General features: G+C 65.7%; 55 protein-coding genes, 1 other RNA gene and 1 pseudogene (1 of these 57 only partly in view). 20 read left to right on the top strand and 37 right to left on the bottom strand.

All coding sequences use genetic code 11. The features are described from left to right. The 9 genes from V6M37_RS04725 to rsmI all read right to left on the bottom strand — a co-directional run. On the bottom strand, positions 1–584 hold the 5' portion of the coding sequence (locus tag V6M37_RS04725; RefSeq protein WP_332671368.1) for a UDP-N-acetylmuramoyl-L-alanyl-D-glutamate--2,6-diaminopimelate ligase. Its footprint begins 925 nt before the window's first position; the window shows 584 of its 1,509 coding nt (coding positions 1–584); it begins with the start codon at positions 582–584; the stop codon falls past the left edge of the window. Further along, the gene (locus V6M37_RS04720) at positions 581–2,329 is read right to left on the bottom strand and encodes a peptidoglycan D,D-transpeptidase FtsI family protein (protein WP_332671367.1); all 1,749 of its coding nucleotides are present in this window, start codon (positions 2,327–2,329) and stop codon (positions 581–583) included. The genes V6M37_RS04725 and V6M37_RS04720 overlap by 4 nt, the downstream gene beginning before the upstream one ends. A gap of 10 nt (positions 2,330–2,339) precedes the next feature. Continuing rightward, positions 2,340–2,633 (bottom strand): cell division protein FtsL, encoded by a 294-nt coding sequence (ftsL, locus tag V6M37_RS04715; RefSeq protein WP_332671366.1) that lies wholly within the window; start codon positions 2,631–2,633, stop codon positions 2,340–2,342. Further along, positions 2,630–3,568: a 16S rRNA (cytosine(1402)-N(4))-methyltransferase RsmH gene (gene rsmH, locus V6M37_RS04710; protein ID WP_332671365.1), complete on the bottom strand. Its 939-nt coding sequence runs from the start codon at positions 3,566–3,568 to the stop codon at positions 2,630–2,632. The genes ftsL and rsmH overlap by 4 nt, the downstream gene beginning before the upstream one ends. Beyond that, on the bottom strand, positions 3,565–4,008 hold the full coding sequence (gene mraZ, locus V6M37_RS04705) for a division/cell wall cluster transcriptional repressor MraZ (RefSeq protein ID WP_332671364.1): 444 nt from the start codon (positions 4,006–4,008) through the stop codon (positions 3,565–3,567). The genes rsmH and mraZ overlap by 4 nt, the downstream gene beginning before the upstream one ends. Positions 4,009–4,275: 267 nt before the next feature. Continuing rightward, positions 4,276–4,687: RNase P RNA component class A (rnpB, locus tag V6M37_RS04700), an RNA gene on the bottom strand. A gap of 23 nt (positions 4,688–4,710) precedes the next feature. After that, the gene (locus V6M37_RS04695) at positions 4,711–5,133 is read right to left on the bottom strand and encodes a hypothetical protein (RefSeq protein ID WP_332671363.1); all 423 of its coding nucleotides are present in this window, start codon (positions 5,131–5,133) and stop codon (positions 4,711–4,713) included. 10 nt (positions 5,134–5,143) lie between these two features. Then, complete coding sequence (gene pyrC / locus V6M37_RS04690; protein WP_332671362.1) at positions 5,144–6,178, bottom strand: dihydroorotase; 1,035 nt, start codon at positions 6,176–6,178, stop codon at positions 5,144–5,146. A 98-nt stretch (positions 6,179–6,276) separates the two neighbouring features. Next, complete coding sequence (rsmI, locus tag V6M37_RS04685; protein ID WP_332671361.1) at positions 6,277–7,053, bottom strand: 16S rRNA (cytidine(1402)-2'-O)-methyltransferase; 777 nt, start codon at positions 7,051–7,053, stop codon at positions 6,277–6,279. 72 nt (positions 7,054–7,125) lie between these two features. Here rsmI and V6M37_RS04680 point away from each other — a divergent pair, with 72 nt between their 5' ends. The 3 genes from V6M37_RS04680 (at position 7,126) to V6M37_RS04670 (ending at position 8,863) form a co-directional block, all read left to right on the top strand. Further along, positions 7,126–7,548 carry a YraN family protein gene (locus V6M37_RS04680; RefSeq protein WP_332671360.1) on the top strand — a complete coding sequence of 141 codons (423 nt, stop codon included), beginning with the start codon at positions 7,126–7,128 and terminating at the stop codon, positions 7,546–7,548. Between the two features lie 80 nt (positions 7,549–7,628). Continuing rightward, complete coding sequence (locus tag V6M37_RS04675; protein ID WP_332671359.1) at positions 7,629–8,225, top strand: phosphoheptose isomerase; 597 nt, start codon at positions 7,629–7,631, stop codon at positions 8,223–8,225. Further along, a complete protein-coding gene (locus tag V6M37_RS04670; protein WP_332671358.1) occupies positions 8,222–8,863 on the top strand; it encodes a BON domain-containing protein in 642 nt (213 codons plus the stop codon). The genes V6M37_RS04675 and V6M37_RS04670 overlap by 4 nt, the downstream gene beginning before the upstream one ends. A 108-nt stretch (positions 8,864–8,971) precedes the next feature. On the opposite strand, the gene mpl is transcribed toward V6M37_RS04670, so the two are convergent. Continuing rightward, positions 8,972–10,333 carry a UDP-N-acetylmuramate:L-alanyl-gamma-D-glutamyl-meso-diaminopimelate ligase gene (gene mpl / locus V6M37_RS04665; protein WP_332671357.1) on the bottom strand — a complete coding sequence of 454 codons (1,362 nt, stop codon included), beginning with the start codon at positions 10,331–10,333 and terminating at the stop codon, positions 8,972–8,974. A 94-nt stretch (positions 10,334–10,427) separates the two neighbouring features. On the opposite strand from mpl, the gene V6M37_RS04660 reads away from it, so the two are divergent. The 9 genes and pseudogenes from V6M37_RS04660 (at position 10,428) to V6M37_RS04620 (ending at position 16,990) form a co-directional block, all read left to right on the top strand. Continuing rightward, positions 10,428–11,033 carry a hypothetical protein gene (locus V6M37_RS04660; protein ID WP_332671356.1) on the top strand — a complete coding sequence of 202 codons (606 nt, stop codon included), beginning with the start codon at positions 10,428–10,430 and terminating at the stop codon, positions 11,031–11,033. Then, entirely contained in the window at positions 11,030–11,599 is a 570-nt protein-coding gene (locus tag V6M37_RS04655) for a TlpA family protein disulfide reductase (protein WP_332671355.1), read from the top strand. Before V6M37_RS04660 ends, V6M37_RS04655 begins: the two co-directional genes overlap by 4 nt. A gap of 37 nt (positions 11,600–11,636) precedes the next feature. Beyond that, on the top strand, positions 11,637–12,128 hold the full coding sequence (gene aroQ / locus V6M37_RS04650; RefSeq protein ID WP_332671354.1) for a type II 3-dehydroquinate dehydratase: 492 nt from the start codon (positions 11,637–11,639) through the stop codon (positions 12,126–12,128). Positions 12,129–12,178: 50 nt separating this feature from the next. Continuing rightward, positions 12,179–12,625 carry an acetyl-CoA carboxylase biotin carboxyl carrier protein gene (gene accB / locus V6M37_RS04645; RefSeq protein WP_332671353.1) on the top strand — a complete coding sequence of 149 codons (447 nt, stop codon included), beginning with the start codon at positions 12,179–12,181 and terminating at the stop codon, positions 12,623–12,625. An 8-nt stretch (positions 12,626–12,633) separates the two neighbouring features. Next, positions 12,634–13,995, top strand: a complete 1,362-nt coding sequence (accC, locus tag V6M37_RS04640; RefSeq protein WP_332671352.1) for an acetyl-CoA carboxylase biotin carboxylase subunit — start codon at positions 12,634–12,636, stop codon at positions 13,993–13,995. Between the two features lie 16 nt (positions 13,996–14,011). Further along, complete coding sequence (gene prmA / locus V6M37_RS04635; protein ID WP_332671351.1) at positions 14,012–14,914, top strand: 50S ribosomal protein L11 methyltransferase; 903 nt, start codon at positions 14,012–14,014, stop codon at positions 14,912–14,914. Further along, positions 14,869–14,976, top strand: a pseudogene (locus V6M37_RS04630) (MJ0042-type zinc finger domain-containing protein); the annotation flags it as partial. The gene prmA and the pseudogene V6M37_RS04630, both read left to right, overlap by 46 nt. Before the next feature lie 363 nt (positions 14,977–15,339). Beyond that, positions 15,340–16,476 carry a DUF3426 domain-containing protein gene (locus tag V6M37_RS04625; protein WP_332671370.1) on the top strand — a complete coding sequence of 379 codons (1,137 nt, stop codon included), beginning with the start codon at positions 15,340–15,342 and terminating at the stop codon, positions 16,474–16,476. A 121-nt stretch (positions 16,477–16,597) separates the two neighbouring features. Beyond that, entirely contained in the window at positions 16,598–16,990 is a 393-nt protein-coding gene (locus V6M37_RS04620) for a diacylglycerol kinase (RefSeq protein ID WP_332671350.1), read from the top strand. 6 nt (positions 16,991–16,996) lie between these two features. On the opposite strand, the gene V6M37_RS04615 is transcribed toward V6M37_RS04620, so the two are convergent. From V6M37_RS04615 to V6M37_RS04605, 3 genes are all read right to left on the bottom strand, one after another. Further along, positions 16,997–17,473, bottom strand: coding sequence for a glycine zipper 2TM domain-containing protein (locus tag V6M37_RS04615; RefSeq protein ID WP_332671349.1), 477 nt, complete (start codon positions 17,471–17,473; stop codon positions 16,997–16,999). Beyond that, positions 17,467–18,402, bottom strand: a complete 936-nt coding sequence (locus V6M37_RS04610; RefSeq protein ID WP_332671348.1) for a carbohydrate kinase family protein — start codon at positions 18,400–18,402, stop codon at positions 17,467–17,469. Before V6M37_RS04610 ends, V6M37_RS04615 begins: the two co-directional genes overlap by 7 nt. 94 nt (positions 18,403–18,496) lie before the next feature. Then, positions 18,497–18,907 carry an HIT family protein gene (locus V6M37_RS04605; protein WP_332671347.1) on the bottom strand — a complete coding sequence of 137 codons (411 nt, stop codon included), beginning with the start codon at positions 18,905–18,907 and terminating at the stop codon, positions 18,497–18,499. 440 nt (positions 18,908–19,347) lie between these two features. Here V6M37_RS04605 and V6M37_RS04600 point away from each other — a divergent pair, with 440 nt between their 5' ends. After that, positions 19,348–20,103 (top strand): lysophospholipid acyltransferase family protein, encoded by a 756-nt coding sequence (locus V6M37_RS04600; protein WP_332671346.1) that lies wholly within the window; start codon positions 19,348–19,350, stop codon positions 20,101–20,103. Between the two features lie 122 nt (positions 20,104–20,225). Here V6M37_RS04600 and V6M37_RS04595 read toward each other — a convergent pair whose 3' ends face one another. From V6M37_RS04595 to V6M37_RS04510, 18 genes are all read right to left on the bottom strand, one after another. Beyond that, positions 20,226–21,023 (bottom strand): symmetrical bis(5'-nucleosyl)-tetraphosphatase, encoded by a 798-nt coding sequence (locus tag V6M37_RS04595; RefSeq protein WP_332671345.1) that lies wholly within the window; start codon positions 21,021–21,023, stop codon positions 20,226–20,228. A gap of 166 nt (positions 21,024–21,189) precedes the next feature. Continuing rightward, a complete protein-coding gene (locus V6M37_RS04590) occupies positions 21,190–23,085 on the bottom strand; it encodes a polysaccharide biosynthesis protein (protein WP_332671344.1) in 1,896 nt (631 codons plus the stop codon). Positions 23,086–23,268: 183 nt separating this feature from the next. Beyond that, entirely contained in the window at positions 23,269–23,865 is a 597-nt protein-coding gene (locus V6M37_RS04585; RefSeq protein ID WP_332671343.1) for a sugar transferase, read from the bottom strand. Between the two features lie 9 nt (positions 23,866–23,874). Beyond that, complete coding sequence (locus V6M37_RS04580; RefSeq protein ID WP_332671342.1) at positions 23,875–25,038, bottom strand: DegT/DnrJ/EryC1/StrS family aminotransferase; 1,164 nt, start codon at positions 25,036–25,038, stop codon at positions 23,875–23,877. Between the two features lie 66 nt (positions 25,039–25,104). Continuing rightward, entirely contained in the window at positions 25,105–25,731 is a 627-nt protein-coding gene (locus tag V6M37_RS04575; RefSeq protein ID WP_332671341.1) for a GNAT family N-acetyltransferase, read from the bottom strand. A gap of 188 nt (positions 25,732–25,919) precedes the next feature. Next, a complete protein-coding gene (locus V6M37_RS04570) occupies positions 25,920–27,155 on the bottom strand; it encodes a glycosyltransferase family 4 protein (protein WP_332671340.1) in 1,236 nt (411 codons plus the stop codon). Positions 27,156–27,249: 94 nt separating this feature from the next. Continuing rightward, positions 27,250–28,740 carry a hypothetical protein gene (locus tag V6M37_RS04565; RefSeq protein WP_332671339.1) on the bottom strand — a complete coding sequence of 497 codons (1,491 nt, stop codon included), beginning with the start codon at positions 28,738–28,740 and terminating at the stop codon, positions 27,250–27,252. Positions 28,741–28,751: 11 nt separating this feature from the next. Next, positions 28,752–30,044 carry a glycosyltransferase family 2 protein gene (locus V6M37_RS04560; protein WP_332671338.1) on the bottom strand — a complete coding sequence of 431 codons (1,293 nt, stop codon included), beginning with the start codon at positions 30,042–30,044 and terminating at the stop codon, positions 28,752–28,754. Beyond that, the gene (locus tag V6M37_RS04555) at positions 30,041–31,531 is read right to left on the bottom strand and encodes a lipopolysaccharide biosynthesis protein (RefSeq protein WP_332671337.1); all 1,491 of its coding nucleotides are present in this window, start codon (positions 31,529–31,531) and stop codon (positions 30,041–30,043) included. Before V6M37_RS04555 ends, V6M37_RS04560 begins: the two co-directional genes overlap by 4 nt. Positions 31,532–31,619: 88 nt before the next feature. Then, entirely contained in the window at positions 31,620–32,741 is a 1,122-nt protein-coding gene (gene wecB / locus V6M37_RS04550) for a non-hydrolyzing UDP-N-acetylglucosamine 2-epimerase (protein ID WP_332671336.1), read from the bottom strand. 10 nt (positions 32,742–32,751) lie between these two features. Beyond that, on the bottom strand, positions 32,752–33,762 hold the full coding sequence (locus tag V6M37_RS04545; protein ID WP_332671335.1) for a polysaccharide biosynthesis protein: 1,011 nt from the start codon (positions 33,760–33,762) through the stop codon (positions 32,752–32,754). Between the two features lie 13 nt (positions 33,763–33,775). Then, positions 33,776–34,639: a dTDP-4-dehydrorhamnose reductase family protein gene (locus V6M37_RS04540; protein ID WP_332671334.1), complete on the bottom strand. Its 864-nt coding sequence runs from the start codon at positions 34,637–34,639 to the stop codon at positions 33,776–33,778. 48 nt (positions 34,640–34,687) lie between these two features. Beyond that, complete coding sequence (locus V6M37_RS04535) at positions 34,688–35,656, bottom strand: GDP-mannose 4,6-dehydratase (RefSeq protein WP_332671333.1); 969 nt, start codon at positions 35,654–35,656, stop codon at positions 34,688–34,690. Then, positions 35,653–36,759 (bottom strand): glycosyltransferase family 4 protein, encoded by a 1,107-nt coding sequence (locus V6M37_RS04530; protein WP_332671332.1) that lies wholly within the window; start codon positions 36,757–36,759, stop codon positions 35,653–35,655. The genes V6M37_RS04535 and V6M37_RS04530 overlap by 4 nt, the downstream gene beginning before the upstream one ends. A 115-nt stretch (positions 36,760–36,874) precedes the next feature. Next, positions 36,875–38,008: a GDP-mannose 4,6-dehydratase gene (gene gmd, locus V6M37_RS04525; RefSeq protein ID WP_332671331.1), complete on the bottom strand. Its 1,134-nt coding sequence runs from the start codon at positions 38,006–38,008 to the stop codon at positions 36,875–36,877. Continuing rightward, positions 38,005–39,093, bottom strand: coding sequence for a GDP-L-fucose synthase family protein (locus V6M37_RS04520; protein ID WP_332671330.1), 1,089 nt, complete (start codon positions 39,091–39,093; stop codon positions 38,005–38,007). Before V6M37_RS04520 ends, gmd begins: the two co-directional genes overlap by 4 nt. Positions 39,094–39,668: 575 nt before the next feature. Beyond that, positions 39,669–40,505 carry a Wzz/FepE/Etk N-terminal domain-containing protein gene (locus tag V6M37_RS04515; protein ID WP_332671329.1) on the bottom strand — a complete coding sequence of 279 codons (837 nt, stop codon included), beginning with the start codon at positions 40,503–40,505 and terminating at the stop codon, positions 39,669–39,671. Between the two features lie 152 nt (positions 40,506–40,657). Then, positions 40,658–41,665 (bottom strand): NAD-dependent epimerase, encoded by a 1,008-nt coding sequence (locus V6M37_RS04510; protein ID WP_332671328.1) that lies wholly within the window; start codon positions 41,663–41,665, stop codon positions 40,658–40,660. 136 nt (positions 41,666–41,801) lie between these two features. Between V6M37_RS04510 and waaA the strand changes: the two genes are divergently transcribed. After that, the gene (gene waaA / locus V6M37_RS04505; RefSeq protein ID WP_332671327.1) at positions 41,802–43,085 is read left to right on the top strand and encodes a lipid IV(A) 3-deoxy-D-manno-octulosonic acid transferase; all 1,284 of its coding nucleotides are present in this window, start codon (positions 41,802–41,804) and stop codon (positions 43,083–43,085) included. A gap of 111 nt (positions 43,086–43,196) precedes the next feature. On the opposite strand, the gene V6M37_RS04500 is transcribed toward waaA, so the two are convergent. The 5 genes from V6M37_RS04500 to V6M37_RS04480 form a co-directional block, all read right to left on the bottom strand. Continuing rightward, a complete protein-coding gene (locus tag V6M37_RS04500) occupies positions 43,197–44,549 on the bottom strand; it encodes a TolC family outer membrane protein (protein WP_332671326.1) in 1,353 nt (450 codons plus the stop codon). Positions 44,550–44,566: 17 nt separating this feature from the next. Then, the gene (locus V6M37_RS04495; RefSeq protein ID WP_332671325.1) at positions 44,567–44,887 is read right to left on the bottom strand and encodes a rhodanese-like domain-containing protein; all 321 of its coding nucleotides are present in this window, start codon (positions 44,885–44,887) and stop codon (positions 44,567–44,569) included. A gap of 73 nt (positions 44,888–44,960) precedes the next feature. Then, positions 44,961–45,614: a protein-L-isoaspartate O-methyltransferase family protein gene (locus V6M37_RS04490; RefSeq protein WP_332671324.1), complete on the bottom strand. Its 654-nt coding sequence runs from the start codon at positions 45,612–45,614 to the stop codon at positions 44,961–44,963. Positions 45,615–45,729: 115 nt separating this feature from the next. Continuing rightward, positions 45,730–48,924, bottom strand: a complete 3,195-nt coding sequence (locus V6M37_RS04485; protein ID WP_332671323.1) for an efflux RND transporter permease subunit — start codon at positions 48,922–48,924, stop codon at positions 45,730–45,732. Next, the gene (locus tag V6M37_RS04480) at positions 48,921–50,021 is read right to left on the bottom strand and encodes an efflux RND transporter periplasmic adaptor subunit (protein WP_332671322.1); all 1,101 of its coding nucleotides are present in this window, start codon (positions 50,019–50,021) and stop codon (positions 48,921–48,923) included. Before V6M37_RS04480 ends, V6M37_RS04485 begins: the two co-directional genes overlap by 4 nt. Before the next feature lie 366 nt (positions 50,022–50,387). Here V6M37_RS04480 and V6M37_RS04475 point away from each other — a divergent pair, with 366 nt between their 5' ends. The 6 genes from V6M37_RS04475 to V6M37_RS04450 all read left to right on the top strand — a co-directional run bounded on the left by V6M37_RS04475 (position 50,388) and on the right by V6M37_RS04450 (position 54,431). Beyond that, positions 50,388–52,022 (top strand): methyl-accepting chemotaxis protein, encoded by a 1,635-nt coding sequence (locus V6M37_RS04475; protein ID WP_332671321.1) that lies wholly within the window; start codon positions 50,388–50,390, stop codon positions 52,020–52,022. A gap of 275 nt (positions 52,023–52,297) precedes the next feature. Then, positions 52,298–52,591 carry a hypothetical protein gene (locus V6M37_RS04470; protein WP_332671320.1) on the top strand — a complete coding sequence of 98 codons (294 nt, stop codon included), beginning with the start codon at positions 52,298–52,300 and terminating at the stop codon, positions 52,589–52,591. Between the two features lie 62 nt (positions 52,592–52,653). Beyond that, on the top strand, positions 52,654–52,920 hold the full coding sequence (locus tag V6M37_RS04465; protein WP_332671319.1) for a hypothetical protein: 267 nt from the start codon (positions 52,654–52,656) through the stop codon (positions 52,918–52,920). A 125-nt stretch (positions 52,921–53,045) separates the two neighbouring features. Next, positions 53,046–53,228 carry a hypothetical protein gene (locus tag V6M37_RS04460; protein ID WP_332671318.1) on the top strand — a complete coding sequence of 61 codons (183 nt, stop codon included), beginning with the start codon at positions 53,046–53,048 and terminating at the stop codon, positions 53,226–53,228. 82 nt (positions 53,229–53,310) lie between these two features. Continuing rightward, entirely contained in the window at positions 53,311–53,613 is a 303-nt protein-coding gene (locus V6M37_RS04455) for a hypothetical protein (RefSeq protein ID WP_332671317.1), read from the top strand. A gap of 53 nt (positions 53,614–53,666) precedes the next feature. Continuing rightward, entirely contained in the window at positions 53,667–54,431 is a 765-nt protein-coding gene (locus tag V6M37_RS04450) for a PP2C family protein-serine/threonine phosphatase (protein WP_332671316.1), read from the top strand. Here the strand turns inward: V6M37_RS04450 and V6M37_RS04445 are convergent. Next, positions 54,432–55,530, bottom strand: a 1,099-nt coding sequence (locus V6M37_RS04445) for a sigma-54 interaction domain-containing protein (RefSeq protein ID WP_332671315.1), incomplete at its 5' end; no start/stop codon positions are given.

Below are 55,530 nucleotides of genomic sequence, written 5' to 3'. Positions count from 1 at the left end.
ACGTCGAACTCGACGCCGTTCACGCGCTCCTGGTCGAGACCGATCGACGACACTTCCATCGCCGCCGCCGCGGCGCCTTGGGCGCGAAAGCCGGCGAGGATGCGATGCAGTTCGAGGGCATCGGGGGTGGTGTTGGCGGAGTCGGCCAGCTCGCCCGGGAACCCGCAACCGAGCGTGCCGATGACGCCGCAACGCTGTTCGAGGTCGGCGAGCGCGCGGGCGAGCCACTGCGTGACCGTCGTCTTGCCGTTCGTCCCGGTGACGCCGACGACCCACAGATGCGAGGACGGGTACGCGTGCACCTCGTGCGCGAGATGGCCGCTGACGCCGCGCAAGCCCGACACCGGGAAGTTCGGAACCGGCAGCGATTCCGCGCGGAATCCGCCGGCATCGTCCCATAGGACGGCGGCCGCGCCCCGCTCGATCGCCGACGCGATGAAGCGGCGGCCGTCCGTGGCGAATCCGGGCCAGGCGACGAACAGATCACCCGGCGCGATGCGGCGCGAGTCGGCCGTGACGTCGTGCGGACGCACGCCCGCGATGCGCAGGCGCTCGAGAATTTCGCGTGCCCGGGCGGCGCTCACATCTTCTCCCGGACGCCCGCAGCGTCGGATTTGCGCGCCATCTGCAGCGGCACGAGCGGCGCGTCCGGTGCGACGCCCAGCGAGCGCAAGGCTCCCTCGGTGATCTGCGCAAACACCGGTGCCGCGACCGTTCCTCCGTAATACTGGCCGGCAGAGGGTTCGTCGATCATCACCGCAACGATAAGCCGCGGATTCGAAACGGGGGCGAACCCGACAAAAGACGAAACATATTTCGTCGTGTACCGGCCCCCTTCGAGCTTGCGCGCGGTTCCCGTCTTGCCCGCGACCCGGTATCCCTGGATCTGCGCACGCGGCGCAGTGCCGCCCGGCAGCGTCGCGAGTTCGAGCATCTGGCGCATCTCGCGCGCGGTCTCGATCGAGAAGATGCGCTTTCCGGCGGACGGCGGCAGTTCGAGTCGCGTCAGCGACAGCGGCAGCAGCTCGCCGTCGCGCGCGAAGGCGAGGTACGCGTACGCCATCTGGATCAGGCTCACGGAAATGCCGTGACCGAACGACATCGTCGCCTGCTCGATCGGCTTCCAGGTCCGCGCCGGCCGAAGGCGTCCGCCGGCCTCGCCCGGAAAGCCGAGATTCAGCGGCGAGCCGAATCCGACATCGTTGAACATCCGCCACATCTGCTCGGGCGCCAGGTTCAGCGCTAGTTTCACGGTGCCGACGTTCGACGACTTCTGGATCACTTCCGAAACGGTGAGCAGGCCGTGGCGGTGCGAATCCGAGATCGTCGCCCGCCCGATCGTGATGCGCCCCGGGGCCGTGTCGATGACGGTGCTCGGCTTCACGTTGCCCTGCTCGAGCGCGAGCGCGACGGCGAAAGGCTTCATCGTCGAGCCGGGTTCGTAGGTGTCGGTGAAGACGCGATTGCGCAATTGCGCGCCGCTCAGATTCGTCCGGTTGTTCGGGTTGTAAGTCGGCGCATTCGCGAGCGCGAGGATTTCACCGCTGCGGGCATCGAGGACGACGACCGCGCCGGCCTTGGCCTTGTGCGTCTGCATCGCCTGGCCCAACGCGGAATACGCGAGGTACTGGATCTTCGAATCCATCGCGAGGACGAGATCCTCTCCGTCGCGCGGTGGACGGATCGCCTCGACGTCCTCGACCACCTGGCCGCGGCGGTCGCGGATGACGCGGCGGGCGCCGGGCTTGCCGGTCAGCCGCTTGTCGAACGCGAGTTCGACACCCTCCTGGCCGCGGTCGTCGACGCCGGTGAAACCGAGCATGTGCGCCATCACCTCGCCGCCCGGGTAGTAGCGGCGGTATTCCTGCTGCTGATGGACTCCGGGAAGTTTCAGCGCCGCGATTTCACCGGCGAGCTCCGGGGACACCTGGCGCTTCAGATACGCGAAGTCGCGACCGCCACCGAGCCTGCGGTTCAGCTCCTCGACGTCGATTTCGAGCAACTGCGCGAGCTTGCGCGCTTCCGCCGGCGACAGGCGCGCGTCCGACGGAATCGCCCAGATCGAGCGCACCGGGGTGCTGACCGCGAGCATGTCGCCATGGCGATCGGTCACGCGTCCCCGAGTCGCCGGCACTTCGATCGCCCGTGCGTAGCGCGACTCGCCTTTCGCTTGCAGGAACTCGTTATTGACGCCCTGGAGATAGAGCGCGCGCCCGACCAGCGCGAACGAACACGCGAGCAACCCGAGCATTACCAGACGCGGGCGCCATTCGGGCAGCCCGTTCTTCAGCAACGGATTGTGATTGAACGTCACCGAACGCCTTTTCATGCCGGCGCCCTCACCGTCTCGCAACCGGAGGGGCAGCCACGCTGGGCCCTCCGACGGAAATCATCTGCCCGCGGGCGGGCGGGCGCATGCCGATGCGCTCGCGCGCGATCTTTTCCACGCGCGCATGGGCGGCCCAGGTGCTCTGTTCGAGTTGCAACTGCCCCCACTCGACGTCGAGACCCTGAGCGCGTGCCTGCTCGCGTTCGAGCTCGGAAAACAGCTTGCGCGCCTGGTGCTGCGCAGCGACCACGCCGAGCGCGCTGCAGACCGCGAGCGCCAGCAGGAAAGCATCCACGCGGATCACAGCCGCGCCTCCGCCCGTGCGGCCACGCGCATCACCGCGCTGCGGGCACGCGGATTGGCCGCGATTTCGTCGGCGCCCGGACGCTGCGCCTTTCCGACGAGCCGGAGCCGCGGAGCGGGCAACTCGGCCGCACGCAGCGGCAGCCGCGCCGGCAATTGCGCGGGCCGTGACTCGTCGCGCATGAAGCGCTTGACGATGCGGTCTTCGAGCGAGTGGAAACTGATGACGACGAGGCGCCCCCCGGCCTTCAGACGCGCGATCGCGTCAGGCAGAACGGACGACAGCTCTTCGAGCTCCTGATTGATGAAAATCCGTAGAGCTTGAAAACTCCGCGTCGCCGGGTGCTGCCCCGGCTCGCGTGTGCGGACCGCTTTTTCCACGATCGCGGCAAGCTGTCGAGTGGTTGCAACAGCCCCCCCTGCCCGAGCAGCAGCAATCGCCTTTGCAATCGCATGAGCAAACCGTTCTTCCCCATAATCCCTGAGCACCTCCGTGATTTGCGCGACCGACGCGTCGGCCAGCCATTGCGCCACGGTCTGGCCGCGGCTCGTATCCATCCGCATGTCCAGCGGGGCATCGAAACGGAAGCTCATCCCCCGCGCCGGCTCGTCAAGCTGCGGGGACGACACGCCGAGATCGAGCAGCACCCCGTCGACGGCATCGATCCCGAGGCGCGCGAGTTCTTCATCGAGCGCGCTGAACGGGGCATGCACCACTTCGAGCCGCGGATCGGCGATCGTGCGACCGACCTCGATCGCGCTCGGATCACGATCGAACGCGATCAGACGTCCCTCGGAGCCGAGCTTCGCGAGGATCGCCTTGCTGTGGCCGCCGCGGCCGAACGTCCCATCGACGTACACGCCGTTCGCCTTGATCGCCAGCGCGTCCACTGCTTCCGTTAGCAGAACACTGACATGCTGTTGCTCTGCGGTCACAGCGCCAGACTCTCGAATCCTGTCGGAAGCGCGCCGCTGGACAACGCCAGCATCGCCTCCTGCTGTTTCTGCCAGCCCGCATCCGACCACAACTCGAAATGGCTGCCTTGCCCGACCAGCCATACCTGCTTGTCGAGCCCGGCCCATTGACGCGATGACGGCGCAACGAGGACGCGACCGGCCGCGTCTAATTCTTCTTCCTGTGCAAAACCGATCAGCAACCGCTTCAGCGATGCCGTGGCCGGATCGAGACCGGGCAACGCGGAGACTTGCTGCCGGATACCTTCCCATGTCGAGCGGGGATAGACGAGAAGACACTGATGGGGGTGCGCGGTGATGACCAGGGGAGCCCCGTCGGGGACGAGGGAATCACGATGCCGGGCGGGGATCGCAAGGCGACCCTTGGCATCGAGACTGAGCGCGATGGCTCCCTGGAACATTTTTCCCCCTGGATTGCGAAAACGAAGCCTCGAATGACACTTCGACCCACTTTTTCCCACTGGTTCCCACTCTAGGGTAAAGGTTGTGCCCGGTCAAGCCGCCTGGCACGACTTTTCCTTTGTTACACAGTGACTTATGGAAAGCACGGGCAATGGCATAAACCCTGAAAAATCAAGGCATATACCGTATTCTTATGAGAAATGAGGAGAGGTCCGATACGTGACTTACGGAGGACCCGGGATAGCGAAAAAATCGCAAATGGAATTAAGGGAAGTTCGCCGATAAGCCGGGTTCTGTCGAGCGGTCGCGGAGTGACCGCGACCGCCGGGCAGTCATTCCTCTGGGCGCCGTGTTGCCACGGCGCTCGAGCAGCCTACCCGGGAGCAGCGCGAGCAGCGCCATCGCTCCCCTATTTGGCCTTGCCCCGGATGGGGTTTGCCGTGCCAGTCCTGTTGCCAGTCCTGCGGTGGGCTCTTACCCGGCGGACTCGCGTCCGCCCGGAGCTTGCGCTCCGCACCATTTCACCCTTGCCTGATCTCCTGGCGGAGCCATCGGCGGTATGCTTTCTGTTGCACTTTCCGTCGCCTTGCGACGCCCGGCCGTTAGCCGGCATCCTGCTCTATGGGGCCCGGACTTTCCTCCACGCACGAAATGCGCAGCGACTGCCTGGCGAACTTCCGCCGGCGATTATACGCGGACTTTCAGCCTCCCGCCGGAACAAACGCGGCGCCGCCGTCCGCGAGGCGGAACGTGCCGACCAGCGGACCCGGAGGCGTGTGGGCGGAGTTGTCCCAGTCCTGCACCTGGCACTCGGTCGTGCTGACGAGATACCAGCGGTCGCCCTGCCGCAGCGCCCAGAGACGATCTCCCGCTTCGAAGACTTCGATGTCCGTCAGTTCGGTCGCATCGGGGTGGATCGGGACGCGGCGCTGGCATTGCGGCAAGCGCGACGCGATCACCGCCTGATTGACCGTATCGGTCCAGAAATACGGCTTCTCGCGGACGAGGATCAAGGCGTGCTGACTGCCGTCGATCATGTACGCGGTCGCGCTGTTCTCGCACGCGGCGAGCAACGGGAGGACAGCGACCGCGACGATCGAGCGCAAAAGGGCGGGTCCGGTCATCGGGCTTCCTTCACACCAGCCGCCATGCGACGCGCTCGCCCGCCCTCAGCGGCACCAGCACGTCGTCGGTGGGATAGTCATACGCCGCGGGCACTTCCCAACTGTCCTTGACCAGCGTGATGCGGCCGGGGTTGGGCGGCAGGCCGTAGAACTCGGGGCCGTTCAGGCTCGCAAAACCTTCCAGTTTGTCGAGCGCGCCAGCCTGATCGAACGCTTCAGCGTACAACTCGATGCCCGCGTGAGCCGTGTAGCAGCCGGCGCAGCCGCAGGCCGCCTCCTTCGCGCTGCGCGAATGGGGCGCCGAGTCAGTGCCGAGGAAGAACTTCGGATTGCCCGAGGTCGCCGCCTCGACCAGCGCGCGGCGGTGCGTTTCGCGCTTGAGAACCGGGAGACAGTAATGATGCGGGCGAATCCCGCCGGCGAATATCGCGTTGCGGTTGAGCAGCAGATGATGGGCCGTGATCGTCGCACCGATGTTCGGACCGGCCTCCTGCACGAAGCGCGCCGCGTCCGCGGTGGTGATGTGCTCGAACACGATGCGCAGCGCCGGAAAGCACCCCACGAGCGGCGCGAGCACCCGCTCGATGAAGACCTGCTCGCGGTCGAACACATCGACGTCGGGATCGGTCGCTTCGCCGTGCACGCAGAGCACCATGCCGAGCCGCTCCATCCGCTCGAGCACGGGATACACCTTGTCGATCGCCGTGACCCCCGCATCCGAATTCGTCGTCGCGCCGGCCGGATAGAGCTTCACCGCGATGACCCGGCCGCTCGCCTTCGCGCGGTCGATCTCGTCGGGCGCGGTATTGTCGGTGAGGTACAAAGTCATCAGCGGGTCGAAATCGAGGCCCGCGGGCACCACCGCGAGGAGGCGGGCGCGGTACGCGAGCGCCTGCTCCGTCGTCGTCACCGGCGGCCGCAGGTTCGGCATAATCAACGCGCGGCCGAAACGGCGAGCCGTGTGCGGCACGACCGTCAACAGCGCGTCGCCGTCGCGCACGTGCAGGTGCCAGTCGTCGGGTCGGATCAGGGAAATCGTTTGCATGGTTTCGCGTGAAAAAAAAGATCGATCGGGCAGGCGGCCTTCGAGCACGGCGTTCGAAATGAAATCGCCGTTACGCGATGCCTCGATTATATGCAGCTTCAGCCGGCCTTGAGTTCGAGCGCGCGCGCGTACAACGCGTTCTTCGGCGCCCCGGTGATCTCCGCCGCGAGACGTGCCGCGGTCTTGACCGGGAGTTCCGCGACCAGCAGCGCGAGCACCTTTTCCGCCTGTGCGTCGAGCCCCTGCGCCTCGGGCGCCCCCGACACGATCAGCACGAATTCGCCGCGGCTACGGTTCGGATCGTCGGCCAGCCACGCCCCCGCCCCGGCGAGCGGCAGCCGGACGATCTGCTCATAGAGCTTGGTCAGTTCTCGGGCGATGACGATTTCGCGGACCGGCTCGAGCACCGCGGCGAGGTCTGCGACGCACTCGGCGATCCGGTGCGGCGACTCGTAGAACACGACCGGCACGGCGAGGTCGCGCAAAACCTCGATCTCGGCCCGGCGGGCGGCTTGCCGCGCCGGCAGGAAACCGACGAAATGAAAGCCGCTGTCGACGAAGCCCGACGCCGACAACGCCGCGATAGCCGCGCACGCGCCGGGCACCGGGACGACGGGGAATCCCGCCTCACGCACGCGTGCGACGGCCCGGGCGCCCGGATCCGAGATCGCGGGGGTGCCGGCGTCGCTGATCAGCGCGACGTGCTTGCCGTCCTCGAGCATTCGGATCACCTGCCCGACGGCCGCCTGCTCGTTGTGTTCGTGCAGCGGGAAGAGACGCGTGCTGACGCCGAGGGCATCGAGGAGGCGCTGACTGTGTCGCGTGTCCTCGGCCGCAATCGCGTCGACGGTGCCGAGGACTGCCCGCGCCCGCATGCTGATGTCCTGCAAATTCCCGAGCGGCGTCGCCACCACATACAATGACGGCGTACTGGACAGGGACGAGGGATGATGGGACATGGCGCCGCCGGGGGTAAAGTCGGGGAAGCGATTGTCGGCCGCGGGTCGGGAACGACGCAAGCGCGCGGGGGTGCCGCCGAAGCCGCAGCCGAGCGTTTTCTCGCCCGGCACGGCGTGGCCGTCCTCGGGCGCAACGTGCGCTGCAGAGGTGGCGAGGTGGATCTCGTCTGCCTCGACCGCGACACCGTCGCGTTCGTCGAAGTCCGTTTGCGCAGCAACCCGCGCTTCGGCGGCGCGGGCGCGAGCATCACTGTCGCGAAACAGCGCCGCGTCGTCCTCGCCGCGCGCTGGTGGCTCGCCGGCGCGGGTCGACGTTACGCGGATTACCCGTGCCGCTTCGACGCCGCGCTGCTTTCTTCCGTCGACGAGGCGACCGTCGAGTGGATCCGGGGTGCGTTCGACGCGGGATAGCGGTGCGCCGGGGCTCCGAGCCGCCAATCCGCGCGCATGCTAGACTTTGCGCCCGACGAAGTGACCCGAGAGACTCCGCCATGGACCTCATCCATCGCATTTCCCGCCAATTCGAGGACAGCGCCCGCGTCAAACTCGACGCGATCGAAGCCCTTGCGGCCCCGATCGCCGGCGCGATCGAGATCATGACGGGCAGTCTGCTGAACAACGGCAAGATCCTGTCCTGCGGCAACGGGGGATCGGCGGCGGACGCGCAGCATTTCGCCGCCGAACTCGTGAACCGTTTCGAGATGGAGCGCCCGCCGCTCGCGGCCGTCGCGCTGACGACCGACACCTCGACGCTGACCTCGATCGCGAACGACTACGACTACAACCAGATTTTCTCGAAGCAGGTCAGCGCGCTCGGACAAGCGGGCGACGTGTTGCTAGCGATTTCGACCAGCGGCAATTCGCCGAATGTCATCGAAGCGATCAGCGTCGCGCACGAACGCGACATGCGCGTCATCGCGCTGACCGGCAAGGGCGGCGGCCGCATCGGCCAAATGCTCACCGATCACGACATCCACCTGTGCGTGCCCGCGGACCGCACGGCCCGCATCCAGGAAGTTCACCTGCTCGTCCTGCACTGCCTGTGCGACGGCATCGATTGTCTGTTACTCGGAGTAGAAGACGAATGAGCAAGCAAGGCGCATCCGGCAGCCGCCGGACCCTTCTCCTCGGCCTGACCGCCGCGGCGACCCTGCCCGCCCTGCAGGGCTGCTTCCCGCTGGTGGCCGGCGGCGTCGGCGTCGGCGCGGCAATGGCGGCCGACCGGCGCACGTCGGGCGCCTACGTCGAAGACGAAGGGATCGAGTGGCGGGCGGCAAGCGCGATTCGCGACCGCATGGGCGACGCGGTACATGTCAACGTGACGGCGTTCAACCGCAACGTGCTGCTGACCGGGGAGGCGCCGTCGGAAGCGCATCGCGCGGAGATCGAACGCGTGATGAGCCGCGTGCCGAACGTGCGGGGAATCACGAACGAAGTACAGATCGCCGGTATCTCGTCGCTGACTTCGCGCAGCGACGACTCGGTCGTCACGTCGAAGGTCAAGGCGCGCTTCGTCGATGCGGCCACTTTCGGCGCCCACCTCGTCAAGGTCGTCACCGAAGCGGGGACGGTTTTCCTGCTCGGACTCGTGACACGGCGCGAAGCGGACGCGGCAACCGAGGTCGCGCGCAGGACGAGCGGCGTGCGGAAGGTCGTCCGGGTGTTCGAATACATCACCGACGACGAAGCCAGACGACTTGAAGGCCGCTCGACTTCCGCACAGTAAGCGTTCAACGGGCGACAGCGCAGCGCCGTCGCCCGCCCGGGGAAGAAGGCGGGCCTTCCGCCCTCCCGCACGCGCGACGACGAAAGCCGTGCCTTTCCTCGACGGCCGCTACGCGGCGAGCGGACGGCGTTCCAGCGCAGCGAGCAGCTTGTCGTGAATTCCGCCGAAGCCGCCGTTACTCATCACGAGGATGTGATCACCGGGACGTGCGTCACCGGCGACGCGGGCGACAAGGCCGTCGAAATCCTCGAACGTGACCGCGCGCTCGCCCAACGGTGCGAGCGCGCCCGCCGCATCCCAGCCGAGGCCCTTCGTATAGCAGTAGGTGAAATCGGCGAGCCCCAGGCTCTCCGGCAGCCGGTCTTTCATCACGCCGAGCTTCATCGTGTTCGAGCGCGGCTCCAGCACCGCCAGGATCCGGCCCTCCGGCTCGCTGCGGCGCAAGCCCTCGACCGTCAGCGCGACGGCGGTCGGATGATGCGCGAAATCGTCATAGACGGTGACGCCATTGACCGCGCCGCGCTTCTCCATCCGCCGCTTGATGCCTTCGAAGCGGGCGAGACTCGCGATCGATTGCGCCGGCGTGACGCCGACGTGCCGTGCCGCGGCGACCGCGGCGAGCGCGTTGCAGCGATTGTGGCTGCCGGCCATCGGCATCGCGACTCGTCCCACGACCGTGCCGTCGAAGCTGAATGCCGCCTCCGCCTCGTCGGTGCCGCGCGCGACCGACCACTGCGCGCCATCGCCGAACCATTCGAGTTCCGACCAGCACCCCCGCGCCAGCACGCGCCCGAGGCTCGCCTCCGCGCCGTTCGCGATGATCCGGCCCGACGCCGGAATCGTGCGGACGAGGTGATGGAACTGCGTCTCGATCGCGGCGAGGTCGGCGAAGATGTCCGCGTGATCGAACTCGAGGTTGTTGAGGATCGCCGTGCGCGGGCGGTAATGGACGAACTTCGACCGTTTGTCGCAGAACGCGGTGTCGTACTCGTCGGCTTCGATGACGAAAAACGGCGAATCGGTGAGCCGTGCGGAAACCCCGAAATTTCCCGGCACGCCGCCGATCAGGAAGCCAGGATTCAGGCCCGCGTCTTCGAGCAGCCACGCGAGCATCGACGTCGTCGTCGTCTTGCCGTGCGTGCCCGCGACCGCGAGCACCCATAGTCCCTGCAGCACGTTGTCCGCAAGCCATTGCGGACCGGACACATACGGCAGGCCGCGATCGAGAATCGCCTCGAGCAGCGGATTTCCGCGGGAAATCGCGTTGCCGACGACGAACACATCGGGCTCGAGGTCGAGCTGCGCCGCGTGGAATCCTTCGGTCAGGCGGATGCCCTGCTCCTCGAGCTGCGTGCTCATCGGCGGATAGACGTTCGCGTCGCAGCCGGTCACCGTGTGGCCGGCAGAGCGTGCGAGCAGCGCGATGCCGCCCATGAAGGTGCCGCAGATGCCGAGAATGTGGATGTGCATGAAGACTCCGTAAGCCGCGGCCTGCAACGTTACTGAAAAGCCCGCGTGTAGAATGGGCGGCATTCTACATCGACCGCCTCCCGGACTCGCGACCATGCCTTCCCGCGCGAACCCTTCCCGACCCGGCACCTTGCGGCGCGAAATCGCGGCTTTGGCTGCGCGCATGATGGCCGAGGACGGCATCAGCGACTTCGGCTTCGCGAAACGAAAGGCCGCGCGCCAGCTCGGCGCGAACGAATCGGAGGCGTCCCTGCCGAACAACGCGGAAATCGAAGCCGAGTTGCGGGCCTGGCAGGCGCTGTACCAGGACGAGGAACAAGCCGAGCGCGTGTCCGAAATGCGCCGCACCGCCGTCGAAGTGATGCGCCTCCTCGACGAATTCCGCCCCTACCTCACCGGCGGCGCACTCGACGGCACCGCGGGCCGTTACACCGAGGTCGAGATCGAGCTCTATCCGGAGAGCACGAAGGAGGTGGAGATCTTCTTCCTGAACCAGAACCTCGCTTACGAGCATCGCGAACCGCGCCGCGGTGCGCCGAACGCGCCCGAAGCGATCCTCGCTTTCGACTGGGATCACGTCCCGGTGCGCCTGTCGCTGTACGACGCGAACGCCGAACGGAGCGCGCGGCGCAGCGACGTGCGCGCTCGCCTCGCGGCCGTCGAAGCGCTGCTGCACGCCGACGAGCCGCCCGCCGAATGAGGCGACCGGCGCGCCTTCTCGCGATCGTCGCGGTTGCCGCGGTGGCCGGCGTTGCGGGGTACCTCGCTCGCGAGCACAGCAGGAGCGACACCGGCGGCATTGAAATCGCGGCCGGCGCCGGGCGGGAACTGCTCGCGACGAGCCTGCCCGACGCTGATGGAAACATCCAGCCGCTGGACCAGTGGCGCGGCAAGGTGCTGGTCCTGAACTACTGGGCGACCTGGTGCCCGCCCTGCATGAAGGAAATTCCCGACTTCGCGAGCGTAAGCCGCGACTTCGCCGACGAGCCGGTCCAGTTCGTCGGCATCAGTGTCGATCGCGTCGAGAATGTCCGGGCATTCGACGAGCGCATGGATGTGCCCTACCCGTTGCTGATCGCGCCGCCACAGGCACTCGAAGCCACCGCCCGCCTCGGCAACACCGCGCAGGCGCTTCCCTTTACGGTGATCCTCGACGGACGGGGCGACATCGCGCACCTCAAGCTCGGCGTCTTGAACAAGTCGGAACTAGAAGGCAAAATCCGCGCACTGCTCGCGCGCGACATCGCGCCAAACTCCGCGCAATAGTGGACAACAGGTAGCGAACTGCGGCAAACTTGCCGATATGACGCGCTCAAAACGCAGCAAAGATTCAGACTCGGCGCCGCCGGAGCCGACCCGGATTCTGGTCCTCCACGGCCCGAACCTCAATCTCCTCGGCACTCGCGAACCCGAAATCTACGGGCGAACGACGCTCGCCGACGTCCATGCTGCGATGGACGCGCGAGCCCGCGCTGACGGCGTCGTCCTCGAATCGTTCCAGAGCAATCACGAAGGGCAGCTCATCGACCGGATCCAGGCCTCGGCCACCGAGAACGTCGATTTCATCATCATCAATCCGGCCGGCTACACGCACACCAGCGTCGCGATGCGCGACGCGCTCGCCGCGGTCGAAGTGCCCTACGTCGAAGTGCACTTGTCGAACATCCACGCGCGGGAACCCTTCCGGCATCACTCCTATTTTTCCGATCGCGCCACCGGCGTGATTTGCGGGCTGGGCGCCTACGGCTACATGGCCGCGCTCGAATTCGCCCTCTCGCAACTGCGGAAAACCTGAACAACACCCTCGGGCGGCGCCGTCGCGGCGCCGTCGTCACGGAGAACATCATGGATCTGCGCAAGCTGAAGAAGTTGATCGACCTCGTCCAGGAGTCGGGCATTTCCGAACTCGAAGTCACCGAAGGCGAAGAAAAGGTACGCATTGCGAAGCACAACGGTGCGCCGGTGGCGAATTACGTGCCCGCAATGCCGGTCGCCGCGCCGCAGCTCGCGCCGGCGCCGTCCGGCGTCGTCGCGCCTCCGGTCGAGGAGATCCCCGAGGGGACGGTCGTGAAATCGCCGATGGTCGGTACGTTCTATCGCGCCACGGCGCCGGGCGCGAAGCCGCTCGTCGACGTCGGCCAGCCGGTCGCCGTGGGCGACCGGCTGTGCATCATCGAAGCGATGAAGCTCATGAACGAGATCGAGTCCGAGTGCGCCGGCACCGTGAAAGCGATCCTCGTGGAGAACGGCCAGCCGGTCGAATACGGCCAGCCGCTGTTCGTCATCGCCTGATCGCGCCCATGTTCGAAAAGATCCTGATCGCCAACCGCGGGGAAATCGCCCTCCGCGTGCTGCGCGCGTGCCGCGAACTCGGCATCCGCACCGTCGCCGTGCATTCGACCGCCGACACGGAAGCGAAGTACGTGAAGCTCGCGGACGAATCCGTGTGCATCGGCCCGCCGCAGTCGGCGATGAGCTACCTCAACGTTCCCGCGATCATCTCGGCCGCCGAAGTCACCGACGCCGCGGCGATCCATCCGGGCTACGGCTTCCTCTCCGAGAACGCCGACTTCGCCGAGCGCATCGAGCAGTCGGGCTTCGTGTTCATCGGGCCGCGGCCGGACACGATCCGCCTGATGGGCGACAAGGTCAGCGCGAAGGATGCGATGAAGGCAGCGGGCGTGCCCTGCGTCCCGGGCTCCGAAGGCGCGCTGCCGGAAGACCCGAAGGAGATCGTGCGGATCACCCGCGCCATCGGCTACCCGGTGATCATCAAGGCGGCGGGCGGCGGCGGCGGCCGCGGGATGCGCGTCGTGCATACCGAAGCGGCATTGCTGAACGCCGTCACGACGACGCGCGCGGAAGCCCAGGCGGCGTTCGGCAACCCCGTCGTGTACATGGAGAAGTTCCTCGAGAACCCGCGCCACGTCGAGATTCAGGTGCTCGCCGACGAACATGGCAACGCGGTGTACCTCGGCGAGCGCGACTGCTCGATGCAGCGCCGGCACCAGAAGGTCATCGAAGAAGCGCCGGCGCCGGGCATCGACCGCAAGGCGATCGCGAAGGTCGGCGAGCGCTGCGCCGAAGCGTGCCGCAAGATCGGCTACCGCGGCGCCGGGACCTTCGAATTCCTGTACGAGAACGGCGAGTTCTACTTCATCGAAATGAACACCCGCGTGCAGGTCGAACATCCGGTGACCGAGATGATCACCGGCATCGACATCGTCCAGGCGCAGATCCGGATCGCAGCCGGCGAAAAGCTGTGGTTCCGCCAGCGCCAGATCGAGTTCCGCGGCCATGCGATCGAATGCCGCGTCAACGCCGAGGACCCGTTCAAATTCACGCCCTCGCCGGGACGGATCACGAACTGGCACACGCCCGGCGGACCGGGTGTGCGCGTCGACTCGCACGTCTATAACGGCTACACGATCCCTCCGCATTACGATTCGATGATCGGCAAGCTGATCGCCTATGGCGACACGCGCGAACAGGCGATCCGCCGGATGCGCATCGCGCTGTCCGAGATGGTCGTCGAAGGCATCAAAACGAACGTCCCGCTGCACCAGGAGCTGATGCTCGACGCGCGCTTCATCGAAGGTGGTACCAGCATCCACTACCTGGAACACAAGCTGGCCGATCGCAACGAAGTCAAGACACCCTGACGCGGGAACCGGGACCATGTGGATATCGGTCATCCTCCAGGCTGAAGCGCAAAAGGCCGAAGCGCTGTCCGAGGCGTTGATGGACGCGGGGGCGCTGTCGATCAGCATCGAGGATGCCGATGCCGGCACGGACGCGGAGAAGCCGCAGTTCGGCGAACCCGGCCATCACCCGGTCGGGCTGTGGGATCACAGCCGGGTCATCGCGCTGTTCGACGCGCAGGCCGATCTCGCCGTCGCGCTCGCACGCGCCGCGGCCGATGCCGGTTTCGACGCCGTGCCGCCGTTCACGCTCGAAGAAGTCGCCGAGCAGAACTGGGTGCAGCTCACGCAGAGCCAGTTCGACCCGATCCGCATCACCGAGCGGATGTGGATCGTGCCGTCGTGGCACACCGCTCCGGATCCCGACGCGATCAACATCGAGCTCGACCCGGGCATGGCGTTCGGCACGGGCTCGCATCCGACGACACGCCTGTGCCTCGAATGGCTGTGCGACGCCGTGCGGCCGGGCGACCTCGTGCTCGACTACGGCTGCGGCTCGGGGATCCTCGGCATCGCCGCGGCACGGCTCGGCGCGGGCGACGTGCTCGGAGTCGACATCGACGACAAGGCGCTCGAAGCGGCGCGCGACAACGCCGAGCGCAACGGCACGACGGTAAGACTGCAGCACTCCCGCGAGCCCGTCGACGCCCGCTTCGACGTCGTCGTCGCCAACATCCTCACGAATCCCCTCTGCGTGCTCGCGCCGCTGCTCGCGGCGCGCATCGCGCCCGGCGGCCGGATCGCGCTGTCGGGGGTGCTCGAAACGCAGACGCAGCAGGTCATCGACGCCTACGCGCCGTTCCTCCGCCTGCATGTCGGCGCGGTGCACGAGGGATGGGCCCGGCTCGAAGGCCTGCGACCGGCGGATACTCCGCAATAATGATGTTCGCCCGCTGCCCGGCCTGCCAGACGGTATTCCGGGTGCGACCCGAACAACTGCGCGCGCACCGCGGAGAAGTGCGCTGCGGGCGCTGCCAAACGCCTTTCAACGCGCTCGAGCATCTGATCGAGGCCGATTCGAGATCGGCCGGCCCTGCGACGCCCGCAATGACGTCGCCCGCGGCGGAGGTGAACGGTCCGGCGGCTGCGGGCAAGGCCTTGCGGACCGCCCCGTCGACGGCCAATGATCTCCCCGGTGACAGCTTCTTCGTTCTCGAAGAACGCCCTTCGGATTCCGTTGGCGCTTCAACGCGACCCGCCCGTCACGTCCCGCCCTTCGGCGCGCCCCCGGGACAGGCGTATCGTGCGGGGGACGAAGCGGCGCCCGCGCCTGTCGACGAAACGCCGCCGCTCGTCGGCAGCGCAATGGATCGAGCTGGCGACGCGCTCGATTTCGAAATCCCGGACAAGCTCCTCGTGCCGCGCAGACCGCTGCGCACGTCCGACCTGCTGCGCCGCGAACCGGTCATCGGCGAACCCGCGATCGAACCGCCGCCGCAAGAACCCACGCCCGCAAAGGCGCCGGCGCCCGGCGCAGGCGAACCCTCGTTTCCCGAGTTCATCGATCTGTCCGACTTCGCGCCGGCCGAGCCGGCAACGCCGGCCGAGCCGGCAACGCCGGCCGGCGTCGACGTTCCCATCGACGAGCTGGCGGATTTCGGGCGTCGAGTGCCGTTCGACGAATGGGCGCAGCGGGTCCGGAGCAAAGGCGGCGACAGGAGCGAACCCGGCACCGGGTTCGCCGGCCCCGCCGACGGCGGCCCATCGGAGCCCGACACCGTCCCGCAGCCCAATTTCCCGCAGGAGCCCGAACCGGCAATTCACGGATCTTCGGAGGAATCCCTGGCCGCGTTTGCCGAACTCTCCGGGCGCGACACCGTCACCCCGGAAACGGACTCCGCGGCGCCCGCGACCGCCGCGGCGAGCGCGCCGCCGGCGAGTCCGATCGCGTCCGACGACGCGCTCGAGACCGCCCGGCTCGACGCGGCTTATGGTTCGCGCCCCGCTTCTGCGGGCAAGCGCTGGCTGCTCGGACTCGGTATCGGCCTCCTGCTCGGGATGCTCGCGGTCCAGGCCGCATACCTTTTTCGCGCCGAAATCACCCGCGAATGGCCGCAACTCCGCCCGGCCTATCTGGCGGCCTGCGAGGTGCTCGGATGTACCGTCCCGCTCCCGCGTGTCGCGGATCTGGTCGGCATCGGCACTTCCGACCTGCAATCGGAACCCGGCCGCCCCGGGCGCTTCATCCTCAACGCAACGGTGCGTAACCGCGCCCCGCACCCGCAGGCCTACCCGCATCTCGAATTGACGCTGACCGACGCGCAGGACCGTCCCGTGATCCGCCGCGTGCTCGAACCGAAGGAGTGGTTGCCGCCGCGCCAGCTCCAACGCTCCGGCATCGAGGACGGCTTCCGCAGCGGAAGCGAGATCGCGGTGAAAGTGCCGTTCGAAGCCGAGGACGTCGCTGCCGTCGGCTATCGGCTCTACGTTTTCTATCCTTGACGGTCGATCGCGCACGATGCCCCCCGACCGCGACATCGGCGACGACCGATCAGGGTACGATTCGCCCGGCCTTCAGAATCCGCCGCTCGGCGGCGCCCACCGACTCTTGCCGGAAAACCCGATGGAACACCGCAGTCCCGAGACTCGAGAAAGCCCGTTCAAAGGGAAAACGGGCCTAATGCGCGTATGGAACGCGTTCCGATATTCGCTCGCCGGCCTGAGCGCCGCGTTCCGGCACGAAGACGCCTTCCGGCAGGAATGCATCCTCGCCGCGATCCTGATCCCGGTCGCCATGCTGCTGCCCGTCGAGGCGGTCGGCAAGGCGATGCTGGTCGGCAGCGTGCTGCTGTTGCTGATCGTCGAACTCGTGAATTCCGCGATCGAGGCCACGGTCGACCGCGTGTCGCTCGAGCGCCACCGTCTCGCGAAACGCGCGAAAGACATCGGCAGCGCGGCGGTGCTGATCGCGCTGTTGAATCTCGTCGCGGTCTGGGGCCTCGTGATTCTGGGCTAGCCGCGCCTAACGCGTCACGCGCGTCGTGCCGCTGTCACGCACCAGCCGGACACGTTCGCCCGGCCGGAAAAGCTCGCCCTCGTCTTCCTGCACGACGGCGAGCACCTGCCCGTTTTCGAGTTGCACCGTGACCTCCACGCCCGGCTTGCGGGTCGTACCTTCCTCGACCGCGGCGCCCGCGAGACCGCCCGCCACAGCGCCGAGCACCGTCGCTATGGCCTGGCCACGGCCACCGCCGACCCCGCTGCCGGCGATCCCGCCGACCACCGCGCCCGCACCCGGGCCGATCGCGGTTTTCGTGCCTTCGAGCTGCACCGGCCGGACCGCCTCCACCGTCCCGTATTGCACGACCATCGTCCGCCGCGCCTCGTCGCGGGAATAGGTTCCGCCGCCGAGTCCCGACGCGCATCCCGTCACCCCGAGCACGGTCGCCAGCGCCATGACGGCGACGGCTGCCTGCACGCCCCCTTTCCTGATCACCATAACGATTCTCCGAATGCCGCCGCGTAGCTGTCGGCGATTTCCGCGCGGGACGGTGCATGGTTCTGGCCGCCGCGGCTCGCGATCTTGATTGACCCCATCAACGACGCGAGCCGCCCGGTGCGCGTCCAGTCGTAGCCGTTCGCGATGCCGTAGAGCAGGCCCGCCCGATGCGCGTCCCCGCAGCCGGTCGGATCGACCAGCGCTTGCGCGGGCACGCACGGAATGTCGATACGCCGTCCCTCGGCATAGAGGTGCGACCCTTCCGGCCCGAGGGTGACGAACAGCGCCTCGACCGCGTCCGCCAACTGGGACAGCGAGCGGCCGGTCCGTTCGCACAGCAGGCGCGCCTCGTAATCGTTGACCGTGCAGTACCGGGCCAGTTTCACGCACTCCAGCAGCTCGCCGCCGGAGAAGAGCGGCATCCCCTGCCCCGGGTCGAACACGAACGGAACTCCCGCGGCGGCGAATTGCGACGCGTGGTTCATCATGCCGTCACGGCCGTCCGGCGAAACGATGCCGAGCTTCACGTCGACCGCATCGTCGACGCGATTGAGATGCGAGTGATTCATCGCGCCCGGGTGGAACGCTGTGATCTGGTTGTCGTCGAGATCCGTCGTGATGAAGGCTTGCGCGGTGAAGGTGTCCGGAACATGACGCACGTGGTCCTGCCGCAGGCCGAGTGTCTGCAGCCGCTCGCGATAGGGCCCGGCGTCATCCCCGACGGTCGCCATGATCAGCGGATCGGCGCCGAGCAGCTTCAGGTTGTATGCGATATTGCCGGCGCAGCCGCCGAACTCGCGCCGCATGTCGGGCACGAGGAAGGAGACGTTCAGGATGTGGATCTGCTCGGGCAGGATGTGCTGCTTGAAACGATCGTGGAACACCATGATCGTGTCGTACGCGACGGAACCGCAGACGAGGATGGACATGAGGCGGCCAGATGACGGGAAAGGCCGACATTATAGGCGCCGCGGCCAGCGGGACGCGCTGCGCAAAGCCGTCGCAGCGCCCCGCAAGCGCCGTTCAGAGCGCGGCGCGCAGCTTCGCCGCCATCTCCTCGAGCGCCTCGCGCGTCGGGTTCTTCGCCGGCCACGCGAGCGCCATGCCGTCGCCTTCCCAGCGCGGCAGCACGTGGATATGGAAGTGGAACACCGTCTGCGCGCCGGCCGGTTCGTTCGCCTGGAACAGCGTGACCCCTTCGCAGCCGCAGGCCTTCTTCACCGCGCGGGCCATCTTCGCCGCAGTGCGCATCGCGGCCCCCGCGAGGTCGTCGTCGAGCTCGTAGATGTTCGCGCGGTGCGGCTTCACGACGACGAGCATGTGGCCCGGATTCACCGATTGCAGATCCATGAAGGCGACCGTCAAATCGTCCTCATACACCTTCGACGCCGGCAACTCGCCTTTCGCAATGCGACAAAACACGCAGTTTTCCATTTCTTCCCTCCTGTTTTCCGGGACCCGATGTCACCGCATCGTAACGACCGCTTCACCATGCCGCAATGCGCCAATCGAAGAATGGCGCCATCGAAAACGGACCGAGGCGAAACGCGATGCATGACCGACGCCAAGGCACCGCCGCGCGGCGAGCTTGTATAATCAGCTCAAGGGTTTGCATGCGTCCTCGCTCGAATACCGGCTATTCCCGTGCAGGCCGCTGCCGCTCGCGCGCCTGCGCGCCGACGCTACCGGCGGACCCGGACTTCAATACGGCCACTACTAATCCTGCTGTCGATGGACAAGGTCGGCGGCGGCTTCGCCCGGCACTTCATGGGACTCATAGACTGAACCTTCCGACCTCGCACGCGCGACGTCGCGCCAGCCTCCTCGTCCGCACGTGGCGCTACCTGCGGCTCGCGCTGCACGTCGCGCAGGGCGTGGCGACGGTCCTCGCCGTCCACCCGCTCACCTCGCCGGCCACGCAACGCCGGCTGCGCCAGTGCTGGTCGCGGCGGCTGCTCGCGTTGCTCGGCGTCGAACTCGACCCGCGCGGCGCGCCCGTCCGGCCCGGCTGCCTCGTCGTTGCGAACCACATCTCGTGGCTCGACATCTTCGTGCTGAACGCGCTCTCGCCGTCGGCTTTCATCTCGAAGGCCGAAGTGCGCGACTGGCCGGTCGTCGGCAGGCTCGCTTCGGCGAGCGAAACCGTATTCCTGCGGCGCGGGAGCCGGGGCCACGCGAAAATCATCAACGGCGAGATCGGCGCGCTGCTCGACGCCGGTCGCAACGTCGCGCTCTTTCCCGAAGGCACGACGACGGACGGGACGCACGTGCTTCATTTCCACGCCGCACTGCTGCAACCGGCGATCGAGTCCGGCCATCCGGTCCAACCGGTGTCGATCTCCTACCGCACGCCGGACGGCAGCCTGAGCGTCGCGCCCGCCTATGTTGGCGACACCAGCCTCGGCCAGTCTCTCGGGGCGATCATCGCCGAGCCGCGGCTCGTTGCCCGAACGCTCACGGCAGCACCTCTCCCGACGACGGAAGGCGTGACGCGGCGCGCGCTCGCCGAGGCCGCACGCGACGTGATCGTACGGGGAATCGCCGACGAGCCGGATCTGGCAAAGGATCGGCGAACCGTCGCGGAGCGCAGCGAGGATTCCGTCTCGGCCGAAAACGCAGTGCGTTCTTGACGGGAAAGGCCGTTCGTCCCTGACGCAGCCTCCCGCGCGGAAGCACGACTTCCACCCACCACGCGTCACACTGCTGTCCGACAGCGGCGAACGGGACAGCCGCCGAAGCCTGCAGCCGCGACCTACCCGAGCACCTGGAACACCTCGCCATCCTCGAGCCGCACCGCGGTGAGCTTGCCGCCCCACACGCAGCCCGAGTCGAGCGCGATCAGGCCCGGCTCCCGATGGAATCCCAGCGCCGACCAGTGGCCGCAAACGATCGTGTGGGTGCGATACAAGCGCTCGGGGACACGGAACCACGGCATCGTTCCCGGCGGAGCGTCGTCGGGAGGCCCCTTCGCACGCAGCGCCATCCGGCCGTCCGGCGTGCAGAAACGCATCCGTGTCAGCGCATTGACAACCACCCGAAGCCGATCCCAGCCCTGCAGATCGTCGGACCAGCGATCGGGGCTGTTGCCGGCGAGGTTGAGGAGCAAACGCTTCGCATCCACCCCCGTCAGCGCCGCCGCGACTTCGGCTGCGAGCGCGTGCGCATTGCTTATCGTCCATTCGGGAAGCAGGCCCGCGTGCACCATCGCGTAATCGCCCTCGACGTGCATCAACGGCTGGCCGGAGAGCCACGCGATCAGTTCGTCACGATCGGGCGCCTCGAACACCTGATACAGCGTATCGCCCTGTTCGCGCCGCTCGTAGCCGGCCGCGCGCATCAGCAGGTAAAGATCGTGGTTGCCGAGGACCACCGTCGCCGCTTCGCCCAGCCCGCGCAGGAAGCGCAGTACATGCACCGATGCGGGGCCGCGGTTGACGAGATCGCCGACGACCCACAGCCGGTCGGCCGCAGGATCGAACTTCACGCGGTCGAGCAGCCGGCGCAGCGGGTCGTAACAGCCCTGGATGTCGCCTATCGCGTATGTCGCCATCGGTGGAAGCGGAAAAGGACGGATTGTAGCCGGCGGCGTGCGTGATCAGCGAGGTCGGGAAATGTCGGATGCGCAAAAGCTGTAACGGTCGGGTCGAAGACGACCGCTGCATGCGCCGTCGCCGGCCGAACAGGATTCTTGTCCTGTCGCAAGGCCCGCCGAACGCTCAGCGGCCCGCCGCCCTCGCCGCCGCAATCGCAGTTCCCGCGCCTTCCACGACTCGCAACGTCGGCCGCGCGGGGGCCGGCGCATATTCCGGCACCCACCGCAGCAGGCCCCTGCGGACCTCGTCATCGGACACCGGCCCCGGCCGCGCGAGCCATGCCTCGAGCTCGGCGAGAAACCCCGCCGCGACCGGACGCGACCGTGCGATGCGCAGCTTCGGATGCGGCGTCTCGCGCGTGACCTCCGAGTCCGCGAGCAGCTCCTCGTACAGCTTCTCGCCCGGCCGAAGCCCGGTGAACTCGATCCGGATCTCCTCTTCCGAGTAGCCGGACAACCGGATCATGTTTCGCGCGAGATCGACGATCTTGACCGGCTCGCCCATGTCGAGCACGAACACCTCGCCCCCCTGCCCCATCGCCGCCGCCTGCAGCACGAGCTGCGCGGCCTCCGGAATCGACATGAAGTAGCGGTTGATGTCGGGGTGCGTCACCGTCACCGGCCCGCCGCGCGCGATCTGCTCCTGGAACTTGGGAATCACGCTGCCGGTGCTGCCGAGCACGTTACCGAAGCGCACCATCGCGAATTGCGTCGCGCCGCCGCCCGAGTGCAGCGCCTCGCACGCCATCTCCGCGAGCCGCTTCGTCGCACCCATGACGTTCGTCGGATTGACCGCCTTGTCGGTCGAGATCAGCACGAAACGCTCCGCGCCGTAGCGCTTCGCGCATTGCGCGACGCGCAACGTCCCGAGCACGTTGTTCCGCACCGCCTGCCACGCGTTGCGCACTTCCATCAGCGGCACGTGCTTGTACGCGGCGGCGTGGAACACGACCTGTGGGCACCACGTCGCGAAGACTTCATCGAGCCAGATCTCGTCCTTGACGTCGCCGGCGAGACAGATGATCTCCACCTCCGGCCGATGCTGCGCGAACCACTGCTCGATCGAATAGAGCGCGAACTCGTTCGCCTCGAACAGCATCAGCCGCTTCGGCGCAAAGCGCGCGAGCTGGCGGCACAGCTCGCTGCCGATGGAACCGCCGGCGCCGGTCACCATCACGGTCTTGCCGGACAACATCGCCCGGACGTGGGCGAAGTCGATGCAAACGGGAGCCCGGCCCAGAAGGTCCTCGATCGCTACCGGCCGCATCGAATTGATAGCCACCCGCCCGCTCATCAGATCTTCAAGGCCCGGCACGGTGAAGACCTGCGCGCCGGCCCGAACCGCCAGATCGGTCGCGCGTCGCAGCACGTCGCTGGCCGCCGACGGCATTGCAAGGATCACGTGTTTCGCGCGGTAATCCTCCAGGACGGCCGGGAGTTCCTCGACGGCGCCGACGACCGGCCGCCCGCAGAGTTCGAGGCCGTGCTTGGAACGGTCGTCATCCACCAATGCCACCACACGCCAGTCTGCACACCGTTCCAGCGCCCGCACGAGCATGAGACCGCCGGATCCTGCCCCGACGACAACGACGGGCCTGCCTTGCGCGATCAGCCCCCCGTAGAGGCGGTGCTCCTTCCACATCCGCCACATCGCCCGGCCACCGCCCATCACGACGAGAAGCAGGATCGGATACAGCAGCATTAGCGAGCGCGGAATCGCCGGAACACTGCGATCGAGCGCCACCAGCGCAATCAGCACCACACCCGACATCGAGACCGCCTTCATCAGCCGCTTCAAGTCGGGCAAACTCGCGAAGACCCACATCCCGCGGTAGAGTCCGGCCCAACGGCAAGCGAAGACCTGGGTGACGAGCAGTACCGTCAGCACCCACGCCGCCTGCCGTTGATACTCGACGGGCCAATCGAAGTTGAAGCGGATCAGCAACCCGCCGACCCACGCCACGACGACGGCGAAACGGTCGAAAAGAAACACCAGCAGGGAATGTAAGGACCTATGCACTGATTCTGCGGGCGGCATCATAAGGCAAAGATTTTTCTGTTCAATAAGTGTCGGCCACGGACGCATCCGAATGAAGGGACACGCTTGTCAGGTTGCATTGAAGCAGGATCGGCGTGGCGGAGCGACTGCAAATACATTCGGTAACACCGCAATGACAAATTTGCGGCTCGATCGTATGCGCCGTTATCGCTTTAGGATCGCGCCGAGCGTCGCGAAGATGATACCTAGATCCCCGAGAAAGCTGTTGTTGTCGACATACTCGACATAGTAGCGCTGCTTGATCGGCAAGACCTCCCTAACATACGCGTCCTCGGGACTGTTCGACCGGGCAAGAATATCGTTCTCGTCCTTGAATCGAATCGATGCCCAATCCGTGACGCCAGGACGAACGGACAGCACCTTTGCCCTCACCTCATCCGGATACAATGCGATATATCGCGGCACCTCTGGACGAGGACCGACTATGCTCATTTTTCCATACAGGACGTCAATTAACTGAGGCAGTTCATCGAGTTTCATCTTCCGCAGGAAATGACCCGCCCGCGTCACCCGGCGGTCCTTGCCAATCGTAATCTGCGGACCTTTCGCCTCGGCATCAACGGTCATCGTACGAAACTTGTGAATGAAGAAGGTCCGGCCGAAACGTCCGACGCGTTCCTGGCGAAAGAACACCGGCCCCTCCGAATCCAGCTTGATCCATGCTGCGATTGCGAGGAGCAGCGGCGAGAGCAGCACCAGACCGATCGCGCAGGACGCAAAATCGAAACAACGCTTTAGCATTGTCAAATCCTAGCGCAAGGATTCCCTGACCGTCCGTACCACGCGCTCGACATCGCCGTCCGTCATCCGCGTATAGAGGGGCAGCGTGGCCGTTCGTTCGAAGACTCGCTGACTTACCGGGAACATGTCCGGCTTCAATTCGTAGCGATCGCGCCAGTAGGGCTGAAGATGGAGTGGAATGTAATGGACGCTCATTCCGATTCCGCGCTCGAACATTCTTTCGATGAAGGCATCGCGACCGCAGGGCGCCCCCTCTCCAAGTTGCACCACGTAGAGGTGCCACGAGTGCAAATCCCCCTCGCGCGGGCCCGGCGGCAATATCAGTGGAAGTCCGGACAGAGTAGCGTTGTATTGCTCCGCAATGTGCTGCCTCCGCGCCTGGAACGCACGCGCTTTTCTCAACTGATGGATGCCGATCGAGGCGGCAATATCGGTCAGGTTGTACTTGAAGCCGGGCGCCACGATCTCGTAGTACCAACTGGGGACGGTCGCCGTAAACCGGTCGAATGCATCGCGGTTGATACCGTGAAGCCGCATCGTTCGCGCCCGCATGGCAATCGCCGGATTGCGAGTGACCAGCATCCCGCCTTCGCCCGTGGTGATCGTCTTGTTGGCGTAGAAACTGAACACCGTCACATCGCTGTCCAGAGTGCCTACAAGCCTTCCGTCAGACGTCGTGGGCAGTGCGTGGGCGGCATCCTCCACGACCTTCAATCCGTGCCGTCGCGCGATGTCGAGAATCACGGACATCTCGGCACTGCGGCCCGCGAAATGGACCGGAATGATGGCTTTCGTCCGCGGTGTGATTGCGCGCTCCACCGCCTCCGGATCGATACAAAGGGTGTCTGCGGAAATATCGACAAAGACAGGATCGGCGCCGAGATAACGAACGACCTCCGCGGTGGCCGTAAAGGTGTGGGTCGTCGTGATGACCTCGTCGCCCGGGCCCACGCCAAGGGCCTCGAGCGACAAATGCAGCCCGGCGGTTGCAGAATTGACCGATATGGCCTCGACTCCACCTCCCAGCCATTGGGCGAAATCGTCCTCGAACTGCTTCGCCTTGGGTCCGGTCGTTACCCATCCCGAGCGAAGCGAAGAGACGACCTCGGCAATCTCCTCTTCCCCGATTTCCGGCAGGGCAAAAGGCAGGAACTGTTCAACTGCGCGATTCATAGGACGATTCCAAATAATCAATCTGGTTTGGAAAGAGGCTCTCGGCGAGGCCGGATTCAGTTTCGATCACAGAACGTATTCATAGTGATTCATGCGCCGCCCCCCCGACCGTTCACTGGTCTTCACGACCCGGAAACCCAGGCTCCGGTAGAAGCGGTTAACTTTCTCGTTCCCCGTGGCGTCCGTGGTCAACTCCACCGCGCCTGCGTGAAAACTGGAACACCTCGTCAAGAACTCGCTGACCAAAGCCTTGCCGCAACCCTGTTTCAGAACGTGAGGCGCGACACCGACCGACGCCAGTTCCACCCGGCTGCAGGCCTCCAGCGACTCGCCGGAGCGCTCGCCGATTTGCTTCATGTTCTCAAGGACACGCAACCACAAGCGCGGCCGCAGCGCCAGATGCAGAACCGCGGCCGCCATCATCCTCTTCCTTCTCGAACCGAGTAACTTGTAGAACATGCTCGGATCATGAAAGCCGGCGACAAACCCGACCACTCTCGCCCGCTCGTCCAACGCGACGAGAAACACCTTACCGGGATAGTCGAGTACTGCCTGATAGTATTCCCGCAGAAAGACGGGCCCGAGCAGGGTCATCAGGAACCCGGGAAACGCCTGACGATGAACCTCGGCGACCTGATCCAGGTCGGTTTGCCTCACATCCCGCAAGGTGGGCGACGCTTCGCGCTTCGTCATATATCAGTCGCCAATCCAAATCCTCAGAAAGTTCTTGCCCGCCCTACGAACGGGGCGGGAGCACTCTTCCACGACAAGCCCCCTTTTCCGGGGTCCTCTCCACAGTCATCGACAAAAAAAGTCTCGTCAAAGAAGACAAGCTCGCACCACGCCATCCACCGGCTCAACGACAGGCACAAGAACGGGGTTCAGGTTCTACCGGCGACGGTTTCGAAAAATTCGATATACCTTCCCGTGACCGTCGCCTTTGCGTAATGCCCTTCAAGGTGTCGCCGGCCGCTTTCCCCGCAGCAATTTCTGCGCGCCGAATCGGTGGCCAAAGATACGATGGCGTCGGCCAGCTTCGTGCCGTCCTCCGCATCGACCACGATCCCGCAGCCTGATCTTCTGACCAACGACGCGGTTTCACTATCGGAGTCGACGGACGCGATCACTGCACGCGCGGCCGCCATGTAGCCGAGTACCTTGCTAGGAACCGACGAACGGCCCTTCCCTTTCAGCAGCGTGACGAGGGAGATATCCGCAGTCGCCTGGACTTCCGCGAGCCGCTCGCGCGGCTGGAACGGGACGAATAAGACATTCCCGAGGCCGTTTTCCTCTACGTACGTTCGCAAACCGGCAACCGCGGGCCCCTCACCGACAAAGACGAAGCGAGCCGCCGGCAGGGTCGTCCCGAGGATGGTTGCGGCTCTCAGCACCACCTCCGCCCCGGAAACCATCCCGATCGTCCCTGCGTACAACACCACGAGGTGGTCGCGAGAGAGTCCAAGCTCGGCGCGAAAAGAATTCATCCTGTCGCCCGGAACTACTTCACTGAGATCGATCCAATTCGGAATTACCGCGACGTCACCGGCGTCCGCCCCCTTGCCGACGCAATGCGCCTTGAACTGCTCGCAGATCACCGCCAATCCGGCGGCAGATCGGTAACCCGTTCGTTCCACCCATCGCAACACTCTTACGAACAGCGGGTTTTTCACCAGGCCCAGTTCGACGGGGACGTCGGGATGAAGATCCTGCACGTTCAGAATCAATTTGGAGCGCTTCAATTTCGCGATAATCGGCAATGTCATCCCGACGGAAAGTGGCTGAAAGACGGCGAATATCAGGTCGCGGCGACCGCCGAACAACAATGCACCGCCCGAAGTAAGCGTAAACGACAGGAACGTCAGAATTCGGCTGAACTTTCCTGGACTCCGCTTCGTATAGAGGTAGGTGCGACAGAGCTTTACGCCGTCGACGACTTCATTCAGGCACAACCGCTTGCGGTAACCGCCGAAAACAACCCCTGATGGATGATTGGGAAAACCCGTTATGACCGTCACGTCATGACCGGCAGCCGTCATCGCTTGCGCCAACTCTCGGATCATATAGCCGATCGGTGCCTGCTCGGGCGGATACCATTGTGATACGAACACCACCTTCATTCCGACCCAAGACCTCAAACGTGAGGCATCTCACTGCCTCTATTCCTGAAATCGCGTCTTTGCAGATCGCGCGCAAAAAGCTGGCCGCAGCGGTCTAGCCCGACGGAGATCTGCGGCAATTGGACTCCGGCCGAACCGCGCGCTGGAGTCGAATCATGAAGTAGGCGACCAGCAGGGCCGGCGCCAGCGCACGAAACATCTGGGACACCTGGTAGATGAGCGAATACTTTAGGGCAATGACACAGGTTGCGAAAACGAACACGTACGCCACATTCCTCAGCAGTCTTGTGCGGCGTCCGAGAGCCCAGCGTGCGAGCAATCCGAAACCCATTCCGGTCAGCAGGCCGCGGACGGCGAGATCGCCCTCTCCACCCCAGATCGCACTGTCCGCGATGGGGCCCATGGTCTGGGGCGGCACGGCTGAGTCCGGGAAGTATTGGCGTGCGTACCAATACTGCGAATTGAACTGGGTGTGCTCGAAGAATGGAACCGCCGTGAAGAAGTCGTTGAAGAGCATCAGCCACTCCCGCTCCGGCAGAGTCCCGTTCGACCGCTCCACGTAGAGATGGAAGCTCGTGTAGAAGACGGCCCCGAACTCCGTCGCGATACTCAACCCTCGCTCCGAGAAATCCCGGAGCGCCGCCTGGATGTCGAATTCGGCCGTCCGGTAGAACTCGACGGCGGTGAACAGGACGAGCAGGACGCCGAGGTAGAGCAGGCCCTGCCGGAACCCTATCCGCGCGACGTTGAAGTGATAGAGGCACGCGACGGCGAGCAGAATCGACAGCGTCTCGATCCGCGAACCCAGAGAGTACGACAGCTCGTAGGCGACGATGAAGAACACGAACAGGACGATCGGAACCCTGAACCGGCGGTAGTCCGAAAACATCAAGGTCAAAGCGACGTAATAGCCCCCGCCTTTCAAAATCAGACACAGAAATGCGAAACGCCTCATCCACGGCGACAAGGCATCGAACCGCGTGTAGTGGCCGTAGTAATCCTCGACCGGGGCGGAAAGCAGACTGATGGCGCCCACGCAGATCAACACCATGGCCACGACTGCCGCGACCACCCAGTTGTCGACTCTGGTCGAACCTACATCCGGAGACGCTTCGCCGTGACCTCCGCGTGCGAGAAGGTATGCCGCCATTACTGTGACGGCAAACAGACAATGGCGCCAAAGATGAGTCCCGAGTTCTTCCGGCCGCGGATTGAGTACCGCAAAGTTCAACGCATCGAAATTCAGCGGAAAGTGGAAGTTCAGGATCAGGAAGTTCAGGGCCGGAATGACCGAATAGGCGACGACGAATCCTGAAAAGATGACTCCGACCTCGCCGAAGATCCCGGATTTCACCCGGCCATCCAGCATCACGCAGAAAAGGAAGAAGGAGAACAGGATCACGAGCGCCGGGACGGCCACGGCCCGCTGGGACTCGGACGACAAGAAAACGGCGACGACGAGAGCCAGGAGAAACGACAGCAGCACGACCGCGATCCGCCCCTCGAGTTCGACGAGGGCTCGTGAGGCCGGAGCGGTAGCCGTCGCGACCTCCACCGCCTCGGGCTTGACTTGCATATCGATCATCAGGCGGAAACCTATTGTTCGAGCTTCGGAAACAAAGGCCCCTTGCCGGAAGAGACAAGGAAATAGCCCAAGGACCGCTTGACGATGTTGAGAAGATTCCGCGGCATGAGGTCGCGATAGAACCGCCCCAGGTATTCCGCGGCGTAGGCAGCTTCGACGATGTTGCCGATCCGATAGCGAGACGCATCGAGAAAGATGGACCGCGGATTGATCCCGCTCCCTATGAAAGGCGACTTCTCCTTTTTCCTGCGCGACTTCGCAATGAGCGCGTCGAAATGGGCCTCGAGACCGTGGCGCAAGGCGATGTTCCTGAGAATGCCCATTTCGCGCAGCAGCCGATCCTGTCCGTAGAGGCCGTGTGCCAATTCATTGATTCCCGATTCGAGGACGCGCCTGAAATCAATCCGGGGCACGACTCCGCCCCATCCGGGGAGGTCCCGGGCGGTCAGAAGATAATCTACCGTCATCAATGTGATCAGCGGCGAATAGGGTTGCCGGGCCAGTTCGTCGTGCATCGGCACCGCATCGACCGCCTTGAAGAACGATTGCGAGTTTTTCTTGGCCGCTTCCTCGTTGGCCAGATAGTTGAGGCCCTGCGACGTGGGAGACAGCCCGTAGAGTGCGAACGGCGTGCCCGAGAAGGCGAAGTTCTTCACCTCCCCCGCGAGGACTATGCCGGAGTAGCCGTCAGGCGTCGGGCAACTGTAGAAGCGTCCGTCCTTGCTGCGGCTCTGCACCTGCCGGACGAGCCGCGTCGATGCAACGCCCTTGACGTAGGACATCGGCGATTCGATGTCGCCGAGATAGTTCAGATGCTCGGCTTGGCGCGCCAGGAACGCCTGCGAATCGACAATGCGGTCTTGCTTCGGGTGATAGAGCATCAACTGGCCTTCGGGGCCGCGCACCTTCGGGTAGGTGTAGAGCGGCGCCGCCCACGACAGGAGCTCGAGCCCGGTATCGCGCAGCACGTCCCGCATCCCGCTGATGCCGCCGGGCATCAGTCCGTCATCGCCCCCGAGGGCGATCACGAAACCCGGTTGCGCGAGGTCGAGGGCGTATTCGAAGTTGTCTCGCATCCCCGGATTGCGCTCGTTGCTCCGGTACTTGATGCGCGGGTCTTGACGCGACGCTTCCAGGACGACGTCCCGTGTATGGTCCGTACTGCCGTCGTCGGACACCAGGACTTCCAGGTTGGCGTAGTCCTGCATCATGCAGGTGCGAAGAGTGTGCGCGAGGTACTCGGCTCGGTCCTTCGTGGGGATGATGACGGTAAAGCGCGGATCGGTTTCTTTCGGGGTAGTCATCGGGTCTCCGTGGCGCGGAGCGCAGTTTTTTTCGGCAGTATTGTGTAGGTCGCCACCAGGCACGGCAGGAGAACAAGGCAGGTGACGGCAATCCAGGAGGCCAGGCCCCAGCGCGCGAGATCTTCCGGCATCAATTGCTTCGATACAAGGAGCAGCGGCAAGGCCGTGACGAGCGGCACCAAGACCACTTGGCGATACCATCTCATCGTTTCCCCCGGGAACAGCACGCGATTCATCAGCCACAACCCGAAGGTGATCTCGATGGCACCGTGGACCAGCATCATTGCCGTCCCGCCCACTGCGCCGACGCTACGGATGGCCAGGAAGGCGGACGGTGCGCCCAGTGCTAGCGCGGCTGCCATCAGGCCGCTGTGCAGGGACGTCCAGCCCGATGCCTGCTGATAGGCGGCAGGGAGCCACATCAAGCCCGCACAGGCGCTGCCGAGGATCAGCAGTTGGAAGATTTCCGACGCTAGCGTGTCGGGGCTTCCGACCCACACGACGATCAATTCGCTGCTGAAGGTCCAGCCGATCGCTGCGGCCGGCACGATGAAAAGGCCCGCGAGGCGGCAGGCCTGGTAGTACGCCGATCTCAAGCCCGCGACGTCGCCGCTGGCCTTCAAGTGGGAGAACAACGGGAAGTACGATCTGTAGAAAGCGAACACCAACATTTGCAGAAATCCCGCGCCGGCAAAGGCGAGCGAATAGCGGCCGAGATCCTCGGTAGCCACGAGTTTGCTGAGCAGGATGCGGTCGGTGTTGGCCAGCAGCATACCGAGCAAGGCCGTGATGAACATACCAAAAGCGTAACGGCGGAGCACCGGGCCTACGTCTGCACCTCGCTCTGCGCGCTGCCCCGGCGCCTCGCCTATTCCGCGCAGCAGAACACCGCGGGTCACACACGCCATCGTCAGCGACGCCCCCCCCTGAAAGGCGAAAAAAATCGCGATGTCCCCGGTGAAATACAGGATCAGCGCGCCGCCGAGATATCGCAGGCCGTGCCCGAGCATCTGGAGAACGTTCATGGCGCCGTGATTCTGCAGACCCGTCAGCCCGTTCGCGTACATCGAGCCGGCGATCTGGCCCGCGACCGATAAAGCCATGAACCGAACGGCCAGTTCCGCGTCATCTGCCGGCAGCACCTCCAGCCGCAGCCAGCTCGAAGCGATCCACGGTGCTGCGAACAGGATCGCCACGCCGACCAGAAGCGCGATGGCCAGGCAGATCCGCTCGACGGTGCCCAACAGTGTTCGATAGGCGCCTGGCGGGCGGCCGCCGCCACGGTAAGCGGCGAACTCCTTCAACAACGAGGCGCCGAGACCGAAATCGAAGATCAGGAAGATGTAGAGCAGGAGCTGCCAGAACGCGACGAGGCCGTAGCCCTCCATCCCCAGCATGGAGATGTACCAAGGGGTCGTGAGGACGATCAGCGCACCGTTCCAGGCATTACCAACGAAGTTCAGCCCGATGTTCTTACGAATGCTCACGAATCACCGGGAGGAGGCGTGCGGGGGAGAAATCGGTCGGCAGCGCGAGAAGGACCGGAGGGGATCTCGCGCAGACGGAGAGCTTCGATCAATCCGCGCCCCTCTTGTGCCAAACCTTGCGGTTGATGAAATCGGTGTAACTCAGGATGATCCTGAGGACCTTCCTGGAGACATTTTCGGGCTCGTAATCGCGCACCATTCGCAGGTCCCGCACTTCACCGCGGGGCTGCGACTCAAGGACTTCGAGCGCCTGCAGCACCCGCTCTTGGGATAAGCCGACGAACATTACTGCCGCCTCCTCGAAGCCCTCCGGCCTTTCGTGGACCTCGCGCAGGTTCAGCGCGGGAAAATTCAGGATCGACGATTCCTCGGTGATCGTTCCGCTATCGGAAAGGACGCAGCGCGCCCGGGTTTGCAGGCTGATGTAGTCGAGGAAGCCGAACGGCTTGCAGAAGCGAACCAGGGCGTTCGCCTCGAGTCCCAGGGCCTCCATCCGCTTGCGGGTGCGGGGATGGGTGGAAACGATAACCGGCTCGCCGTACGTCTCCGCCAGCCAGTTGAGGATGTCGAAAAGCCGCGCCAAATTCTCCGGCGTATCGACGTTCTCTTCCCGGTGCGAGCTGACGAGGAAATATCGTCCCGCTGTAAGGTCGAGGCGCTGCAGCGCGTCGGACGCGGCGATGCCTTCGCGATAGTGCTCGATCACCTCCCGCATCGGACTGCCGGTCTTGATGACCTGTTCCGGGGGCAAACCTTCACGGAGCAGATACTCTCTAGCGATCTCGCTGTAGGTGAGATTGATGTCGGAAGTGTGGTCGACGATGCGCCGGTTGATCTCCTCGGGGACACGGAAATCGAAGCAGCGGTTGCCCGCCTCCATGTGGAAGATCGGAATCTTCCTTCTCTTGGCGGCGATCGCCGCCAGGCAACTGTTGGTGTCGCCCAGGATCAGCAGCGCCTCGGGCTGGAAAGCAGTCATCGCATTGTCCGCCGCAATGATCACGCGACCGATCGTCTCTGCGGCGCTCTCGCCCGCGGCCTCGAGGAACATATCCGGCTTGCGGATGCCGAGATCATTGAAGAAGACCTCGTTCAACTCGTAGTCGTAGTTCTGGCCGGTATGGACGAGAGTGTGCTCGCAGAACTTGTCCAGCTCGGCGATGGTCCGGGACAGCCGGATGATCTCCGGCCGCGTCCCGACGATCGTCATCACTTTCAGCTTAGGCATTCAGCGCCTCACGGATGATGTCCAGGGTCATCAGCGTCCTCGTGACGCCTTCGATGTCCAGGCGCTTCGTGTTGTGGGACGTGTAGTCGTCGAGCGCGGAGATCTCCTTCTCGCCCTCGACGAAGTACTTGTCGTAATTCAGATCGCGGGCGTCCGCCGGAATGCGGAAATAGCCGCCAAGGTCCTCGGCGCGCGCCATTTCTTCCCGCGACACGAGCGTCTCGTAGAGTTTTTCGCCGTGGCGCGTGCCGATCACTCGTGTTTCCGACTCGCTGCGTAGGAGCCGCTTCATCGCCTCGGCAAGGTCCCCGACCGTCGAGGCGGGAGCCTTTTGGACGAAGATGTCGCCGGGGCGCGCGTACTCGAAGGCATAGAGAACCAGATCGACCGACTCCTCCAGCGACATCAGGAAGCGCGTCATGTTGGGGTCGGTGATCGTGATCGGTTTCCGGGCGAGCAACTGTTCGAGAAAGAGCGGAATCACTGAACCGCGGGAGGCCATGACGTTGCCGTACCGCGTTGCGGACAGGACGGTCCTTCCCCCGGCGCACAGCCGCGACTTCGCCACCATCAGCTTCTCCATCATCGCCTTGGAGATGCCCATCGCGTTGATCGGGTAGACCGCCTTGTCGGTGCTCAACACGACGCACCGCTCGACTTGGTGCGCGATCGCCGCACGCATTACGTTCTCGGCTCCGAGGACATTGGTCCGCACCGCTTCCATCGGATAGAACTCGCACGACGGAACCTGCTTCAGCGCGGCCGCATGGAAGACGTAATCGACGCCCTGCAGCGCATCGTGGACCGCGTCGTAGTTGCGCACGTCGCCGATGTAGAACTTGACCTTGTCGTTCTTCAACGCGATGCGCATGTCCTCCTGCTTCTTCTCGTCACGGCTGAAGATGCGTATTTCGGAAATTTCCGAATCGATGAAGCGCTGCAGCACCGCATTGCCGAAAGAACCCGTACCCCCGGTGATCAGCAGAGTCTTGCCCTTGAACATTCTTGAATCCTTCCTAGCCAAAATCCCGCATGCGGGTCACCAGATCGAGCCACTTCTCGGGCCGGAAACCCGTCGCATTCCTGAACCGTTCCGAATTCAAGGACCGGTCGATGACGAAATCCTCGTCGGCCTCGATGTCAACAACCTTTCCATACGCGTGGGCGACCAGCGCGAGCAGATCGTACTTGCTGATCGGCTCGGAGGAGACGTGGTAAAGGCCGTGGAGCTCGGGATTAGGGATCACGTAATCCCTGAGCAGCCGTGCGATTTCGACGGTCGGCAGGCCCGAGAAGACAGCTCGTTTGAACCCCCGCACCTTCGACTCTTGCTCTAGGAACCACCCGATCAAGCTGCGCGCCCCTTCCAACTCGTGTCCGATGATCGAAGTACGCAGCGTGATGGCATTCGGATAGTCCACTTCGCCGAGCAGCTTGCTGCGCCCGTAAAGGTCAGTCGCGTCCGGCAGGTCGCTTTCGGTGTAGCCGCCCTTCGTTCCGGCGAAGACGCAGTCGGTGCTCATATGCACTAGCCGGGCCCCGGCCAAAGCGCTGATCCGCGCCAGGCGATGTGGCAGCAGGGAATTGATCGGAAGGGCGGACAGCGGATCGTCCGCCTCCGACAACTGCTTCACCAGTCCGATGCAATTCACGACGACGTTCGGCCGAACTTCCGAGAACAGCCGCACCAGTGCGTCGGTGTTCTCGACATCGATCCCCGCGGTCAGGCGTGCGCGAATTGCGCCATCGAAGAATCGCGCCGAACGCGCCGAGCGCAGCGTCCCGAAGGTCTCGAAACCTGCGTCCCCGCAGAAGAACCTGAACACCGCGCTCCCGAGCATCCCGGAGGCGCCGAGCACCAATACCCTGACCTTGTTCAATTCAATTCCCCGTGCCCGCCGGGCTGTTGAACATTCATCCCCATCACCTCACGTTTTCCGGGCGTCAGTGCCGCCGGCAGCTGCGCACAGCGCCGCGATGACCCCGTCCACATCCAGGGTGGGGCTCCAGCCAAGCTCGGTGCGGGCTTTCCCGGGATCGGCGCGCCCGGTCCGGATGTCGGTCGGACGGAAGAGCTGTTCATCGACTTCGAGATGCCGGTCCCAATCCAGTCCGAAATGTGCGAACACCTTCCGGACGAAATATTCGAGCGACACCGTGCGCCCCGTTGCGATCACGTAATCGTCCGCCCGAGATGCGTTGAGCATTCGCCACATCGCATCGACGTAGTCCGGGGCCCAGCCCCAGTCGCGTTCGACCGCGATGTTGCCGAGCTTCAGTCGGGTGCCGTCCCCGCCCGCAATGCGGGCCGCGGTGCGGACGATCTTCTGCGTGACAAAGCGCTCCGGACGGAGCGGCGATTCATGGTTGAAGAGGACGCCGGTGCACGCGAACAGGCCATACGCTTCCCGGTAGTTGCGCACTAGCCAGTGCGCCGTCGACTTCGCCACAGCGTAGGGGCTGCGAGGCTGAAACGGTGTGGATTCGGTGGCCGGGGAGTCGCCCGTGTCGCCGAAGCATTCGCTCGAACCGGCGTTGTAGAAGCGGATCGGACGATCGACGAAGCGCAGCGCCTCCAGCAGATTGAGCGTCCCGCCGCCAATGCTTTCCATCGTTTCGACCGGTTGCTCGAACGACAGTCCCACGGAGGACTGGCCGGCGAGGTTGTAAATCTCGTCCGGGGCATGGCGCTTGACCGTGTGCAGGACGCTGCGAAAGTCGTTGAGGGCCATTGAAATGGTCTCGACGCGGTCGAGGATGCCGAGCCTGCGCAACGCATCGAAACGGCTCAACGTCGCATCGCGCGAGGTCCCGACGACTTGATAGCCTTTCTCCAGCAGAAGCTGCGCCAGATAGGCGCCGTCCTGGCCGCCGACGCCGCAGATCAGCGCTTTCATGCCGCGATCCTTCGATAGATGTCGAGCGTCTGTTCCGCGCATCGCTTCCATGAAAATTCGTCGAGACGCGCCGTGCCGCGCGTGACCAGTTCTGCCCGCCGGGCGTCGTCCGCGACCACGCGCTCGACCGCCGCGCGGATGGACTCGGCGTCGGTCGGATCGAACATTTCGGCAGCGTCTCCCACCACCTCCGGAATCGAACTGGCATTGCTGCACGCGACCGGACAGCCGAAGCTCATCGCCTCCAACGGCGGGATACCGAAGCCCTCATAACGGGACGGATAGACGAAAGCCCGTGCCTGACGGTAGTAAGAGGCCAGGACGCTGTCGTCGCCCGCGACCTGCCGAACGCGGGACGCCGCAGCGCCCAGTTTCTCGATCGCCTCGCGCTCCCGCGCATTGAACTCCCCACCACCGAAGCAGACCAGATCGAACTCGGCTTGCAGGAAACGCGAGCCCGCATACGCGCGCAGCAGCCCGTCGAAGTTCTTGTGGCCGCTGCGGTTACCGACGTAGAGCAGGTATGGACGGTCCGGCGTCTCGTCCCGGGGCGCTTGCGCGGCCGCAGGCGTCAGCGTGAATCCGAGATGTACGACCGAGGTCTTCTCGGGGGGCACGCGCAGCATTTCGACGAGATCCTTTCGGGTCTGTTCGGAAATGCAAATAACGTGGTCGGCACGCGACACTGCGGCCGCCTTTTCCCGGCGAGTGGGATCGGCGATCGAAAAGTTCTCCGGAAAGCGCTCGTGGATCATGTCGTAGACGGTCAGCACGACCTTCGCACCCCTCGGCGCCGCCGAACGGGTCGAGTAGTAGGTCTCATGCACGATGTCCGGGCGGAATTTCCTCATTCCGGACCACCCGAGGATCGTGTTCACCGCGCGGTAAATCCTCCCGCTCTTCGGAAACACCGGCACCCGAATTCCGTTGACGAGCCGCCCGACGTCCGACTCGGCGAGATAACGGTTGACGTAGAGCGGACAGATGATCGCGACGTCCTGGCCGCAAGCACCGGCTAGTCCAGTCGCCAGTTCGTAGGCGTAGCGTGACACCCCGCCGTATTCCTGCCAGCCGAATATTTGGTGATCGAACGCAATTCTCATCTCGTAACTCTTGGATCACTCGTTACCGTGGTCGCCATGCCTGCAGCCCTGCGCATGGACGAGTTGCCCCGGCGGCGAATCGCTCCTGCATCGCAATTTCGCGGACATTGGCCGATCAGGATTCGACGCTCACGCTGACCGGATACCCGTGGCTCTTCAGCAGTGCGTGCTGCCGCGCCTGGGCGAGATCCGCGGCGACCATCTCCCGGCACATTTCCTGAACCGTGATTTCCGGAGTCCAGCCGAGCTTTTCCTTGGCACGGGACGGATCCCCGAGAAGGGTTTCCACTTCGGTGGGTCGAAAGTAGCGCGGGTCCACGCGCACGACGACGTCGCCGCGCTCGAGCCCCGGCGCCTTGTCGCCGCTGACTGATTGAACGATCGCATGCTCCTCGACCCCGCTCCCGACAAAGCGCAATTCGATGCCCAATTCAGCCGCGGACCACTCGATGAACTGACGCACGCTGTACTGCACGCCCGTCGCGATGACGAAGTCTTCCGGCTGCTGCTGCTGCAGCATCAGCCACTGCATCCGGACGTAATCCTTGGCGTGCCCCCAGTCTCGCAGCGCGCCGAGGTTTCCCATGTACAGACAGCTTTCGAGACCTTGCGCGATGTTCGCGAGACCGCGGGTGATCTTGCGCGTGACGAAGGTTTCCCCGCGTCTCGGCGACTCGTGGTTGAACAGGATGCCGTTGCAGGCATACATACCATATGCTTCGCGATAATTGACCGTGATCCAGTAGGCATACAACTTCGCGACGGCGTAGGGGCTGCGCGGATAGAAAGGCGTGGTCTCCTTCTGCGGAATTTCCTGGACCAGCCCGTACAGTTCGCTCGTCGAAGCCTGGTAGAAGCGGGTCTTCTTCTCCAGCCCGAGGATGCGAATGGCCTCAAGGATGCGCAGCGTGCCGATCGCGTCCACATCCGCGGTGTATTCCGGGCTTTCGAAGCTCACCGCTACATGGCTCTGGGCGCCGAGATTGTAGATCTCGTCGGGTTGCGTCTCCTGCACGATGCGTACGAGATTGCTGGTATCGGAGAGATCGCCGTAGTGCAGTCTGAAATGCGCGTCCTTGATATGCGGATCCTGATAGACGTGGTCGACGCGTTGCGTATTGAACAGGCTCGCGCGACGCTTGATGCCGTGCACGATGTAGCCCTTCTCGAGCAGGAACTCCGCAAGATACGAGCCGTCCTGACCGGTCACGCCGGTGATCAGGGCAACTTTCGGTTGAGTTTTGGTCATCTTCTCGATTCTTTGCTCAGATAGTTGGAATAGGCCTGTTCAAGCCCTTGTTTCAGATCGATTCCCGCCTTCCATCCCAGCCGTGCGAGTCGGCTGCTGTCCATCAATTTTCTCGGGGTTCCGTCGGGCTTGCTGGTGTCGAATGCAATCTCGCCGCTGTATCCGACGACCTGCGCCACCAGTTCCGCCGCGGCCCTGATGCTCAAGTCCTCGCCGAACCCAACATTGATGTGACTCAGCATCGGTTGAGTATTCGCGTCATAAGTGGGCTTGTCGAGATTCATGACGAAGACACAGGCCGACGCCATGTCGTCGACGTGGAGGAATTCCCGGTACGGCGTTCCGGTGCCCCACAATGTCACCACGGGCGACGTGTCGGTGATCGCGCTGTCGCGCGTGATCGGGGCATACGGGTCAAGGCCGATCATCGTCTTGATGTCGCACGGGATCGCTCCGTGAATTGTCTCGTCGGCGACGATCGAGTCGATGTCGCGTCGCGCGGCGAGCTTGGCGAGGTGGAACTTGCGGATCATCGCCGGCAGCACGTGGCTGTTCGAGAGGTCGTAGTTGTCGCCGGGGCCGTAAAGGTTGGTCGGCATGACACTGCGGTAATCCCGCCCGTACTGGCGGTTGTAGCTTTCGCACAGCTTGATGCCGGCGATCTTGGCAATTGCGTAGGGTTCGTTGGTCGCCTCCAGCGTGCCGGTCAGTAGCGCTTCTTCGCTCATCGGTTGCGGCGCGAGACGGGGGTAGATGCAGCTGGAACCCAGAAAAAGCAGCTTCTGCACGCCGTTCTGATGAGCAGCCTGCATAACGTTCACCTCGATCATCAGGTTCGTGTAGATGAACTCGGCCGGATACGCGTTGTTGGCGTGAATCCCCCCCACCTTCGCCGCGGCAAGATAAACCAGGTCGGGCTTTTCCGAATCGAAGAACGCACGAACAGCCGCCTGGTTCGTCAAATCGAGCTCGCGGTGGCTGCGAGTTACCACGTTCCTGCACCCGCGGCGTTCGAGGTGGCGGAGAACCGCCGAGCCGACCATCCCGCGATGTCCGGCGACAAAGATCTTAGGTTCGATTGTCATGACATTTCAGTGGCCGATGGCCATACTCGTCTTCTCCGGATGGGTCTATCCGCTTTCTCGATGTCCCATTTGTGGCCGACCCGCCGGCAAACGCCTACCCGCGTAGTCACCCGCGCCAGTCGCGAGGCCGCTGGGCCACAGGGATTAATTGCCGTCATTCGATTCGATAGCGCTCCCGCGCCGCCGACTGCCGAATTCGTGCATGAGGCGCGCGCAGAGCGCTGCCCGCGAGGCGCCCGGGCGAGGCGGCATTCTACTCGGCAGGCGCAGGGTAAAGCATCAAGAAGGGGGATCTCAGGACGCGCGCATATCCCTATCACGAACCACAGGGATCGTTGGGGCACAAACGGGGGGCGTGTCGAAAAGCCCTCCCGCAGGGCGCGGAACGCCGCCCCCGAAAAGGCTGCGAGGCCTGAGACACTGTGACCGCGGCCGTCGCACCAGTGGTGGTGGCGACAGTGAGGGCGAACTTCGAATGCCGCAGCGGGGACTTTCGCTCGATCCCTCTTTCCGGCGCACTTCATCGAAGGTGCACGGCATAGGGCAGATCTCTCACACGGAAAGCCGCACGAGTCTTAGGAGGTTGGAGCAACGCGAAGGGACGCATCTCGGGTCTTGGAAAGAAAGTCGATGATGAATGCGAGGCCGACGCCAGCCACCAATCCGAGTGCGAGCGAAATCGCCAGAACGAGGGACCGCTTCGGCGCGGCCGCCCTCTGCGGCGCGGTGATTTCGCCGAGCAATGCGGTGGGTTGCGTCTTGGGTGGCGTCAGTCTCTGGGCGAGCTCGGGTTTTTCCGCCTCCAGGCCATTGAGCGCTACGGAAATTCGGCCTCGCTCCAGCATGATCAGGGACGCCTGGACAGGGTCTCGCGGCCGGAGCTGCTTGATCAGATCGGAAGCGTCCAGGAACTGCTGTTGCAGTGCCTCCTGTTGCGCCTCGAGGTTCTGGATGCGCTCGCTCATCAACCGATGGTTTTCGCGGAAGGTGGCGTCGTGAGTCCGCTGGATTTCACCGAAGACGCGCTCGAGGAACGCCGCCGCGTCATCCGGGCTGTCGGCCTGTGCGACCAGCTCAACGGAAGCCGGGACATTCCTCGGCACCGAAGCCTGTTTCAGGAAGGGGCGCGGGCGCTTGACCCCGTCAGCAACGTCCTCCCCGTACTGGGCCAACAGCCGTGACGCAAGAATCTCCGGCGCCTCGAATGGCCCCGCGCCGGCCACCTGCCCTACACGGACCTTCACGCGCGCCTCGTAGAGCTTCGGTGCGAAGATCAGGTAGGCGACACCGCCGGCGATGCATGCCATGAGCATCACGGCAATCCATGTCTTGCGATTGAGGAGGACATGCCAAAGGTCGATGAAGCTAACTTCTTCGGGGCGGGCTTCAACGGGCGGCCGGTCACGATGCATAGGGATCTCAAAGACGACAAATGGACTTCATTGTTCCATTCGGGGCTTCGTTTTCCGCCACCAAAACGTTACGAGGTGTTCCTAAACCCGCGCTTCTTCCGACGTGCCAGATATTGTGTCCGTGCACTGGAGAGCACGCGCGCCCTCGCGGCTCAGCTGCGGTAATACTCCCGATACCACTCCACAAACCTCCCCACCCCCTCCCTCACGCTCGTCCCCGGCTTGAACCCGGTCCATGCATTCAGCTCCGCCGTATCCGCATACGTCGCCGGCACATCCCCGTCCTGCAACGGCAGGAAGTTCTTCTCTGCCTTTTTCCCGAGCGCGTCCTCGATCGCCTCGATGAAATCCATCAGCGGCAGCGGATCGTGGTTGCCAATATTGAACACCCGGTACGGCGCGTCACTGCGGCCCGGGTCGGGTTCGAGCGGGTTGAAACCGGGGTCGGGCGCGGCCGTGCGGTCGAGGGTGCGGACGACGCCTTCGACGATGTCGTCGATGTAGGTGAAGTCGCGCTGCATCCTGCCGTGGTTGAAGACGTCGATCGGGCGGCCTTCGAGGATCGCTTTGGTGAACAGGAACAGCGCCATGTCGGGGCGGCCCCACGGGCCGTAGACGGTGAAAAAGCGCAGGCCGGTCGTCGGCAGGCCGTAGAGGTGGCTGTAGGTGTGGGCCATCAGCTCGTTGGCCTTCTTGGTTGCGGCATAGATGCTGACGGGATGGTCGACGCTGTGGTGTTCGGAGAATGGCATCAGCGTGTTGCCGCCGTAGACGCTGGAGCTGCTCGCGTAGACGAGATGCTGGACGCCGTTGTGGCGGCAGCCTTCGAGGATGTTCATGAAGCCGACGAGGTTGCTCTCGACGTACGCGTGCGGGTTCTGCAGCGAGTAGCGCACGCCGGCTTGCGCGGCGAGGTGGATGACGCGGTCGAACCGTTCCTCGGCGAAGAGGCGCTCGATCCCCGGGCGGTCGGCGACGTCGAGTTTCACGAAGCGAAAGCCCTTGTGCGGTATCAGGCGCGCGAGGCGGTCTTCCTTCAGACGCGGGTCGTAATAGTCGTTCAGGTTATCCAGACCGACGATCTCGTCGCCGCGGCCGAGCAGGACCTGACAGGTGTGCATGCCGATGAAGCCGGCCGCGCCAGTTACGAGTATTTTCATATGCCATCGCCCATCCGGATCGGAATTGCAAAATTATCGCATGGGAAATTCGGCTGCCGCGGGGCATATCTCCCGTTACAAAAAACCGCCCGGGGCGGCCGGCTATACTTGCCGTCCTTCCAATTGACGACCACCGATGATCGCCCGCCTTCCCTACACCTTGCTGTGGATTCTTGCGCTGCCGTTCGTGCTGTTGCGCCTCGTGTGGCGCGCGCGGCGACAGCCGGAGTATTTGCAGCATGTGGCCGAGCGCTTCGGGCATTACCGGGTCCGCACGGTGGGGCCGGCCTTCTGGGTCCACGCGGTATCGGTCGGCGAGACGCGGGCCGCCGAGCCGCTGGTGCGCGCGCTGCTCGCGCGCTGGCCGGAGCGTAACGTCGTACTGACCCACATGACCCCAACGGGCCGCGCGACCTCGGAGGCCTTGTTCAGCGACGAGCCGCGCGTGCAGCGCGTCTATCTGCCGTACGACCTCGGGTTCCTTGCGACGAGATTCCTGCGGCATTTCCGGCCGGCCGCCGGGCTGATCCTGGAAACGGAGCTGTGGCCGAATCTGCTGGCGGCGTGCCGTCGTCGCGACGTGCCGGTCCTGCTCGCGAACGCGCGCCTGTCGCAGCGTTCGGCGGCGCGCTATGCGCGGTGGCCGACGCTCACCCGGCTCACGCTCGGCGCGTTGAGCGCGGTCGGCGCGCAGACGGATGCGGACGCGGGCAGGCTTGCCCAACTCGGTGGTCGCCGCGTCGTCGTCACCGGCAACATCAAGTTCGACATCGCGCCGCCCGATCGGCAGTTGCGGCTCGGCGAGCGGTTTCGCGCGCGCTTCGGCGGGCGGCCGGTGATGCTCGCGGCGAGTACGCGCGAGGGCGAGGAGGCCGTGATTCTCGACGCGTTCGGCGCCGCCGCTCCGACCGACGCGCTACTCGCATTGGTGCCGCGGCACCCGCAACGCTTCGACGAGGTCGCGGGGCTCATCGAGGCGCGGGGGTTGAAATGCCAGCGGCGCTCGGACGACCGCGCCGTGGAGCCCGATACGTGCGTGTGGCTGGGCGACTCGATGGGCGAGATGTTCGCGTATTACGCCGCGGCGGACGTCGCGCTGATCGGCGGCAGCTGGCTGCCGTTCGGCGGTCAAAACCTGATCGAGGCGTGCGCGGTCGGGACGCCGGTCGTGCTCGGGCCGCACACGTTCAATTTCACGCTCGTCGCGGAACAGGCGATCGCCGCCGGAGCGGCGCTGCGGGCGGGGGATATCGCAGCAGGCATGAGCGCTGCGACCGCGCTGCTCACGGACGCGGGGCGGCGGAAGGACATGGGCGACGCGGGGCGGCGGTTCGCCGGCGCACACCGGGGCGCGACCGAGCGGACGATGGCGATCGTCGAGGAGATGGTCGGCGGCGGAGGCGAGGCGGACGAGGGGTAGCAGACGCCGCGTGACAAGGGCGCCGCCTCGCGTCGGCCTCCTGAGCCTTCAGATTGCCATAGGGCTACACGAGTTGCGGCGCCGAACGGAACGGCACGACAGGCTACGAGACTAACGCTCCGTCCCCAGCCGTGCCGGGGCGAGGCTGGTCGGGCTTTCGGCGAGCAGGCCGTTGATCAGTTGCACGTCTTCTACGCCGAGCGTGCCGGCGGCGGCTTTCAGGCGCAGTTGGGCGAGAAGCGTGTCGTAGCGGGCGCGGGCGAGCTGGCGTTGGGTGTCGGCGAGCTGGCTTTGCGCGTTCAGCACGTCGATGTTGATCCGCACGCCGACTTCGTAGCCGAGGCGGTTCGCGTCGAGCGCGGATCGGGACGAGACTTCGGCCGCTTCGAGTGCGCGCACTTGCGCGGTGCCGCTGGTGACGGCGAGATAGGCTTCGCGCGCGGCGAGCGCGGCGCTGCGGCGCGCGTCGTCGAGGTCGGCGTCGGCCCGGACGCGGAGGGCCGCGGCTTCGCGCTCGCGCGCTGAGACCGCGCCGCCCTGGAACAGCGGCAGGTTCATCCGCAGGCCAATCGTCTGCGCCTCGGTGCGCGTTCCGCCGCGGAGGACCTGGTTGCTCAAGATGCCGGCGTTCTCCTCGCCGTAGGTCGCGACGAGATCGACGGTCGGGTAGTGGCCGGCGCGAGCGACTTGGACTTCGCGCTCCGCGATCTCGCGCGTGATCTGCTGGACCTGCACGCCGTAGGCACCCTGCTCCGCCGCGCCGGCCCAATCGAGGATGCTGTCCGGCTGCGGTCGCGCGAGCGCGACGCCGCTGCGCAGTCCGGCGAGCGGCTCGGTCGGCTTGCCGATGATCTGCGCGAGCGTGTGGCGCCGCACGTCGAGGTCGCTCTGCGCGGCGATTTCCTGAGCGACGGCCAAGTCGAAGCGGGACTGCGCTTCATGGACGTCGGTGATTGTCACGGTGCCGACCTCGAAGCTCGTCTTCGCGAGGTCGAGCTGCTCGGCGGCGGCGGTGCGCAGCTGCGTCTGCGCGTTCAGCACGTCCTGCGCGGTGAGCACGTCGAAGTAGGCTTGCGACACGCGCACGATGAGATCCTGGCGCGCCTGGCCGAACTGCACGCCGGCGAGCGCCGTCTGCAGTTCGCCCTGCTTGTACTGGACCCAGTTCTGCCAGCGGAACAGCGGCTGCGTCAGCTGCACCCCGTAAGAGTTCGTGTTGTAACGGCGCTCGCCGAAGACGTTGCTGTCGGTTTCGTTCCAGATCGTCTCGGCTGATGCGCCGATGACCGGCAGGAGCCCGGCCCGCGCCTGGATGACGCGCTCCTGCCCGGCATCGAACTGCGCCCGGGCGGACGCGTAGCGTGCGTCGTTCGCCAGCGCGTCCCGATAAACCTCGAGTAGATCTGCGGCACCGGCCGCGAACGGGAACAGCCCCGCCACGAGCGTGGCGATGACGCGCTTCATGCGTTTTCCCTTCCGGTTCAGTAGCGGGGCATCGCCGGGTCGACTTGGGTTGCCCAAGCCGCGACGCCGCCCGCGAGATTGATGACGTTCTTGAAACCCTGACGTTCGAGGAACATCGCGACCTGGGCGCTGCGCCCGCCGTGATGGCAGATGACGACGGTTTCCGCCTGCGCATCGAGTTCCGCGGCGCGCGCGGGCACCGAGCCCATCGGCATCGGTTGCGAGCCTTCGATGTGGCAGAGCTCGAATTCCCACGGCTCGCGCACGTCGAGCAGAACGGGTTTGTCACCGCCCGCGGCAAGCCGCTCGGCAAGTTCGGCAACGGTCATCTGGCGCATGTCTGTCCTCGATCAAGCGTTCCGACTGCCGTCGCCCGTCCGGCTCGCGACGCGGCGGCGAAGGGTCGGTCCCTCAGAAGCGGAATTCGTCGTGGCGCGGCGCGTTCTTCAGCATCGGCACGACGGTTTCGAAGATGTCCTCGTTCATGTATTCGGCCTCGCCGACGCGGGTCACGAGCCGCGCCTTCATCACCGGCGCTTCGCCGACAAATGCGAACATGCGGCCGCCGACCTTCAGCTGCGCCAGCAGCGACCCCGCCAGCATCGGCAGCCCGCCGGAGACGACGATGACGTCATAGGGCGCGCGCTCGCTCCAGCCGGTCGCCGCATCACCTTCCTCGACGATGACGTTCTGCACGCCGTAACGGTTGAGGTTGTCGGCGGCGAGCTTGACGAGTTCCGGCTCGATGTCGATCGTCCGCACCCAGTCGGTGCAGCTCGCGAGCAGCGCGGCGAAATAGCCCGTGCCGGCACCGATTTCGAGCGCCGTATCCGAGCGCTTCAGTTGCAGCGCCTGCAGGATCTTCCCTTCGACGACCGGCTTGAGCATGACCTGCCCGCAGCCGATCGGGATCTCGATGTCCGCGAACGCGAGGGTCTTGTACGCGGCGGGAACGAATTCCTCGCGCCGGACCGCCATCAGGAGGTCGAGCACGTCCTGGTCCAGCACCTCCCAGGGGCGGATCTGCTGCTCGACCATGTTGAAGCGGGCTTGTTCGAAATTCATTTTGGGCTTCCTGAGCAAATATTAGCACGCGCTAATAAAGCGCGCGAACAAACGAAAAACTCCGGCATTCTATCGCACCTGCGGTCGTCCGGAGGTGGGCGGGGAGCGTCCGCCGTCACCGTTTCGACTCCGGCGCGACGCGGTGCCACGCGGCGTAGAGCGCGGGCAGGAACAGCATCGTCAGGAGCGTCGCGACGGCGAGCCCGCCCATGATCGCGACCGCCATCGGGCCGAAGAACGCGCTGCGGGACAGCGGGATCATCGCGAGGATCGCCGCCGCCGCGGTCAGCGTGATCGGCCGGAAGCGGCGCACCGTCGATTCGACGACCGCGTCCCACGCGCCGCGCCCCGCTGCGAGATCCTGGCGGATCTGGTCGACGAGGATCACCGAGTTCCGCATGATCATCCCCGACAGCGCGATGGTGCCGAGCATCGCGACGAAGCCGAACGGCTTGTCGAACAGCAGCAGGAATGCGGTGACGCCGATCAGTCCGAGCGGCGCGGTCAGGAGCACCATGAATACGTGCGAGAAGCTGCGCAGCTGCAGCATCAGCACGGTGAGCACGACGAGCAGGAACAGCGGCAGGCCCGCTGCGACCGATCCGCCGCCCTTCGCGCTCTCCTCGACCGAGCCACCCACCTCGATGCGGTAACCGAGCGGGAGCTTCGCGCGCAGTTCAGCGATGCGGCCGGCGAGTTCGTTGACGACGACCGCGGGCTGCACGTCGCCATACAGATTCGCGCGCACGGTGATCGTCGGCAGCCGGTTGCGCCGCCAGATCACCCCTTGCTCGAAGCCGTATTCGGGCGTCGCGATCTGCGCGAGCGACACACTGCGGCCGTTCGGCGCCGGAATCGCGAGCTCGGGCAGCAGTCCGAGATGCACTCGCTCGGACTCGGCGCCGCGCAGCACGACGTCGATCGTCTCGGTGCCCTCGCGGAACTGCGTCACCGCGAGGCCCTGCAGCGACGTGTTCAGCAGGCTCGCGATGTCCTCGCTGCTGAGGCCGAGGAGCCGCGCCTTGTCCTGGTCGATTTTCAGGCGCACCCGCTTCGACGGTTCCTCCCAGTCGAGATGCACGTTCGACAGTTCGGGGTGGGCGCGCATCGCCGCGGCGACCTCGTGCGCGACGCGCCGCATCGCGCCGAAATCGACGCCGCTGACGCGATACTGCACCGGGAAGCCGACCGGCGGGCCGTTTTCGAGCCGGTTGACGACGCCGAGCACGCCGTCGGGCGCCTCGTCGAAATAGCGCAGCAGCTTCGCCCTCACCGCCTCCCGCGCCTCGGTGTGTTTCGCGAGGACGACGAACTGCGCGAAGTTCGTCTGCGCGAGTTGCTGGTCGAGCGGCAGGTAGAAGCGCGGGCTGCCGCCGCCGAGCCACGCGACGTAGTTCTCGATGCCATCCTGTTCGTCTAGGAAGGCTTCGAGCCGCGCCGCCGCCTGCTCGGTCGCGTGGTGCGACGCGCCCTCCGCGAGCCGCAGGTCGACGAGCAGCTCCGGCCGCGTCGAGTCCGGGAAGAACTGCTGCGGCACGAAGCGGCCGAACACGACGAGGGACCCCGCGAACATCAGCACCGTCGCGAGGATCACGATCCAGCGGTGGGCGACGCACCAGGTCACGAGCGCGCGGAACCGCGTGTAGAAGCGCGTGTGGTAGATCGCGTACTCGTCGTGCACTTCGTGGCCGTACGCCGCGCGCGCCGCGAAGAAGCGGCCGAGCCGCGGCGACAGCCGGCCGCCGACGCGCACGAGCACCGACGGCCGCGCGCGCTGCGCGCGGAAATCCGGCAGCAGGTGATAGCCGAGGTAGGGCACGAACAGCACCGCGGCGACCCACGACACCAGCAACGCGATCACCGTCACCTGGAAGATCGAGCGCGTGTATTCGCCGGTCGAGGACGCCGCGGTCGCGATCGGCAGGAAGCCCGCGGCGGTGACCAGCGTGCCCGACAGCATCGGCATCGCGGTCGACAAATACGCGAAGCTCGCCGCCTTCGCCCGCTCCCAGTCCTCCTCCATCTTCGTCGCCATCATCTCGACGGCGATGATCGCGTCATCGACGAGCAGGCCGAGCGCGAGGATCAGCGCGCCGAGCGAGATCTTGTGCAGGCCGATCTGGAAGACGTTCATGAACAGGAAGGTGATCGCGAGCACGACCGGGATGATGATCAGCACCACGATGCCGGTGCGAAAACCCAGCGACAGCAGGCTCACCGCCATTACGATGACGACCGCCTCGGCGAGCACCTGGACGAATTCGTTGACCGAGCGGCCGACGGCGCGCGGCTGGTCGGCGACGCGCTCGAGGGTCACGCCGACGGGCAACTGGGCCGCAATCCGCGCGACCGCGTCGTCGAGATGGCGGCCGAGCGCGATGATGTCGCCGCCGGCGCGCATCGACACGCCGACGCCGAGCGCGTCCTGCCCGTTGAAGCGCATGCGCTCGCGCGGCGGATCGGCGAAGCCGCGCTTCACGTCGGCGACGTCGCCGAGGCGGAACGCGCGGCCCTGAGCGCGGATCACGGTGTCGCGGATCGCGTCGAGGTCGTCGAACGCACCGCTCGGCCGCAACCACACGCGCTCGTCGGCGGTTTCGAAAAACCCCGCGCCGCTCACCGCGTTCTGCCCCGCGAGCGCATCGACGAACTCGCGCAGCGACAGCCCGAACGTCGCGAGCTTCGTGTTCGACAGCTCGATGTAGACGCGCTCGGGCTGCTCGCCGAAGAGGCTCACCTTCGCGACGTCCGGCACGCGCAGCAGCTCGCTGCGGATCGCCTCCGCGTAACGCTTGAGGTCCGCGTAGTCGAGCCCTTCGCCGACGACCGCGAAGATGTTGCCGTAGGTGTCGCCGAACTCGTCGTTGAAGAACGGGCCGACGACGCCCTGCGGCAGCAGGTGGCGGATGTCGCCGATCTTCTTCCTGACCTGGTACCAGACGCCAGAGATGTCGCGCCCGTGCGTCGAATCCCTGGCGATGAAGAACACCTGCGACTCCCCCGGTTTCGAATAGCTGCGGATGATGTCCGCCTGCGGAATTTCCTGCAGCTTCTTCTCGATCTCGTCGGTGACCTGCCGCGCGACCTCCTGCGCGCTCGCACCGGGCCATTCGGCGCGCACGACCATCGCCTTGAACGTGAACGGCGGATCTTCCGACTGCCCGAGCTGCCGGTACGAAAACATTCCTATCAGCGTCAGCACGACGATGAAGTACAGCACCAGCGACTGATGCCGCAGGCCCCATTCCGAGATGTTGAAGCGGCCGTGAGCGGACGGCGCGTCCTCCCGGCTTCCTGCGTCGCCGCTCATCGAGCCACGTCCAGCGAAACGGGCGCAGCCTCGTCGACCGCCCGCACGGTCTCGCCCGCGACGAGCCGGTGCACGCCGGCGACGACGACGCGCGCGCCGGCGGGAAGGCCCGCGCGGATCGCGACGCCCCCCTCGCGGAACTCGCCCGGCTCGACCCGGACCGGCTGTGCGGTCGATGCGTCGTCGACGACCCAGACGACCGGCTGCCCGTCGATGCGCGTCAGCGCCGGCAGCGGCAGCACCGCCTGCGCTTCCGACTGCGCCGCGAAGGCGACGGTCGCGGTCGCGCCGAGCGAAAGCGCGGCGTCGGCGTGCGGGACGCTGACGCGCACCGCGTACGAGCGCGTCGCCGCGTCGGCCGCGGGTGCGATCTCCCGCACCGTGCCCGCGTATTCGCGCTGCGGCGCCGCCCACAGCCGCACGGTCGCGCCGCTGCCGACCGTGATGGCGGCGACGCGGCTTTCGGGGACGTGGATCGACACTTCGCGTTCGTCGAGCCGCGCGACGCGCACGACCGCCTGCCCCGCGGCGACGACTTCGCCGGCCTCGACCGGGGTCGCGACGACGACGCCGTCGTGATCGGCTTCGAGCGACGCGTACGCCGTCTGATTGCCGGCGCTCGCCGCCTCGGCGCGCGCCTGGCGCAGCCGTGCTCCGGCCGCTTCGGCCGCCGTGCGCTGGCTGTCGAGCGCGGACTCGCTGATGAAGTTGCGCGCCCGCAGGCTTCGGCTGCGTTCGAGCTCGGCGCGCGCGAGTGCGAGGTCGGCTTCGGCGGCCGCGACCCGGGACGCCGCCGCGTTCGCCGCGAGGCGGACGTCCTGCGGATCGAGCCGCGCGAGCACGTCGCCGCGCCGGACCCGTTCACCGACATCGACGCGACGCTCCACGATCTTGCCGCCGATCCGGAACGCAAGGTCGGTTTCGTGGCGCGCGCGCACGTCGCCGGTATAGATGTTCAAGGTCGGCACCGCCGTCGCCTGCGGCACTGTGTGCACGAGCACCGTCCGGGGCGCCTTTTCCTCGGCCGGGGGCGGCGAGCAGGCCGTTCCTGCGACGAACCACGCGCTTGCGAGCAGCAGCGCTCCCGCCTTCTTCATTGATCTTCTCCGCGGTGCTCACGCCGCGCGCACGCCCGTTCGGCACGTGATCGAAAGCGTCTCAGGTATGAATCGACGTGCATGTCGTGACCAGTCGCGGCGCGTCGCGCCCTCGCGCCTGACGCAGGCCAACCGGCAGTTCGGCGAATGCGCCGACGGCAGCAGCCGGCCGGTAATTTAGCGCGCGCCTGCGGGCGGTTCAAGGCAGCCGGGGCGGGAGGGCGACGCCCGCAGCCCTCGGCAACACGGCCGGCGACGCGATCGGTGTGCCGCGATTTGGCAGACGGATGCGCTGCAAAAGGGCTGCTAAAGCCGGACGCGGCGACGCCGTAAACCTCGTCGACGATTCACGCCGAAGGAAAGAAAATGGCACTCGAACTGACGATCCGGCAGAAGCTGATCGGTTCCACCGTGATCCCCGTGGCGCTGACCTTCACGGTCGGCCTGATCGGTTATTCCTCGATCGGCAAGCTCGCCGACAGCAACGCGCTGTCGACCGCTTACACAAAGGCGATCCGCCTGAACGTCGAGACCGACATGTTCCACGACGCGCTGAACGGCGACGTGAACGGCGCGCTCCTCGCCGGCCTGCAGGGCGACGCCGGCGCCGAGCGCGGCGCGCGCGAAGACGTGGCCGAGCACGCGAAGGCGATCCGCGAAAGGATCAGCGGGCTCGCGGACGCACCCGTCGCCGACGACGTACGGAGCAAGGCCGCCCAGGCGCGCGGCGCGGTCGACACATATGCGAAGGGCGCTGAAGAGATGGTCGCACTCGCGTTCGAGCAGAACGACACAGCGCTCGCGAAGCGACCGCAGTTCGAGCGGCAGTACCGGGATCTCGAAGGGCAACTCGAGCAGATCAGCGACGTGCTCGTCGCCGCTGCCGATCGCAACGGCGCCGAATCCGCGGCAGCCGCGGCGCGGGAGGAGAAGATCCTGCTCGGTGCGCTCGCGGTCGCGCTGCCGCTGCTGCTGGTCGTCACAATTCTCATCGGCAACAGCATTTCACGCCGGCTGCAGGATCTCGGCCGCTTCACCCGCGAGCTCGCTTCCGGCGACGCGGACGTGCGCAAGCGCCTGCCGACCGACGGCGGCGACGAGATCGCGGCGAGCGCGGAATCGTTCAATGCCTTCATGGCATCGCTGCAGCAGATCATCGTCGACCTGAAGCGCGACTCCGACCGCCTGGCCGCGACTTCGGGCCAACTGACCGAAGCCTCGCAACGCGGCAGCGAAAGCTCGCAGGCGCAGAGCGAGGCGGCCGAGACCGCCGCGGCGACAGTCGAAGAGATGACCGTCAGCATCTCGGCCGTCGCGCAGAGCGCCGAGGACGTGCGCGCACTGTCGATGACCGGACTCGAACGCACCCGCGAAAGCCACGCCAGTCTCGGCAAACTCGTCGAGGAAGTGCAGGACGTCGAGCAGGCGGTGCGCGCGATCGCCGATTCCGCGGCCGCGTTCATCCACAGCACGACGACGATCACGTCGATGACGCGGCAGGTGCGCGAGATCGCCGACCAGACGAACCTCCTCGCGCTGAACGCGGCGATCGAGGCGGCGCGTGCGGGCGAACAGGGGCGCGGCTTCGCGGTCGTCGCCGACGAAGTGCGCAAGCTCGCCGAGCGCTCGTCGCAGTCGGCCGGCCAGATCGACGAAGTGACGCTGGGCCTCGGCGGCCGGGCGACCGAAGTCGAGAAGGCGATCCAGCGCGGACTGCAGGCGCTCGAACAGAGCCACGACTGCGTCGAGCAGGTCGTGCAGACGCTGTCGGCCGCCGACGCGTCGGTCGCCGACGCGAGCCGCGGCGTCGAGGACATCGCCCGCGCCGTGCTGGAACAGCGCACGGCGAGCCAGGGCATCGCGAAGAACGTCGAGCAGATCGCGCGAATGGCCGAGGAAAGCCACGCGTCGGTCAGCCACTCGGCGCAAGCGGCGACCGCGATGGCGCATACGGCCGCCGAACTGCAGTCGCTGGTCCGGCGCTTCCGCGTCGAGGCCTGAGCCTTTCGGCGGCTTCGACGCCGCGAAGGCCTGTTGCCTTCGCCCACACACTCGAACGGAATCTGTTCGCCGCAACCCGGCAGCCGCGCGCTGCCGCGTGCGCTCACCATCACGCCCGAGTTTCGAGAATTCTGCGCAAAGTACTGTTTTTCAATAGGTTAAACTGCATTCAGCCACGCTCCAGCCGAGCTGGCACGGTCCCTGCGATAGGTCTGTCGAGCGCACGAAGTGCTCGACACAGATCCCCAACCCCAAGACGTATCAGGAGAACCGAAATGAAAACGCTGACCATCACCGACCTGTCCGTGACCGAAGAACTGAGCCGCGATGCGATGAGCGATGTGCGCGGCGGCATGAAGATGGCGCACTACGGCCTGTACCCGTGGTACGGCTCCTCCGACAGCTCCGTGAAGAACTTCTCGTTCGATGCGGTCCAGCAGATCAACCAAGGCCAGCAAGTCGCAACGAACGTCAACACCAACGTCGCCGTGCTCGGCGGCATGGCGTCGCCGTCGGTGCCGGTCACCGCGACGCAGCACGCAGACATCACGAACAACGTGACGTTCTGATTGCCGACGACGAGGTGGAGGTGCCCCGCCTCCACCGACCCCAACCGTTCAAGGAGTACATCATGTCGTCGATCACGATTCGCGATCTGGCCCACACCGAGACGCTCGACAGCAAGGCGATGTCGGACGTTCGCGGCGGCAAGCTCGCTTCCCCCGCGAATTCTCCGTTCGCAAACGTGAACGTCAATGTCGACATCGACCAGACGATCGCGCAGTTCCAGCAGATCGAGGTCAATGCCCTTAACAACATCGGCGTCATCGGCGCCGATTTCGGCTTCAATCTGGACCTGAAAGCGGCGCAAGTCGCCAACGCGGGTCTGCCCGTCTAGCCGGCGCAGCGACGGGAGCCTCGCGGCTTCCGTCGTCACCACCGCGGCCGGGACGGGTATCGGCGGTGACCTATACTGAGGCACGGACCGGCCTCACCCCGACCGCAACTTGCGAGGAACAAGCCATGGCCACGATCGTCATCAAGGATCTGCCGGAAAACATCGACCTCGACCGCGAAGCGATGCGGACCGTCGTCGGCGGGGCGCGGCTGCGGGGCGCGACCCCGTCGCGCCCCGCACGCCCGGCTGCTGCCCCGGCACGCCCGGGTCCGTCGCGGCGCCCTTCGCCGAGCGTGCTGTTCAAGTAGGGCGAGAGCGCCCATCCGCACCGATGCCGCGCCGTCCCGCCGCTGCGCGCGCGGCGCGGGACGCATACACAGGAGACCGATCATGGCCGCGATCGCGATCAACGACCTGCCGCTGAGCCGGAACCTCGACCGCGACGCCCTCGCCGCGATCCGCGGCGGCGGCGCGCCGTGGGTGTTCGGCTGGATCCGCCCGTACGTGTCCGCGAAGCCGAGCTTCGGTTCCGCGATCAACCTCTACCAGGTCACGAACAACTTCTACGCCGACCAGATGATCAATCAGTTCCAGATCGTTGACGTCACGAACTCGGCCCCCGGTTCGACGATCAGCGTCGCGGTCGCCGAAAACGCCGACCTCGGCAAGCAAGTCTCGGCGAGCGCCCCGTGACGGCCGTGGCGAGCACCGGGGCCGGTTCGAACGGCACCTGAGCGGCGGCAACCGTGAGCGGGGCGAACCGCATCCGCTGGCAGTCGGCCGCACGCTGCCACGTCGGGCTGGTCCGCGAAACGAACGAGGACGCATGCCTCGACCGGCCCGCGCGCGGGCTGTGGGCCGTCGCCGACGGCATGGGCGGGCACGACGCCGGCGATGTCGCGAGCGCGAGCGTCGTCGCCGCGCTCGACGCCCTCGCACCGTGCGACAGCCTGACCGACCGCGTCGCCGACGCGCGCGCGCAGTTGCTGGGCGTGAACCGCACGCTGCGCGGCGAAGCGATCCGCCGGGACGTGCCGATCATCGGCAGCACCGTCGTCGCGCTGATGACCGGCGACAACTACGGTGCGTACCTGTGGGCCGGCGACAGCCGCCTCTACCTCTACCGCGGGCGCCGGCTGAAGCTCCTGACCCGCGACCACAGCCAGATCGAGGAGCTGAAGGCGCGCGGCGAGTACAGCGCGGAACAAGCCGCCGCGGCGCAGAACCTGATCACGCGCGCGGTCGGCGCCGTCGACACCCTCGAACTCGACAGCGGCGGCGTGCCGGTCGCCGACGGCGACATCTTCCTGCTGTGCACCGACGGCTTGACGAACCACGTCGGCGACGACGAGATCGGCGCCGCGCTCGCGTCGTCCGACTGCCGTCTCGCCGCCGACACGCTGATCGACCTCGCGCTGAAGGGCGGCGGCCGCGACAACATTTCGGTCGTCGTAGTGCGCGCGGACGATCCGTACAGCTCGGATTTGACGGTGCTGAACCCGGCGCTGTGATCAGCGCTGCGCCTCTGCCTCGCGCTTCCGGAAGTCCTTAGAACGCAGCCCGTGCTTCTTCAGCAGCGTCTGCAGGTGCGAGCGGTTCATCGCGCAGCGGCGGGCGAGCTCCGACACCGTGCCGCCGACTTCCTGCAGGCCGCGTTCGAGAAAGCGCCGCTCGGCCTCGTCGCTCGCCGCCCGCTTCGCATCGGTGAGCGAAGCCGGCGCCACCGCAGCCGCCGAAGAGGTTGCCGCGCCCGCCTCGACGCCCGCCCCGCGCAGCGCGCCCGGACGAATATCCGGCGGCAGGTGATGGACGTCCGCGGCGTCGCCGGCGAGGCACGACAGGCGGTAGATCAGGTTGCGCAGCTCGCGGATGTTGCCGGGATAGGCGTAGTTCAGCAGGAAGTCGCGTAGCGCCGGCGTCGTCTTCACCGGCCGCCGTTTCAGCGCCTCCGCCGCCTCGTCGCAGAAGAACGCGATCAGCAGCGGGATTTCGTCGCGGCGTTCGCGCAGCGGCGGCAGCGTCACGTGGATCACGCCGAGACGGTAGAAGAGGTCCTCGCGGAAGCGCCCCTCTTCGCTCCATTTGCGCAGGTTGCGGTTCGTCGCGGCGACGATGCGCGTGTCGACCGAGATGCGCTCGTCCGAGCCGACGCGCTGGATGTCGTGCGATTCGAGCACGCGCAAGAGCTTCACCTGCCCGGTCAGCGGCAGCTCGCCGATCTCGTCGAGGAAGATCGTGCCGGTATGCGCGCTCTCGAACTTGCCCTTGCGGTCGCTCACCGCGCCGGTGAAAGCGCCCTTGCGGTGGCCGAACAGCTCGGATTCGAGCAGGTTTTCGGGAATCGCGCCGCAGTTGACCGACACGAACGGGCGGTCGGCGCGCGCGCCGTTCGCGTGGATCACTTTCGCCATCAGCTCCTTGCCGGTGCCGCTCTCGCCGTCGATCAGCACCGGCAAATCGGTCGGCGCGGCTTTCTCGGCGATTTCGAGCGCTTCGAGCAGCAGTGGGTTGTCGCCGAACGTGCCTTCGAACTGGAAGCTGCGTTCGAGCAGCGCGCGGCGGCGCTCGCCGGGCGCGCGGGGCGCAGGCTCGGCGGCGGCCGGCTCCGGT

Source organism: Aromatoleum sp. (genome assembly GCF_036675785.1).
Taxonomy (GTDB): domain Bacteria; phylum Pseudomonadota; class Gammaproteobacteria; order Burkholderiales; family Rhodocyclaceae; genus Aromatoleum.
The sequence above is the reverse complement of the archived record's forward strand: the minus strand, read 5'-3'. Positions and strand labels throughout refer to the sequence as shown.

What these genes read in the sequence shown, in the direction of transcription:
- V6M37_RS04720 (WP_332671367.1), bottom strand. Translation starts at nt 2,329, where the DNA reads ATGAAAAGGCGTTCGGTGACGTTCAATCACAATCCGTTGCTGAAGAAC.
- mraZ (WP_332671364.1), bottom strand. Translation starts at nt 4,008, where the DNA reads ATGTTCCAGGGAGCCATCGCGCTCAGTCTCGATGCCAAGGGTCGCCTT.
- V6M37_RS04695 (WP_332671363.1), bottom strand. Translation starts at nt 5,133, where the DNA reads ATGACCGGACCCGCCCTTTTGCGCTCGATCGTCGCGGTCGCTGTCCTC.
- pyrC (WP_332671362.1), bottom strand. Translation starts at nt 6,178, where the DNA reads ATGCAAACGATTTCCCTGATCCGACCCGACGACTGGCACCTGCACGTG.
- rsmI (WP_332671361.1), bottom strand. Translation starts at nt 7,053, where the DNA reads ATGCGGGCGCGGGCAGTCCTCGGCACCGTCGACGCGATTGCGGCCGAG.
- V6M37_RS04680 (WP_332671360.1), top strand. Translation starts at nt 7,126, where the DNA reads ATGATGGGACATGGCGCCGCCGGGGGTAAAGTCGGGGAAGCGATTGTC.
- V6M37_RS04675 (WP_332671359.1), top strand. Translation starts at nt 7,629, where the DNA reads ATGGACCTCATCCATCGCATTTCCCGCCAATTCGAGGACAGCGCCCGC.
- V6M37_RS04670 (WP_332671358.1), top strand. Translation starts at nt 8,222, where the DNA reads ATGAGCAAGCAAGGCGCATCCGGCAGCCGCCGGACCCTTCTCCTCGGC.
- mpl (WP_332671357.1), bottom strand. Translation starts at nt 10,333, where the DNA reads ATGCACATCCACATTCTCGGCATCTGCGGCACCTTCATGGGCGGCATC.
- V6M37_RS04660 (WP_332671356.1), top strand. Translation starts at nt 10,428, where the DNA reads ATGCCTTCCCGCGCGAACCCTTCCCGACCCGGCACCTTGCGGCGCGAA.
- V6M37_RS04655 (WP_332671355.1), top strand. Translation starts at nt 11,030, where the DNA reads ATGAGGCGACCGGCGCGCCTTCTCGCGATCGTCGCGGTTGCCGCGGTG.
- aroQ (WP_332671354.1), top strand. Translation starts at nt 11,637, where the DNA reads ATGACGCGCTCAAAACGCAGCAAAGATTCAGACTCGGCGCCGCCGGAG.
- accB (WP_332671353.1), top strand. Translation starts at nt 12,179, where the DNA reads ATGGATCTGCGCAAGCTGAAGAAGTTGATCGACCTCGTCCAGGAGTCG.
- accC (WP_332671352.1), top strand. Translation starts at nt 12,634, where the DNA reads ATGTTCGAAAAGATCCTGATCGCCAACCGCGGGGAAATCGCCCTCCGC.
- prmA (WP_332671351.1), top strand. Translation starts at nt 14,012, where the DNA reads ATGTGGATATCGGTCATCCTCCAGGCTGAAGCGCAAAAGGCCGAAGCG.
- V6M37_RS04625 (WP_332671370.1), top strand. Translation starts at nt 15,340, where the DNA reads ATGGATCGAGCTGGCGACGCGCTCGATTTCGAAATCCCGGACAAGCTC.
- V6M37_RS04620 (WP_332671350.1), top strand. Translation starts at nt 16,598, where the DNA reads ATGGAACACCGCAGTCCCGAGACTCGAGAAAGCCCGTTCAAAGGGAAA.
- V6M37_RS04615 (WP_332671349.1), bottom strand. Translation starts at nt 17,473, where the DNA reads ATGGTGATCAGGAAAGGGGGCGTGCAGGCAGCCGTCGCCGTCATGGCG.
- V6M37_RS04610 (WP_332671348.1), bottom strand. Translation starts at nt 18,402, where the DNA reads ATGTCCATCCTCGTCTGCGGTTCCGTCGCGTACGACACGATCATGGTG.
- V6M37_RS04605 (WP_332671347.1), bottom strand. Translation starts at nt 18,907, where the DNA reads ATGGAAAACTGCGTGTTTTGTCGCATTGCGAAAGGCGAGTTGCCGGCG.
- V6M37_RS04595 (WP_332671345.1), bottom strand. Translation starts at nt 21,023, where the DNA reads ATGGCGACATACGCGATAGGCGACATCCAGGGCTGTTACGACCCGCTG.
- V6M37_RS04585 (WP_332671343.1), bottom strand. Translation starts at nt 23,865, where the DNA reads ATGCTAAAGCGTTGTTTCGATTTTGCGTCCTGCGCGATCGGTCTGGTG.
- V6M37_RS04580 (WP_332671342.1), bottom strand. Translation starts at nt 25,038, where the DNA reads ATGAATCGCGCAGTTGAACAGTTCCTGCCTTTTGCCCTGCCGGAAATC.
- V6M37_RS04575 (WP_332671341.1), bottom strand. Translation starts at nt 25,731, where the DNA reads ATGACGAAGCGCGAAGCGTCGCCCACCTTGCGGGATGTGAGGCAAACC.
- V6M37_RS04570 (WP_332671340.1), bottom strand. Translation starts at nt 27,155, where the DNA reads ATGAAGGTGGTGTTCGTATCACAATGGTATCCGCCCGAGCAGGCACCG.
- V6M37_RS04565 (WP_332671339.1), bottom strand. Translation starts at nt 28,740, where the DNA reads ATGATCGATATGCAAGTCAAGCCCGAGGCGGTGGAGGTCGCGACGGCT.
- V6M37_RS04560 (WP_332671338.1), bottom strand. Translation starts at nt 30,044, where the DNA reads ATGACTACCCCGAAAGAAACCGATCCGCGCTTTACCGTCATCATCCCC.
- wecB (WP_332671336.1), bottom strand. Translation starts at nt 32,741, where the DNA reads ATGACGATCGTCGGGACGCGGCCGGAGATCATCCGGCTGTCCCGGACC.
- V6M37_RS04545 (WP_332671335.1), bottom strand. Translation starts at nt 33,762, where the DNA reads ATGTTCAAGGGCAAGACTCTGCTGATCACCGGGGGTACGGGTTCTTTC.
- V6M37_RS04535 (WP_332671333.1), bottom strand. Translation starts at nt 35,656, where the DNA reads ATGAAAGCGCTGATCTGCGGCGTCGGCGGCCAGGACGGCGCCTATCTG.
- V6M37_RS04530 (WP_332671332.1), bottom strand. Translation starts at nt 36,759, where the DNA reads ATGAGAATTGCGTTCGATCACCAAATATTCGGCTGGCAGGAATACGGC.
- gmd (WP_332671331.1), bottom strand. Translation starts at nt 38,008, where the DNA reads ATGACCAAAACTCAACCGAAAGTTGCCCTGATCACCGGCGTGACCGGT.
- V6M37_RS04520 (WP_332671330.1), bottom strand. Translation starts at nt 39,093, where the DNA reads ATGACAATCGAACCTAAGATCTTTGTCGCCGGACATCGCGGGATGGTC.
- V6M37_RS04515 (WP_332671329.1), bottom strand. Translation starts at nt 40,505, where the DNA reads ATGCATCGTGACCGGCCGCCCGTTGAAGCCCGCCCCGAAGAAGTTAGC.
- V6M37_RS04510 (WP_332671328.1), bottom strand. Translation starts at nt 41,665, where the DNA reads ATGAAAATACTCGTAACTGGCGCGGCCGGCTTCATCGGCATGCACACC.
- waaA (WP_332671327.1), top strand. Translation starts at nt 41,802, where the DNA reads ATGATCGCCCGCCTTCCCTACACCTTGCTGTGGATTCTTGCGCTGCCG.
- V6M37_RS04500 (WP_332671326.1), bottom strand. Translation starts at nt 44,549, where the DNA reads ATGAAGCGCGTCATCGCCACGCTCGTGGCGGGGCTGTTCCCGTTCGCG.
- V6M37_RS04495 (WP_332671325.1), bottom strand. Translation starts at nt 44,887, where the DNA reads ATGCGCCAGATGACCGTTGCCGAACTTGCCGAGCGGCTTGCCGCGGGC.
- V6M37_RS04490 (WP_332671324.1), bottom strand. Translation starts at nt 45,614, where the DNA reads ATGAATTTCGAACAAGCCCGCTTCAACATGGTCGAGCAGCAGATCCGC.
- V6M37_RS04485 (WP_332671323.1), bottom strand. Translation starts at nt 48,924, where the DNA reads ATGAGCGGCGACGCAGGAAGCCGGGAGGACGCGCCGTCCGCTCACGGC.
- V6M37_RS04480 (WP_332671322.1), bottom strand. Translation starts at nt 50,021, where the DNA reads ATGAAGAAGGCGGGAGCGCTGCTGCTCGCAAGCGCGTGGTTCGTCGCA.
- V6M37_RS04475 (WP_332671321.1), top strand. Translation starts at nt 50,388, where the DNA reads ATGGCACTCGAACTGACGATCCGGCAGAAGCTGATCGGTTCCACCGTG.
- V6M37_RS04470 (WP_332671320.1), top strand. Translation starts at nt 52,298, where the DNA reads ATGAAAACGCTGACCATCACCGACCTGTCCGTGACCGAAGAACTGAGC.
- V6M37_RS04465 (WP_332671319.1), top strand. Translation starts at nt 52,654, where the DNA reads ATGTCGTCGATCACGATTCGCGATCTGGCCCACACCGAGACGCTCGAC.
- V6M37_RS04460 (WP_332671318.1), top strand. Translation starts at nt 53,046, where the DNA reads ATGGCCACGATCGTCATCAAGGATCTGCCGGAAAACATCGACCTCGAC.
- V6M37_RS04455 (WP_332671317.1), top strand. Translation starts at nt 53,311, where the DNA reads ATGGCCGCGATCGCGATCAACGACCTGCCGCTGAGCCGGAACCTCGAC.